The 57,671-nt window shown below is 36.8% G+C and carries 52 protein-coding genes, 1 tRNA gene and 2 pseudogenes (2 of these 55 cut by a window edge); 34 read left to right on the top strand and 21 right to left on the bottom strand.

Translation table 11 applies throughout. The annotated features are described in order from the left end of the window. On the bottom strand, positions 1-416 hold the 5' end (the start) of the coding sequence (miaB, locus tag AEQU1_RS04905) for a tRNA (N6-isopentenyl adenosine(37)-C2)-methylthiotransferase MiaB (RefSeq protein WP_111879259.1). 1,030 nt of this gene lie to the left of the window's left edge; only the first 416 of its 1,446 coding nucleotides appear in the window; it begins with the start codon at positions 414-416; the stop codon falls past the left edge of the window. A 246-nt stretch (positions 417-662) separates the two neighbouring features. Between miaB and topA the strand changes: the two genes are divergently transcribed. From topA to AEQU1_RS04870, 7 genes are all read left to right on the top strand, one after another. After that, positions 663-3,179 carry a type I DNA topoisomerase gene (gene topA, locus AEQU1_RS04900; protein WP_111879258.1) on the top strand — a complete coding sequence of 839 codons (2,517 nt, stop codon included), beginning with the start codon at positions 663-665 and terminating at the stop codon, positions 3,177-3,179. Next, positions 3,179-4,342: a formimidoylglutamase gene (locus AEQU1_RS04895; RefSeq protein ID WP_111879256.1), complete on the top strand. Its 1,164-nt coding sequence runs from the start codon at positions 3,179-3,181 to the stop codon at positions 4,340-4,342. The genes topA and AEQU1_RS04895 overlap by 1 nt, the downstream gene beginning before the upstream one ends. 113 nt (positions 4,343-4,455) lie before the next feature. Continuing rightward, on the top strand, positions 4,456-5,829 hold the full coding sequence (gldK, locus tag AEQU1_RS04890; RefSeq protein WP_111879255.1) for a gliding motility lipoprotein GldK: 1,374 nt from the start codon (positions 4,456-4,458) through the stop codon (positions 5,827-5,829). A gap of 75 nt (positions 5,830-5,904) precedes the next feature. Beyond that, positions 5,905-6,555 (top strand): gliding motility protein GldL, encoded by a 651-nt coding sequence (gldL, locus tag AEQU1_RS04885; protein ID WP_111879253.1) that lies wholly within the window; start codon positions 5,905-5,907, stop codon positions 6,553-6,555. A gap of 44 nt (positions 6,556-6,599) precedes the next feature. Continuing rightward, positions 6,600-8,177 (top strand): gliding motility protein GldM, encoded by a 1,578-nt coding sequence (gldM, locus tag AEQU1_RS04880; RefSeq protein WP_111879252.1) that lies wholly within the window; start codon positions 6,600-6,602, stop codon positions 8,175-8,177. Between the two features lie 24 nt (positions 8,178-8,201). Further along, positions 8,202-9,101, top strand: a complete 900-nt coding sequence (gene gldN / locus AEQU1_RS04875) for a gliding motility protein GldN (protein WP_111879250.1) — start codon at positions 8,202-8,204, stop codon at positions 9,099-9,101. Positions 9,102-9,233: 132 nt separating this feature from the next. Continuing rightward, entirely contained in the window at positions 9,234-10,286 is a 1,053-nt protein-coding gene (locus tag AEQU1_RS04870; protein WP_111879249.1) for an FAD-binding oxidoreductase, read from the top strand. A 14-nt stretch (positions 10,287-10,300) separates the two neighbouring features. On the opposite strand, the gene AEQU1_RS04865 is transcribed toward AEQU1_RS04870, so the two are convergent. Next, positions 10,301-10,573: a DUF983 domain-containing protein gene (locus AEQU1_RS04865; RefSeq protein ID WP_309300246.1), complete on the bottom strand. Its 273-nt coding sequence runs from the start codon at positions 10,571-10,573 to the stop codon at positions 10,301-10,303. Between the two features lie 170 nt (positions 10,574-10,743). Here AEQU1_RS04865 and AEQU1_RS04860 point away from each other — a divergent pair, with 170 nt between their 5' ends. The 3 genes from AEQU1_RS04860 (at position 10,744) to AEQU1_RS04850 (ending at position 13,353) form a co-directional block, all read left to right on the top strand. Continuing rightward, positions 10,744-12,654 (top strand): ABC-F family ATP-binding cassette domain-containing protein, encoded by a 1,911-nt coding sequence (locus AEQU1_RS04860; protein WP_111879247.1) that lies wholly within the window; start codon positions 10,744-10,746, stop codon positions 12,652-12,654. A gap of 115 nt (positions 12,655-12,769) precedes the next feature. Next, complete coding sequence (locus AEQU1_RS04855; RefSeq protein ID WP_111879553.1) at positions 12,770-12,952, top strand: CPXCG motif-containing cysteine-rich protein; 183 nt, start codon at positions 12,770-12,772, stop codon at positions 12,950-12,952. Between the two features lie 47 nt (positions 12,953-12,999). Further along, entirely contained in the window at positions 13,000-13,353 is a 354-nt protein-coding gene (locus AEQU1_RS04850; RefSeq protein ID WP_111879246.1) for an STAS/SEC14 domain-containing protein, read from the top strand. Here AEQU1_RS04850 and AEQU1_RS04845 read toward each other — a convergent pair. Next, positions 13,350-14,915 (bottom strand): hypothetical protein, encoded by a 1,566-nt coding sequence (locus tag AEQU1_RS04845; RefSeq protein WP_111879244.1) that lies wholly within the window; start codon positions 14,913-14,915, stop codon positions 13,350-13,352. The genes AEQU1_RS04850 and AEQU1_RS04845 overlap by 4 nt on opposite strands. A 174-nt stretch (positions 14,916-15,089) precedes the next feature. Here AEQU1_RS04845 and AEQU1_RS04840 point away from each other — a divergent pair. From AEQU1_RS04840 to AEQU1_RS04740, 22 genes and pseudogenes are all read left to right on the top strand, one after another. Then, positions 15,090-15,162: transfer RNA gene (locus AEQU1_RS04840), tRNA-Met, on the top strand. A 1,044-nt stretch (positions 15,163-16,206) separates the two neighbouring features. Continuing rightward, on the top strand, positions 16,207-16,347 hold the full coding sequence (locus AEQU1_RS04835) for a hypothetical protein (protein ID WP_181566718.1): 141 nt from the start codon (positions 16,207-16,209) through the stop codon (positions 16,345-16,347). Positions 16,348-16,364: 17 nt separating this feature from the next. Then, entirely contained in the window at positions 16,365-16,709 is a 345-nt protein-coding gene (locus tag AEQU1_RS04830; protein ID WP_111879241.1) for a single-stranded DNA-binding protein, read from the top strand. 75 nt (positions 16,710-16,784) lie between these two features. Further along, on the top strand, positions 16,785-17,129 hold the full coding sequence (locus tag AEQU1_RS04825) for a single-stranded DNA-binding protein (protein WP_111879239.1): 345 nt from the start codon (positions 16,785-16,787) through the stop codon (positions 17,127-17,129). A 77-nt stretch (positions 17,130-17,206) separates the two neighbouring features. Continuing rightward, positions 17,207-17,587 carry a DUF6876 family protein gene (locus AEQU1_RS04820; RefSeq protein ID WP_111879238.1) on the top strand — a complete coding sequence of 127 codons (381 nt, stop codon included), beginning with the start codon at positions 17,207-17,209 and terminating at the stop codon, positions 17,585-17,587. Positions 17,588-17,598: 11 nt separating this feature from the next. Continuing rightward, the gene (locus tag AEQU1_RS04815; RefSeq protein ID WP_026754830.1) at positions 17,599-17,796 is read left to right on the top strand and encodes a hypothetical protein; all 198 of its coding nucleotides are present in this window, start codon (positions 17,599-17,601) and stop codon (positions 17,794-17,796) included. A gap of 441 nt (positions 17,797-18,237) precedes the next feature. Beyond that, the gene (locus AEQU1_RS04810; RefSeq protein ID WP_111879236.1) at positions 18,238-18,618 is read left to right on the top strand and encodes a BfmA/BtgA family mobilization protein; all 381 of its coding nucleotides are present in this window, start codon (positions 18,238-18,240) and stop codon (positions 18,616-18,618) included. Positions 18,619-18,629: 11 nt separating this feature from the next. Further along, complete coding sequence (gene mobB, locus AEQU1_RS04805; protein ID WP_111879235.1) at positions 18,630-19,661, top strand: MobB family relaxase; 1,032 nt, start codon at positions 18,630-18,632, stop codon at positions 19,659-19,661. A 9-nt stretch (positions 19,662-19,670) separates the two neighbouring features. Further along, entirely contained in the window at positions 19,671-21,251 is a 1,581-nt protein-coding gene (locus AEQU1_RS04800; protein WP_111879233.1) for a type IV secretory system conjugative DNA transfer family protein, read from the top strand. A 170-nt stretch (positions 21,252-21,421) separates the two neighbouring features. Beyond that, positions 21,422-21,751 carry a hypothetical protein gene (locus tag AEQU1_RS04795; RefSeq protein WP_146743714.1) on the top strand — a complete coding sequence of 110 codons (330 nt, stop codon included), beginning with the start codon at positions 21,422-21,424 and terminating at the stop codon, positions 21,749-21,751. Positions 21,752-21,789: 38 nt separating this feature from the next. Further along, positions 21,790-24,189, top strand: a complete 2,400-nt coding sequence (locus AEQU1_RS04790; RefSeq protein WP_111879230.1) for a TonB-dependent receptor — start codon at positions 21,790-21,792, stop codon at positions 24,187-24,189. Positions 24,190-24,208: 19 nt separating this feature from the next. Next, entirely contained in the window at positions 24,209-24,763 is a 555-nt protein-coding gene (locus AEQU1_RS04785) for a type 1 periplasmic binding fold superfamily protein (protein WP_111879229.1), read from the top strand. 100 nt (positions 24,764-24,863) lie between these two features. Next, a pseudogene (locus AEQU1_RS16280) lies at positions 24,864-25,214 on the top strand (type IV secretory system conjugative DNA transfer family protein); the annotation flags it as partial. 96 nt (positions 25,215-25,310) lie between these two features. Then, positions 25,311-27,359 (top strand): ATP-binding protein, encoded by a 2,049-nt coding sequence (locus tag AEQU1_RS04780; RefSeq protein WP_111879227.1) that lies wholly within the window; start codon positions 25,311-25,313, stop codon positions 27,357-27,359. A 171-nt stretch (positions 27,360-27,530) separates the two neighbouring features. After that, positions 27,531-28,550 carry an ATP-binding protein gene (locus AEQU1_RS04775; RefSeq protein WP_111879225.1) on the top strand — a complete coding sequence of 340 codons (1,020 nt, stop codon included), beginning with the start codon at positions 27,531-27,533 and terminating at the stop codon, positions 28,548-28,550. Positions 28,551-28,707: 157 nt separating this feature from the next. Beyond that, positions 28,708-28,929 carry a helix-turn-helix domain-containing protein gene (locus AEQU1_RS04770; protein ID WP_111879552.1) on the top strand — a complete coding sequence of 74 codons (222 nt, stop codon included), beginning with the start codon at positions 28,708-28,710 and terminating at the stop codon, positions 28,927-28,929. 1 nt (position 28,930) lies between these two features. Then, positions 28,931-30,526, top strand: coding sequence for a site-specific DNA-methyltransferase (locus tag AEQU1_RS04765; protein ID WP_111879224.1), 1,596 nt, complete (start codon positions 28,931-28,933; stop codon positions 30,524-30,526). A 2-nt stretch (positions 30,527-30,528) separates the two neighbouring features. Further along, a complete protein-coding gene (locus AEQU1_RS04760) occupies positions 30,529-30,891 on the top strand; it encodes a DUF1016 N-terminal domain-containing protein (RefSeq protein WP_111879222.1) in 363 nt (120 codons plus the stop codon). A gap of 70 nt (positions 30,892-30,961) precedes the next feature. Then, entirely contained in the window at positions 30,962-31,951 is a 990-nt protein-coding gene (locus AEQU1_RS04755) for a virulence RhuM family protein (RefSeq protein ID WP_111879220.1), read from the top strand. Positions 31,952-31,954: 3 nt separating this feature from the next. Beyond that, positions 31,955-34,591, top strand: a complete 2,637-nt coding sequence (locus AEQU1_RS04750) for a DEAD/DEAH box helicase (RefSeq protein ID WP_111879219.1) — start codon at positions 31,955-31,957, stop codon at positions 34,589-34,591. A gap of 16 nt (positions 34,592-34,607) precedes the next feature. Next, positions 34,608-36,005, top strand: a complete 1,398-nt coding sequence (locus tag AEQU1_RS04745; RefSeq protein WP_111879217.1) for an RNA-binding domain-containing protein — start codon at positions 34,608-34,610, stop codon at positions 36,003-36,005. Positions 36,006-36,024: 19 nt separating this feature from the next. Next, complete coding sequence (locus AEQU1_RS04740) at positions 36,025-37,095, top strand: DUF4238 domain-containing protein (RefSeq protein ID WP_111879215.1); 1,071 nt, start codon at positions 36,025-36,027, stop codon at positions 37,093-37,095. A 7-nt stretch (positions 37,096-37,102) separates the two neighbouring features. Here AEQU1_RS04740 and AEQU1_RS04735 read toward each other — a convergent pair whose 3' ends face one another. The 9 genes and pseudogenes from AEQU1_RS04735 to AEQU1_RS04695 form a co-directional block, all read right to left on the bottom strand. Beyond that, on the bottom strand, positions 37,103-37,465 hold the full coding sequence (locus AEQU1_RS04735; protein ID WP_111879214.1) for a hypothetical protein: 363 nt from the start codon (positions 37,463-37,465) through the stop codon (positions 37,103-37,105). A 7-nt stretch (positions 37,466-37,472) separates the two neighbouring features. Continuing rightward, positions 37,473-38,312 carry a DUF4138 domain-containing protein gene (locus AEQU1_RS04730; RefSeq protein ID WP_111879212.1) on the bottom strand — a complete coding sequence of 280 codons (840 nt, stop codon included), beginning with the start codon at positions 38,310-38,312 and terminating at the stop codon, positions 37,473-37,475. 31 nt (positions 38,313-38,343) lie between these two features. Beyond that, positions 38,344-39,273, bottom strand: coding sequence for a conjugative transposon protein TraM (traM, locus tag AEQU1_RS04725; protein WP_111879550.1), 930 nt, complete (start codon positions 39,271-39,273; stop codon positions 38,344-38,346). A 32-nt stretch (positions 39,274-39,305) separates the two neighbouring features. Next, entirely contained in the window at positions 39,306-39,920 is a 615-nt protein-coding gene (locus tag AEQU1_RS04720; protein ID WP_111879211.1) for a conjugal transfer protein TraK, read from the bottom strand. An 11-nt stretch (positions 39,921-39,931) separates the two neighbouring features. Then, positions 39,932-40,774: a hypothetical protein gene (locus AEQU1_RS04715; RefSeq protein WP_111879209.1), complete on the bottom strand. Its 843-nt coding sequence runs from the start codon at positions 40,772-40,774 to the stop codon at positions 39,932-39,934. 3 nt (positions 40,775-40,777) lie between these two features. Beyond that, positions 40,778-41,353, bottom strand: a complete 576-nt coding sequence (locus AEQU1_RS04710; RefSeq protein ID WP_408730898.1) for a conjugal transfer protein — start codon at positions 41,351-41,353, stop codon at positions 40,778-40,780. Positions 41,354-41,369: 16 nt separating this feature from the next. Further along, positions 41,370-43,772 (bottom strand): annotated as a pseudogene (locus AEQU1_RS04705) (TraG family conjugative transposon ATPase). Beyond that, complete coding sequence (locus tag AEQU1_RS04700; RefSeq protein WP_111879206.1) at positions 43,759-44,043, bottom strand: hypothetical protein; 285 nt, start codon at positions 44,041-44,043, stop codon at positions 43,759-43,761. The pseudogene AEQU1_RS04705 and the gene AEQU1_RS04700 overlap by 14 nt, the downstream one beginning before the upstream one ends. Beyond that, complete coding sequence (locus AEQU1_RS04695; protein ID WP_111879204.1) at positions 44,043-44,330, bottom strand: hypothetical protein; 288 nt, start codon at positions 44,328-44,330, stop codon at positions 44,043-44,045. Before AEQU1_RS04695 ends, AEQU1_RS04700 begins: the two co-directional genes overlap by 1 nt. Positions 44,331-44,518: 188 nt before the next feature. Between AEQU1_RS04695 and AEQU1_RS04690 the strand changes: the two genes are divergently transcribed. After that, positions 44,519-45,166, top strand: coding sequence for an N-acetylmuramoyl-L-alanine amidase (locus tag AEQU1_RS04690; RefSeq protein WP_111879203.1), 648 nt, complete (start codon positions 44,519-44,521; stop codon positions 45,164-45,166). A 142-nt stretch (positions 45,167-45,308) separates the two neighbouring features. Then, positions 45,309-45,842 carry a class I SAM-dependent methyltransferase gene (locus tag AEQU1_RS04685; RefSeq protein WP_258455131.1) on the top strand — a complete coding sequence of 178 codons (534 nt, stop codon included), beginning with the start codon at positions 45,309-45,311 and terminating at the stop codon, positions 45,840-45,842. Positions 45,843-45,977: 135 nt separating this feature from the next. Here AEQU1_RS04685 and AEQU1_RS04680 read toward each other — a convergent pair whose 3' ends face one another. From AEQU1_RS04680 to AEQU1_RS04640, 9 genes are all read right to left on the bottom strand, one after another. Next, positions 45,978-47,267, bottom strand: coding sequence for a PepSY domain-containing protein (locus tag AEQU1_RS04680; RefSeq protein WP_111879201.1), 1,290 nt, complete (start codon positions 47,265-47,267; stop codon positions 45,978-45,980). A gap of 2 nt (positions 47,268-47,269) precedes the next feature. Further along, positions 47,270-49,699 carry a TonB-dependent receptor gene (locus AEQU1_RS04675; RefSeq protein WP_111879200.1) on the bottom strand — a complete coding sequence of 810 codons (2,430 nt, stop codon included), beginning with the start codon at positions 49,697-49,699 and terminating at the stop codon, positions 47,270-47,272. Positions 49,700-49,773: 74 nt separating this feature from the next. Then, positions 49,774-50,436, bottom strand: coding sequence for an ATPase (locus tag AEQU1_RS04670; protein ID WP_111879198.1), 663 nt, complete (start codon positions 50,434-50,436; stop codon positions 49,774-49,776). Next, positions 50,420-51,172 (bottom strand): hypothetical protein, encoded by a 753-nt coding sequence (locus tag AEQU1_RS04665; protein ID WP_111879197.1) that lies wholly within the window; start codon positions 51,170-51,172, stop codon positions 50,420-50,422. The genes AEQU1_RS04670 and AEQU1_RS04665 overlap by 17 nt, the downstream gene beginning before the upstream one ends. A 3-nt stretch (positions 51,173-51,175) precedes the next feature. Further along, positions 51,176-51,460 carry a helix-turn-helix domain-containing protein gene (locus AEQU1_RS04660; RefSeq protein WP_111879195.1) on the bottom strand — a complete coding sequence of 95 codons (285 nt, stop codon included), beginning with the start codon at positions 51,458-51,460 and terminating at the stop codon, positions 51,176-51,178. Positions 51,461-51,755: 295 nt separating this feature from the next. After that, entirely contained in the window at positions 51,756-52,607 is an 852-nt protein-coding gene (locus tag AEQU1_RS04655) for an RteC domain-containing protein (protein WP_111879548.1), read from the bottom strand. A gap of 128 nt (positions 52,608-52,735) precedes the next feature. After that, positions 52,736-55,843, bottom strand: a complete 3,108-nt coding sequence (locus AEQU1_RS04650; protein WP_258455130.1) for an efflux RND transporter permease subunit — start codon at positions 55,841-55,843, stop codon at positions 52,736-52,738. Between the two features lie 17 nt (positions 55,844-55,860). Continuing rightward, positions 55,861-56,787: an efflux RND transporter periplasmic adaptor subunit gene (locus AEQU1_RS04645; protein ID WP_111879191.1), complete on the bottom strand. Its 927-nt coding sequence runs from the start codon at positions 56,785-56,787 to the stop codon at positions 55,861-55,863. A gap of 10 nt (positions 56,788-56,797) precedes the next feature. Then, positions 56,798-57,671 carry the 3' portion of a TolC family protein gene (locus tag AEQU1_RS04640; protein ID WP_111879189.1) on the bottom strand. Its footprint extends 401 nt past the window's final position, so only the last 874 of its 1,275 coding nucleotides appear in the window; its start codon lies off the right edge, out of view — the gene reads right to left on this strand; the stop codon is at positions 56,798-56,800.

Genomic DNA, 57,671 nt, shown 5'->3' with positions numbered 1-57,671 from the left:
TCTACTTCTTTCAATAAATTCGGAATGTCTTTATAGGCATCTGGCCCAACCACTAAATCGACAATTTTTTCTTCTTCTAGGAATTTTTCTTTTAAACGTTCCGCCATACAACCCAAAACGCCAACCTTCATTTTCGGATTGATGCGTTTTACGGCATTGTATTTTTCAAGACGTTTTCGGACGGTTTGTTCGGCTTTATCGCGGATAGAGCACGTATTTACCAAAACCAAATCTGCTTCTTCAAGCACGTTCGTTGTATTGTAACCTTGGTCTGCAAGTATGGAAGCGACGATTTCACTATCGCTAAAATTCATAGCACAGCCGTAGCTTTCAATGTATAATTTTCGGGAATTGTCTGGCCGCGCCTCCAATGTTAGCGTGTTTCCCTGTGTATTTTCGTCAATTATCTTTTCCATAAAAATCAATCTTCAATGTAATTTCAAACTAAAACCATTGAACTGGCAAATATACAATAATTGCAAACGGTGACAAAGTGGCAGAATGATTAAATGGAATCTTAAATTGATGATTATTTAATAACAAATTGATGACAATATTCGTCTTTTTATAGCTAAGGTTCCCATTGTAATTTTCAAATTTCACAGCTGAAATGATTCGTATTAAAAAATTCATATACTTTTGCAATCATAACAATATAGGATATGGCAAAGAATTTAGTGATCGTTGAGTCCCCAGCAAAAGCAAAAACCATTGAGAAATTTCTTGGAAAAGATTTCAAGGTTTCCTCCAGTTTTGGGCACATTGCGGATCTTCCGTCCAAGGAATTGGGCGTGGACGTAGAAGGGGATTTCACACCTAAATATATAGTGAGCAGCGATAAGAAAAAATTAGTCGCCGAACTGAAGGCGCTTTCTAAAAAAGCTGAGATGGTATGGCTAGCGAGTGATGAGGATCGAGAAGGAGAGGCAATTGCGTGGCATTTGGCTGAAGAATTAAAGCTTGATAAAGAGAAAACCAAGCGTATTGTTTTTCATGAGATTACGAAATCTGCCATTTTAAAAGCTATTGAAAATCCACGACAAATAGATTATAATTTAGTAAATGCACAACAGGCGCGTCGTGTTTTGGATCGTTTGGTTGGTTATGAACTTTCGCCGGTTCTTTGGAAAAAAGTGAAAGGCGGACTTTCCGCAGGCCGCGTACAATCTGTTGCTGTGCGATTGATTGTTGAGCGCGAACGCGAAATAGAAGCTTTCAATCCAGTTGGTTCTTACAGGATTGATGCTGAATTTACTACCGTTGAAGGCAGTCAATTTAAGGCTAAGCTTCCAAAGAATTTTGATACCGAAGAAGAAGCACGCGAGTTTCTTCGGAAGAATTTGAGCGCTTCCTATAAAATTTCAGATCTCACAAAAAAACCTGCCAGCAAATCTCCAGCAGCTCCTTTTACCACTTCAACATTGCAACAGGAAGCTGCCCGGAAATTGTATTTCTCAGTAGGAAAAACAATGACCATCGCACAACGTTTGTATGAAGCTGGTTTTATAACCTATATGCGTACTGACAGTGTGAATCTTAGTAACGATGCGAAAAATGCCGCGCAGAAAGAAATTACTTCTTCATACGGTAAAGAATACAGTAAGCCCCGCGATTACAAAGGCAAAAGCAAAGGCGCACAGGAAGCTCATGAGGCTATCCGTCCTACTGATATGAGTCTGCATAGCATTACGGGCGATCACGATCAAGCGCGTCTGTACGATTTGATTTGGAAACGAACTTTAGCTTCGCAAATGAGTGATGCGCAATTAGAGCGCACAAACGTGAAGATTGATGTGCTTTCAAAAGAAAAGGTTTCAGAAAATTTCACCGCAAATGGTGAAATGATAAAATTTGACGGTTTCCTAAAAGTATATTTGGAAGGAACCGATTTTGAGGAAGAAGAACAAGAGGGAATGCTTCCGAATATGAAAAACGGCGACACTCTTGAGAATAATTATATTACCGCAACAGAAAGGTTTACCAGACCTCCGTACCGTTATACAGAAGCTTCGTTAGTAAAGCAATTGGAAGAACTTGGCATTGGCCGACCTTCTACTTATGCGCCAACTATTTCAACAATTATCAGCAGAAATTATGTTGAAAAAGGGACGATTGAAGGTGTTGAACGAAAATATATTCAGCTAACCCTTCAAAAGGAAAGCATTAAAGACAAAAATTTGACCGAAACAGTAGGTTCTGACAAAGGAAAACTTGTACCTACCGATATTGGAATGATTGTGAACGATTTTCTAGTTGAACATTTTGAAAATATTCTTGACTATAATTTTACTGCAAAAGTAGAGCAGGATTTTGATGATATTGCTGAAGGTAAGGAAGAGTGGACTAAGATGATGAAGAATTTTTATAAAGAATTCCACCCACGCGTTGCAGATGTTGAAGAAAATGCCGAGCGAGAAAGCGGGGAGCGTATTCTTGGGGAAGATCCCGAGACGGGAAGAACCGTTTTGGTTCGCCTTGGAAAATATGGCCCAATGGCGCAGATTGGTGCTCCAGACGATGAGGAGAAAAAATTTGCTAGTCTACGTCCGGACCAACAATTACATTTGGTTACTTTTGAAGAAGTGATGGATCTTTTTAAACTTCCTAAGACTTTAGGGATTTATGAAAAAGAAGAAGTTGAGGTAAATAACGGCCGTTTTGGCCCTTACGTTCGCTTCGGAAAAATCTTTATCTCCCTTCCTAAGGGAATGGATCCTTTGGAGGTTGATATGGCTTTCGCAAAAGAACTTATCGAGGAAAAGAAAAAGGCCGATGCTCCTATATATATGTATGAGGACCTGCCAGTTCAAAAAGGGGTGGGGCGTTTTGGACCCTTTTTAAAATGGAACAATATGTTCATCAACGTGAATAAAAAATATGATTTTGACAATCTTTCTAACGAGAATATTGAAGAATTGATTGAAGACAAAAAGCAAAAAGAAATTGATAAGTTAATCAATGAATGGCCCGAGGAGAAAATCCGTATTGAAAAGGCGCGTTGGGGCCGCTTCAATCTTATAAAAGGAAAAACAAAAGTGGAACTGCCTAAGGGCACTGAAGCTGATAAAATAACGTTGGAAGAAGCAAAAGGTTTGCTTGAGAAGAAAAGTCCGAAAAAGAAAACCGCTGCTAAAAAGAAAACTACAACTAAGAAGAAAGCTACAGCCAAGAAAAAATAATGATAGAGTTTTTATCCCCAGTTTCAAAAAAAGTAATGGCTAACAGGGAAATTATGCCGCCCGGAACGTTAGGAAAACAAATTGAAGCCCATTCCAAAATAGGGGAGTTGCCAGATTTAAAAGGCGTAAAGTTTGCGATCCTCGGGATTAAGGAAAACAGAGGAGATGTTAATTTCATAGGAAGTGAAATATCTTTTGATCCCTACAGAAAGGCTTTATATTCTTTGTATCCTGGAAACTGGAACTACAAAATAATAGATCTCGGCGACATTGAAAAAGGGGAAACTGCAGAAGATTCTCGTTTTGCTGCTAAAGAAGTTATAGCAGCACTTTTAAAAAAAGATATTGTTCCGCTTATTCTCGGCGGAAGTCAAGATTTGGCATTTGCACAGTATCGTGCTTTTGATGAATTTGGCAATATGGTTAATATTGTCAACATAGACAACCGCTTTGATTTAGGAAATGCTGAGTTGCCAATATCAAACAAATCCTATGTAGGGAAAATGGTTGTTGAACAACCCTACAATCTATTTAATTATAGTATTTTGGGGTATCAGTCTTTCTTTAATGCTCCGCAGGAAATTGTATTGATGGATAAACTTTTCTTTGATGCCTACCGCTTAGGCGAAATTTCAGCAGATACTACCATCGTTGAGCCCATAATGCGTGATGCAGATATGGTGACCTTAGATGTAACCGCAATAAAAAGTGCAGAATTAAGTTTTAGAAATAATGATAGCCCTAATGGTTTTGATGGTCGCGAAATTTGCGCAATTTCCCGTTATGCGGGTATTAGCAATAAAGTTAAGTCCTTTGGCGTTTATGAATTAAACGATTCCATAGAGAACAGGAGTGGAGCAATGTTGATTGCCCAAATACTTTGGTACTTTATTGAAGGGTTTAATTTTAGGGTTGAAGATGATGAATTCGATAACGAAAAGCTTTTTACATCCTATAAAGTGCCTATTGAAGATGAGGTTTTGGAATTCAAAAAGAGTAACAAAACAGAAAGATGGTGGATTGTTTTGCCATTTATTTCAAATGTTAATAATAAATTAAAAAGGCGAACGTTATTACCTTGCACTTATGGCGAATATTTGGGTGCATGTAATCAGGAAATTCCTGAGCGGTGGTTAAAAGCCCGCCACAAAAATGAAGTATAGTCAAACAAACCAAGTAAAAACAGCGATTGAGGGTTTTTCAAAAAAAAATTGTTTTTTTGAAATTTTATAGATAGGTTTACGCCCTTGAATCTCGAAATTTAACCTAAATACCTATGAAGAAGTTTATTGCATTAACTGCGATTGTTGCCTTTTTGTTCAGTTGTAACTCCGGAGACCGGGGCGAATTAGTTGGAGCAAAAGGTAAAAAATGGTATCCTCAAAAGCCTTACGGAATGACACTAATCCCAGGTGGATCCTTTATCATGGGTAAAAGTGATGATGATTTTGTTGCTGTAAATGATGCGCCAACAAAGACCGTTACCGTTCGTTCTTTTTACATGGATGAAACCGAAATCACCAATGCTGAGTATCGCCAATTTGTAAATTGGGTAAGAGATTCCACAGTTAGATTGCGTCTTGCAATTATGGCTGATGAAAATGGCGCAACTCCCGGAGATGGTGGAATAGGTGAATTTGCTTTTGTTGATCAAGAGAATGAAGAAATGACTCCCTACCAACAATATATGTATGATAACTATTTTGGAATGGGCGAAGATTACTACGCTGGACGAAAGTTGAATGACAAAGTTGATCTAATTTGGGACACCGCCGAATATCCTGATGAGTTCTATTCTGAAGTTATGGATACTATGTATATTCCAACGGAGGAGGCCTATAATGGACAACGTACTATTGATGTTAATAAATTGAATTTTCAATATACTTATATGGATATTGAATCTGCAGCGAGAGACAAGACCAAGAGACGAAAAGATTTCATTAAAAAAGAAGAGCTTAATATCTATCCTGACACCACTGTATGGATCAAGGATTTTAACTATTCTTATAACGAGCCAATGCACAATGATTATTTCTGGCACGAAGCCTATGGAGATTATCCAGTGGTTGGTGTAAGCTGGAAACAGGCCAAGGCATTCTGTGCCTGGAGAACACTTTATAAAAACTCTTTCCAGAAATCTAAAAAGCAAAATTTCGTGAATTCATTCCGTCTTCCTGGCGAAGCAGAATGGGAATATGCTGCACGTGGTGGTCTAGAATCAGCAACCTATCCTTGGGGTGGTCCTTATGCAAAGAATGACCGTGGTTGTTTTATGGCAAACTTCAAACCATTACGAGGTGATTATGCTGCCGATCAAGCACTTTATACTGTTGAAGCCGATGCATATGAGCCGAATGACTTTAACCTCTATAATATGGCAGGAAATGTCGCTGAATGGGTGGCTTCTTCTTATGATCCTGCTTCCTATGATTATACTTCTACAATGAATCCAAACGTGAACGATCCTGACAATATGCGAAAAGTAGTAAGAGGAGGTTCTTGGAAAGACGTTGCATATTTCCTTCAAGTTAGTACCCGTGATTATGAATATGCAGATTCTGCAAGAAGTTACATTGGCTTCAGAACTGTACAGGATTATATGGGGACCGACGTTACACTTAACGATAAGCTAGGCGACGCACGTTAAAACGGTAAATAAACCAAATCAACCTTAAATATATTAACCTTAACTAAATACACCTCAATTAAAACTTAACTAATTATGGCACAAGCAAAATCACAAAAAAAATTATTTAACATGGCCTATGGCCTTGGGGCATCTATTGTAATTTTAGGAGCACTTTTCAAAATTCTTCACTGGGAGCTTGGTCCTTTAAATGGCGGTATTCTTTTAGCTGTTGGACTTATCACTGAGGCAATTATTTTTGCTATATCCGCATTTGAACCCGTAGATGATGATCTAGATTGGTCATTGGTTTACCCTGAATTGGCTGGCGGTGCCGTAACTAATAGAAAAGGAGTTAAAGAACCAGAAGATGCACAGGGAATTTTGTCTAAAAAATTAGACGAAATGCTTAAAGATGCACGCATCGATTCAGAATTGATGAACAGTCTTTCTACAAGCATACGTTCTTTTGAAGGTGCTACAAAAAGTATGGCTCCTACTGCTGATGCAATGAACTCAACTAAAAAATACAGTGAGGAAATGGCACTTGCTGCAGCTCAAATGGATTCGCTAAACAGTTTGTATAAAGTTCAAATTGAATCAACAAGCCGTCAAACTGAAGCAAATCAAGCAATCGCTGAAAATGCTGATCAGCTAAAACAACAAATGCAGCACTTAGCTACTAACCTTTCTTCATTGAACGGTGTTTATGGAGGTATGCTTACTGCAATGACTAATAGAAACTAAGATAGGTTTTCACCTTAATTATTAATCTTTAAAGAAGAATAAAAATGGCAGGAGGAAAACTATCCCCAAGGCAGAAGATGATTAACCTAATGTATCTGGTTTTCATTGCGATGCTTGCATTAAACATGTCCAAAGAAGTATTATCTGCTTTTGGATTATTAAATGAAAAAATTGAAGACGCTAACGTCGCTACTACACAGCGAAACTCTGCTTTTATGGATGGGTTAGCAGTTAAAGCTGCTGATGAACCAGCACAATATGCAGCTGTTAAAGCAAAAGCAGATCAGGTATCTCAAATATCTGACGATTTGGATTCATATATTACGACTCTTAAATCTGCATCTATTGAGAAAATAGAAGATCCAAAAGATTACGAAGTAATGGACAAAGCAGATTATTTTAACAACTTGTTTTTTACAGGAGATAAGTATAAAGAAGGCGGACAAGAATTTTTGAATAGGTTAGATAAATATCGCACCGAGATGATAGCTGTTTTATCTGATACTGCGCTAGCAAAAGTTGCGGGTATTGAGGACATCAAAAAGTCTATCCAAGCTAATTTTTCTACATCTGAAGTAACTAACCGTGATGGTAAGCAAGTAGCTTGGTTAAATTATAACTACGAAGGTTTTCCTTTAGTAGCATCTTTAACAAAATTGACTCAGATTCAAGCAGATATAAAAACTACCAAAAGTGAAGTTTTACAAAGAATGTTAGCTGGTCAACAAGCAGCAGCTTTATCTTTCAGTAACTACTCTACTTTGATGGAAACTTCAAAATCAGCGTATTATTCTGGTGAAAAGTTTGACGGGGCTATTGTTTTGGGCCGTACAGATGAAAGCACAAAACCACAAAAAGCTGAACTTACATTAGACGGAAGAAAACTTGTGGAAGGTACAGATTACACCTTTGAAGGAGGAAAAGTAAAAATGAACGTAAATGCAGGTTCTCCTGGAGATCACAAAATTGCTGGAACATTATTTTATGGTGAAGGTGGTGAAGTAACAGAGGTTCCTGTTGACCGCTCTTTTGCTACAATCTCTTTACCAAACTCAGCAGTAATTGCTGCAGATAAGATGAACGTAGTATATCGTGGTGTAGATAACCCGATGACGGTTTCTATTCCTGGTATACCTGATAATAAGGTAAACGCATCAGCACCTGGTCTTTCAAAAGTTTCTGGAAGCAAATATGTGATGCGTCCAGGAACAGGTAGAACTGTTATGATTTCGGCAAATGGAACATTGCCTGATGGCAAACCAGTTGGTTCTAAATCTGAATTCCGTATCAAAGACATTCCGCCACCAGTAGGTGCCATTCGTGGAGAAACTGGAATTGTTCGTATGGAACGTGGAGGTCTTGAAATATCAACTATTTCTGCAATATTGCAAGATTTTGATTTTGAACTCAATATTAATGTAACTGGATTTAGCTTTAAAGTTTCTGGACAGCCAACCGTTAAAGTAAACGGAACTAAACTGGATGCAGCTGCTAAAGGTGCATTAAGAAGAGCACAGCGTGGAGATGCTGTTCAAGTTTTTGACATTAATGCAAATCTTGCAGGAAATTCAGGTTATAAATTGAAAAAGATTTCTCCAGTAATTATTGAATTGACAAACTAGTATTTGTATAAAACCCCTATCGGTATGAATTTTAAAAATGTTGTTTTATGTGTTTTTGGTTTTGGAATGGTTGCTGGTGCTAGCGCACAGGTAAATATTCTTAATGCCAAGACCCCTGAGGATATAGGAAAAAAGACCGAAGCACAAATTGCTTATGATAATGATGAGCCTTTGCCGTATGGTTATACGGACGAACGCGATGTATTATGGTCCAAAACAACTTGGGAAATTATTGATCTTGATGAAAGAGTAAATTTTCCTCTGTATTATCCTATAGATACAAACAACATAGGCGCAGACAGACGTTCGCTTTATGACGTTTTGGTGAAAAACATCAAAAATGGCAAAATTGAAAATGTATATGCAGATTCATATTTTACTGAAAAACGTACCTTGAAGGATATTGAAGCCTCTTTGGTTTACAGTGATACTACAGATTTAGGTATTGAGCAATACAATGCCGAAGGCACTGTAGATCCACAATACGTGCGTCGTTTTTCATTGGATGCGGGTGATATTGAAGCCTGGCACATTAGAGGTTACTGGTATTTAGACAAACGCCAAGGTGAGCTTAAATATCGTTTATTAGGTATCTGCCCAGTGGCGAATGAAGCACGTTCCAAAGCATATCCAGAGGATGGTCTTGACTCTAAAGTTGAGCTATTTTGGATTTGGTTTCCAGGAACACGTGAAGTTTTACACGAAGCCAAGGCTTTCAATAGAAAGAATACTTCGCAGCCAATTTCTTATGATCACTTGTTGAATTCACGTCGTTTTAACGCTGTTATTTACAAAGAAGATAACGTACAGGGCGATAGAAACGTGAAAGATTACATCAATGACAACGCACTTATGCAATTGTTGGAATCTGAAAGAATCAAAGAACAAATACGAAATATTGAAATAGATTTGTGGAATTATTAATCAATTAATGCATCCATAATTTGAAGAAAACCCTTCAAGTTCCATTTCGGAAACTGAAGGGTTTTTTCATTCCCACGAATGTGGGAATCTCATGATTGAAAACCAGAGTGGAGGAGAGCTCAAATTTTAAAAATGAAAAAAGTAGATTATATAATCGTCGGCCTAGGTATTGCCGGAATTAGTTTCTGTGAGCAACTTCAAAAGCACGGAAAGAGCTTTGTGGTTATCGATAACGGCGAAGAAGGCTCTACGGCAAAGTCTGGAGGCGTTTTTAACCCAACGGTTCTTAAACGCTTCACAGCGGCTTGGAACGCTTCTGCTTTTTTCCCAGTTGCTGTTGATTTCTACCATCGACTTTCCGAAAAGCTTCAAGAAAATATATTTGTAAAAACGCCAATTCTACGAATTTTTAAAAGTATTGAAGAGCAAAATAATTGGACCGTTGCTAGCGACAAATGGGAATTGCAAGACTTTCTTTCTTCAAAATTTTCAAAAAGTACAAATGTCGCAGTAGAAGCTCCCCTTGGTTTTGGTGAGGTTTTGGGAACTGCCCAGATTCTTCCCGAAAAATTACTAATCAGCTATCGCAATTATTTGAAAAGTCTAAAAGTCCTGCTTCCTGAAGAATTTCAATATGAAATAATTCAGCAGAAAGAGAACACCGTAGTTTATAAAAACATTTCAGCTAAAAAAATCATTTTTACGGAAGGTTCAAAAGTAATTGACAATCCATTTTTTCCAAAAAAAGCAATCATAGGAAACAAAGGTGAGTATTTAATAATTAAAGCTCCTTTATTGAAATTGGATGTGCTTTTAAAGGGGTCTATGTATGTAATCCCTTTAGGAAACGATGAGTATAAAGTTGGCGCAACCTATAGCCGTGATGATTATAGTATTCATATAACTGAAATTGCTAAAGAAGAAATTCTTGTAAAAGTGAAAAGTTTTATAAATTGTCCCTTTGAGCTAATTGGGCAAACTGCAGGAGTACGGCCAACAACCAAAGACCACAGACCGCTTTTAGGGAGTTTTGAAGAAAACCCAAACCTTATCTTTTTTAATGGATTGGGGTCACGCGGATTTTTAATGGCGCCATTGCTTTCAGAAATACTCTATAATTATGTTGAAAATGATATTTCAATAGATAAGGAAATGGATATTAAAAGAGTAATTCGCTGGAAATAGTTTTTTGCTAAAACTTATTTAGCAGCCTTTTCGTCAAAGTCAACGAATATATTAATCCAGATGTTTCTTGAAATTCTAATAATTAGGGGAAATAATATTGCCAAAGTTAAAATTATTGCTAGAAAAGAATAATTTCTGTCAATCCCTATAATGAAATAAGATATTATAAAAGTTGCAACTGAAATTGCAACCCCAACGCCATAACTTACATACATAGCCCCGAAAAAAAACGATGGCTCTATTTTAAATTTTTTACCACAGTGGCTACAATGATCGTGCATTTCCATTAATTTGGAAATTTTGTAGGGGTTTTTTTCCAAGTACATTTCGCCCTTATGGCACACGGGACATTTTCCAGTAAAAATGCTGTAGAGTTTTGTGCTTTTGAGGAATTGCATAATGTGTTTTTTTAGCATCACAAAAATAAGCATCTTTGCAAAAATTTTAGTCCTTTTAAATGATCAATATTCATAATCTTTCAGTTTCCTTTCAAGGTGACTATTTGTTCGAAAAAATAACCTTCCAATTAAAACCTGGCGATCGTGTAGGTTTGGTTGGAAAAAATGGTGCGGGCAAGTCTACGTTGCTTAAAATTATTGCTGGAGAACAGGAATATGATACAGGTCAAATTGCGACCGATAAGGAAATTTCAATCGGCTTTTTAAAACAGGATATCGATTTTGAAAAAGGGCGAACTGTTTTGGAGGAATCCTATGAGGCTTTTATAGAAATTAAAAAACTGGAAAAACATTTAGCCGAAATTAACCACCAGCTTGCAGAACGAACAGATTATGAAAGTGATACCTACCATCAGCTGATGGTAGATTTGAATGAGGTGCAGCACCAATACGAAATTCATGGTGGCTATAACTACCAAGGCGAGACTGAACGTATTTTACAAGGTTTGGGATTTCAACGTGAAGATTTTACAAAACTCACAGAAACCTTTTCTGGCGGTTGGCGTATGCGAATTGAATTGGCGAAATTATTGCTTCAAAACAACGATATTCTTTTATTGGATGAGCCCACTAACCACCTGGATATTGAATCCATTCTTTGGTTGGAAGATTTTTTAAAAGGTTACACGGGTGCGGTTGTAATTGTTTCGCACGATAAAATGTTTTTGGATAATGTTACAAATCGTACAATAGAAATTTCCCTCGGTAAAATTTACGATTTCAACAAACCATATACTCAGTATTTAGTGCTTCGTAATGAACTGCGCGAACAGCAATTGGCTTCACAAAAAAACCAGCAAAAGCAGATTGAGCAGACTGAAAAGCTGATTGATAAATTTCGTGCAAAGGCGAGTAAAGCCACAATGGCGCAATCACTCATAAAAAAATTGGATAAAATTGACCGCATTGAAGTTGATGAGGATGATAATAGTGTTATGACACTTCGTTTCCCAATTTCTATTTCCCCAGGGAAAGTAGTGATTGAAGCTCAAAAGATATCAAAGAGCTACGGCGATAAAAATGTTTTGAATGGCGTTGACCTTTTAGTAGAACGCGAGAGTAAAATTGCTTTTGTAGGACAAAACGGGCAGGGAAAATCTACGTTGGCGAAAATTATTGTAAATGAAATAGAATACAGTGGCAAACTCACTTTGGGTCACAATGTACAGATTGGATATTTTGCACAAAATCAAGCAGATTATTTAGATGGTAGTAAAACGGTATTAGATACAATGATTGACGCCGCAAATGAAAAGAACCGGAGTCGAGTGAGAGACATCTTAGGTTCATTCCTTTTTCGGGGCGATGAAGTTGAAAAATACGTCCGCGTACTCAGTGGTGGTGAGCGAAACCGTTTGGCACTTGCAAAATTATTGTTGCAGCCCTTTAATGTTTTGGTAATGGATGAGCCAACAAACCACTTAGATATAAAATCTAAAAACGTATTGAAAGATGCGCTTAAAAGTTTTGAGGGCACTTTACTTCTGGTTTCGCACGATCGTGATTTCTTGCAAGGTTTAACCAATAAGGTTTATGAGTTCAAGGATCATCACATTAAAGAATATTTGGGTGACATTGATTACTTCCTTGAACAACGAAATCTTGAAAACCTTCGCGAAGCTGAAAAAAGAACGGTTGTTTCCGAAGTAAAAGAAAAAAGAAGTGCCGGTGAGGAATACGAAATTCAGAAAAAAATAAAATCTGCTAAAAATAAATTGAGTAATGTGGAAGCAAAAATAGCTTCTTTGGAAAAGGAAATTGCGAATATTGATACCGAAATGCTTATCAATTACGAAGAAACCATTGCCAAGCCTCACTTTTTCGACAAATACCAAGAAAAAAAGAAACTGCTCAAAAAGCTAATGGAAGACTGGGAAGTTTTCCAGGAAACAGTAGAATCGCTATCTTAAACTGTATTTTCAGATTCAGAAAATCTAATAAGTAGAAAATAAAAGATAAAATCAATTTGATTCAGGTGATTTGCTTTCCAAAGTTTCAAAAGATTGCTTCACTGAAATTATAATTATGTATGAACATTTTTTTCAATGTCCGCATTGTTGGGAAGAAATTTCGATGTTGCTTGATGCTTCCGTCCGGCACCAAATATATATAGAGGATTGCGAAATTTGTTGCAACCCAATCGAGCTTGAAATATCTTTTGAAGATGGCGTACTTATTGGCTTTTCCGCAATTGATATTGGTCAATAGCATTAAATTTCTTAAATTTAAAAACCAAACCTTCAAAAATCCCCCTTATGCTCTCCACCTTTAGTCTTGCAGACGATATAATAGGATTTATTGTTGATGGTCCTTATGACGAACTTGCTATTGAAAAAATACAGGCTGAAGTAAGTGAAAAGCTCGAAATTTATGATAAAGTAAATCTCTATCTCGAGGATACCGTTAATGCTGACATTTCGTTTAAGGCAATACTAAAAAACCTTCCCTTTAAAGTTAAGACCGGAAACCGTTTTCATAAAGTTGCAGTTGTTACGGACCGGAGATGGCTGCAGGTTATTAGCAATCTCGAAAAGTTATTTTTCAATGCAGAAATTCGCATTTTTTCAGGACAGAATAGACTCGAAGCAATACAATGGATAAGTCATTAATCTTTTTTATTACCTCCAAGCATCGTGTTTACAAGTGCATTTTTCAAACTTATCCATAAAAAATTAAAAACAGATTGATTTTTGTTTCGTATTGCATCAGCAGATCCTTCACGAAAGTGTTCATTTTTTTTCTCACTGTCTTTGGATATAAAAATGTTTGCAATTGCAGAAAGAAGCTTGTTTTTTCGTTTTCCGTCTTTTTGTAGAATTGTAACCTTGAAATCGGAATAGTTAATTTTCATATCCGTTTTGGAAGTTTCGTTGTTGCCATCAATCGTGAAATAGGTTTTATTTGTGTTGCCTTCCAGTTTTACTTTTAAATTTGGTTCTGTAAAACTATTCATCTTATCTGCATTTAGAGCTCCCACTTCTGCTTTAAAAATAAACTGGTCTTGCGGGTTTTGAACATCGAAACTCCAGTCTGCTGAAATAGGAGTTTTATCCATAAAATCTGCAGTGATCTTTAACTTGGTTTCTTGAGGACTTTTGTAAGTATTGCTCACATTAGAAATAGCAGCATTCAGATTTTCAAAATTAATGGAACCACCCATGTTTTCTTCCTTTTGTCTTTCTTCATATTTTATTTTGGCATCAGCAATTGTTAATGAATCTACGGTTAGCTCAAATGGTAGATCACGAAGCATTTTACTGTATAAGGGCTTTATTGTACGGTCATCGGCAACTAACTTATCTCGATAAATTTCAAGAAAAGGAGCTTTTAGCGATACCTGTTTGCTTTTTGCGAAAAAGCGATTGTGGTTAAAACCAAAATCAAAAGCGGCAATGGAAAGAGACTCCAGCGAAAGATCGTAATGATCGCGTTCCTTTGTTATAATTCGGGAAAGTTCTTTTTTGGAATATTTTGTTTTAAGAAGCAAATTTTTAAAAATGGCATTGTGATTTTTAATTGAAAAGTCTTCGACGGTAAGATTTTCATAAGGGCTTACTTTAACAAAAACAGTATCACTTTTGGCTTCAAAATCTTTGTAATCAAAAGGGATTTTACGAATAGCGGTTTCATTATCCACTCTTACTCCAGTCACTTCAACGGTTAGCCCACTTGTATAAATTTTTGTAGAATCCTTTTCCTTATCGTAAATAGCAAACTTGGTGTTCTTTATTTGAACACGGTCTATGATAATGGGCTTGTAAATTCGCGCAACTGGTTTGCGAACAGTATCTTTCGATGCCGTCATCTTATCTTTGTAATATGCGATTTTAGGATTTTCAAGTGAAATGGCTTTAACGTGGATCTCATCATTGAACAAATAATCCCAATAACTAATGTTTGAAATTTTCAGTTTTTCCACACTTATATAAGTGTGCTTAAGGTCGTCTTCCTTGTTTTTGATAATTAGCGAAGCATTTGTTACAACAATAGAACCCCCGAAAGATTCCACGTGTATATCATCATAAGCCCGGGCCATATTTTCAGGCAACCTTTCTTGAATGAATTTTTCAAGTTTATTTTTTAAAATTATATTTATAGAAACGGAGCCAACGATAAACACTGCCCCTAAGGCTAATAATGCAAAAACTATTTTCTTAAAACTTTTATTCATAATTTAAAGGTAGTAAAAGATACTAATGCAAAAAATACTTTATTTGACACTTTGCAAAAATTTATGTTTTACGGCTTGTGGGGTTCAAAATCCTTTGTATCTTTGCAGACCAATATTTCTGTCGGCATTATGAACCGAAAGTTTAAAGCTAAAGATGAAATATTGAAAATCCATCGCGGGATAGAGCAGTAGGTAGCTCGTCGGGCTCATAACCCGAAGGTCACTGGTTCGAGTCCAGTTCCCGCTACTAGTAAGGACAAGGCTTCACAGAAATGTGAGGCCTTTTTTTATGACTTGGGTACAACATAGGTACAACATTTAAAGATTTTTCTTGCCCACTTTAATTTGATACGTTTTTGTGTCAAATGCTAGTACATTTTATTTTTCCAGTCTAGTTTTAATGAAATTTGGGTTTCATAGTCCACTCAGCACATTCCCCTGCATTTCGCCAAAAGCTACATTTCGGTAAAAGCGCTTCATTGCAAAGGTCTTGGACACGACTCCAAAGCTTCCGCTGTCCATTCCACTTGTCCGCCCATTCCCGAGAAAAGTCGGGAAGCGGTCAAACTCCATTTCCAGCTACATCTTTGAAGTCAAGTCCGCTTTAAATCCTACTTTAAGAACATAATTCGTTTTCATAACCCGTTCAGCACATTGCCGCTCCATTCCGCGAAAAGCTGCATTTCGGGCAAAGAGCTTATTTACAAAGGTCTTGGACAAAACTCCAAAGATTCCGATTTCCATTACGTTAACCCTGCCTGAAAAACGACAGGAACACTTCATTCCCAATCTACATCTTTGAAGTTCAGTCCGCTTTAAATCCTATAAAATAAGGATAATCAATTTCCATAATCCGTTCAGCACATTCCCCTCCATTCCGCGAAAAGCTACATTCCGGGCAAAGAGCTTTCCTACAAGGATCTTGGACACCATCCACAATTTCTACTTTTCATTCCGCTTGCCCTTCCCGCTTTGCCGGGAAGCGCACTCCATTACAATCCGAAATCGTGAACGCAGTCCGCTTGATAGGAATTCCATTTAATCATTTGGTGCCACTTCCTATGTTATTGTAATTCACAAAAGCTTTTAGACGTACATCCGCACCCTCGCTGTTATACCCTTTTTTTGATAGCAAAATACCAACATTTGGAAGTTGAACGGACTGCATAAACCGTTCTCGCTGCGCTTCACTTTTTATAAGTCCTTATCAATTCCAAATATTGAAAATGTATCAGCAACAAAAAAAGGTAACAACGAGGGCGCTATGGGAAGTAAATCTAAAATGAATCTTATGAAATCTTACAAAAACATCAAAAAGGAAGCGGCACCAAAAAAAACAAAAAAGGAAAACACTCAAGATATAATAAGTAAATCACTTCAAAAAAAAATAAACGCAAACTGTCTGAATGGTTCAGATAGCAATTTTAATTAATTCTTAAATATTTTATTATGAGCACTTTAAAAAATCACGTACAGTTAATCGGAAACGTTGGACAAGAGCCAACCATTACAAACCTTGAAAGCGGTAAGAAAGTTGCCCGTTTTTCAATCGCAACAAACGAGTATTACAAGGATGCCAAAGGCGAAAAACAAACGGAAACCAATTGGCATACCATTGTGGCTTGGGGCAAGACTGCTGAAATCATTGAAAAATATGTAGGTAAGGGCAAAGAGGTAGGTGTTACAGGGAAATTGAAATCCCGAAGCTACGAGGACAAAGACGGTATCAAAAGATATGTTACCGAAATTGAAGCAAGCGAAATCTTGTTGCTTGGAAGTAAAAATGACAAGTAATTCTTAAAAATTAAAGAGGGCGTTCCTCTCGATAGTTGCGCCCTTTTTTCATTAAAAATCTTTAAAACTTTTATTATGAAAACTATTAAAAATCACGTTCAGTTAATTGGAAACATTGGGCAAGACCCGCAAATTACAAATCTTGAAAATGGAAAAATTGTGGCGCAGTTCTCAATGGCTACAAATGAAAACTACAAGGATGCAAAAGGGGAAAAGCAATCTGAAACCCATTGGCATAGTGTTGTGGCTTGGGGAAAACTTGCTACAATCATTGAGAAGTATGCAGTTGTAGGTAAACAAATTGCCATTGAAGGTAAATTGGCACAACGCTCTTATGAAACCAAGGAAGGCGAAAAACGATATTATACCGAAGTTGTAGCAAGGGAAATTCTTTTGCTTGGTAACAAAAACAGTAAGTAATATTAAAACTAAAGAGGGCGTCCAATCTCCAAAATTGCGCCCTCTATTTAATTATCCACTAATAAAAACAGATAACAATGAGAGCACAAGTTAAAGAAATAAAAGAAGGATTGCAACATTTTCACGGTACGGAAATGTTCTATCAAATCCCATTATTAAGAACACGTTTTACGGACGGATTGAAATATCTTGCTGATGTAGCGGATTGTTTTTGGCTCATTACGGACACTTCCGTAATTGCAAAAAGTCTGATGAACCGAAGCGAATTTGTAACCATCGATTTTAAAAGATTACCCGAAGATGAACAAGATATTACAGGCTACGAAGCTGAAATTATTTACACGGATGGCAACGATAATATTCTGGAAAAACACGGCTATCGGGCAACTGATTTTCCGCTCGATGAATTGCGGTTATTTTTTGTAAATGATACGCTGATGTTACCAAGCGAATATTAAAATCTAAAGCTATGGTATATCTCAATTTTACAGACTTGAGCGAAGAGGCTCAAAACCGACTTTTAGAAAACTCTAAAAAAGATGTGGAACGAAAATTTGGCGATGATATTCGCAAATACGTAAGGGAAAACTATACCTGTTTTGAAACGATGATAGAGGAAGAAGCATTACGAAATTTATATTCCTATAAGTTCATATTCAACATCTAATTTTCTAAACTTAATAATCAAGCACCTCTAAATTTTGGAGGTGTTTTTTCTGTTCAAGTAATTCCAGTTCAATAAAAAACCGTATCTTTATTTCGCTGAAATTCAGCACACATAATTTATATAGCTATCCTATTTTGACTTTCGCCGATAGCTGTATCCATCTTTTTTTTACGAATCGGAATTTGAACAGTTCCGAAAAAGGCAATTGGCTTTTTAGCCAGATTGTATGAAATTTTGTCCCGCGATAGCGGGACGAAAAGGAATAGCAAGAGGGTAACGGGCAGAGCCGCGTTACATATTCCTTTTAGCGTATAATGCTTTGATTTTCAATATATTGAAAATAAACGAATTATATAGGTTTCTTCGATTTGCGTCAAATGCCCTTGAACAGCCTGTAAACAGGGATGGATTTACGTCAAATGCACAAAAAAGCGAAAGAAAATGGACTCATTCATCACAATCAGGTTTAAGCGGGCAACTGCCAAACGTTTTCAGGAATTTTCCAAAACTCACTTCAAATCGCACACCGAGGCGATGGCAACAATACTCGATTTTTTCTTTTACAATGAGATTTCTCCAAAAGAAAAATTGGGCCCGACTGGAAGGACAATCGAAGCCAATTTAAAGAAACGTATCAATGCCGTTATCGCCATTATGAGAGATATGGAAATGACCCAAACGAAGCCGACGGTCGCAATGATGGAATCACTTTTTCAGACCGAAGCACCCAAAAAGAAACCGTTGATTTTGGAGAAGAAATTTATGGGAGAAAAGAATGAAGTGCGTTTTAAGGAAAAGGGAAATCCAAACAACGAACTCTAAATTTTAGAGCTATGTACATTACAATAACACCCCAAAAAATGGGAGGCAATTATTCTAAAAGTTCGGCGGATTTTGTTGGCTATTTGGAAAAAGAAAACCAAGGGTTAGAACAGGAGGATATGGAGCATTTTTTTAACCAAAATGGCGATGAGATTTCGGCAGAGGAAGTGGTCAGGGAAATCGATGGCAATACTGCAAAACTGGAAAAGACCGAACCAAGATTTTACTCTATTACCGTTAGTCCTTCAAAATATGAACTGAAACGATTGCAGAACCATAGTGAAGATTTGAAAACATATACGCGCGAGATTATGAAGGATTATGTGGCTTCATTTAATCGTGAAATCAAAGGGCGACCGGTCAATATCGATGACATAAAATATTATGCAAAAATCGAGCACCAGAGGACATTTAAGGGAACGGACAAACAGGTACAGGAAAACCAACCTTTTGCCACGAGAATACTTCAGATGAAAACCGATATCAGAAAGGTGGAACGTGGCGAACTTTCAGGAAACATCAAAACGATGGAACGAGAAATCGCCAAATTAGAAAAGGCAGCGCCAAACCAACAGAACGGAAAGCGCATCGTACAGGGAATGCAAAAGGAAGGCAGTCAAAGCCATATCCATATTATTGTGAGCCGGAAAGATGCGTCTAACAAATTCAGCTTATCGCCAGGAAGTAAATACAAAGCTTCCGATGTTGAACTAAATGGTAAGACGGTAAAACGGGGTTTTGACCGTGATAAATTTTTTACAAACGCCGAGAAAACCTTTGATAAAAAGTTTGGCTATCAAAGAAACTTTGCCGAGACCTATAAAGCTCGCAAAGATTTTATCAAAAATCCGAAAATTTATTTTGCATCATTGATGAAATTGCCCACCAATGAAAAGGCATTGGCGTTTAAAATAATGGGCAAAGCTGGCATTCCGATGATGCCGACTATTCCTGTCACCCAAGCACAACTGGCAATGAAAATTTTTAACAGGCTTCGACGTGGTGCGGAAGTGGCCATCAAATCAAGTTCCATCGGAATCTAAATTAGCATTATGCAAATGGAAAATCTTTTAACAATGCTTTTTATTATTGGTTTTGCCAGTACTGTATTCTACGGAATGTTTCGGGTATCAAAATATGCGTTCGCTTTCAATCTTTTAATGATTGGTACTTTGGCATTTTTTATTGCAAAGGAATCAGGATTAGCTTTGACACTGCTTTGTTTAGTATGTCCGCTAATGCTAATTAATATAGGATTGTATGTTTACCTTCATAAAACCGAAAGCCCAAAAAATGGCGACAGTAAATATCAGGTCAACTTTGCAACGACCAAAGGAAATTTTAAATTGGATAACATTAAACGTGGCGCATCGGTCATCGGTTCTGCCGGAAGTGGAAAGACTGAAAGTGTAGTTTATGGTTTTCTGAAACACTTCCGGAAAGAAGGGTTTTGCGGGATTATTCACGACTACAAAGATTTTGAATTGACCGAAATGGCATATCCACTTTTCAAGGATAGTGATATCCCGTTTAAGGTCATTTCCTTCGATAAAATCATCCATAGGGCAAATCCCATCGCACCTCGCTATTTAGAGAACGAGGAAAGCGTAAATGAGGTCTCAAGGGTATTGATTGAAAACCTTTTGGAGCAAAGGGAATCTGGCACAACTGGAACGACCAAATTTTTCAACGATGCTGCGGAAGGATTGATTGGCGGATTGATTTGGAAGTTAAAAACCGACTATTCTCAATACTGTACATTGCCTCATTTAATAGCGGTTTATCAATATCTGGACACGGACAGCCTTATCCAGTTTTTGGAAACCAATACAACATCGAGAGCGATGGCAGATGCATTTATTAGCGGTAAGGATTCTGAAAGACAGACCGCAGGTGTAAAAAGCACCTTGGCTAATGCGCTGAAACGAATTAGCACGCAGCGAATTTTTATGGTATTGTCCGCAGATGAAGTAGAACTCAATATAAATAGCCCCAAAAACCCTTGTGTGATTTCGATTGTGAATAATCCGAAATTTGAAACTTCGTATTCCCCAGTTATTGCAACTATTATTCACACCATCACAAAGCAAATGAGTGTACGGAATTCCAAATCTTCGTTCCTGCTAATGGAAGAAGCACCAACAATACGTTTATTAAATATGCACCGGATTCCTGCAACCCTTAGAAGCTATAACATTTCTACGATTTATGTGATGCAGGACAAGATTCAAAATGATATGATGTATGGCGACAAGGCGAGCAAAGCAATTTTGAGCAATTTATCCTATCAATTTTTCGGTAAGGTAAACGACCCAGACACCGCAAAATATTACGAACGCTTTTTTGAGATAGTCAAAGACCCAACGAAAAGTATCAGTCGTGGAAACAATCTTGATTTTGACACGCGAGTAACTACAGGCGAAAAGGAAATCCCAAAGATTAGGGCAGATGTTTTCTTTAGATTGAAGCAAGGCGAGTTTATCACTTATGCAGATGGTAAGGATAAGAGGGTTCAATTTAAGTTGGCTAATATACCAAGGGAATTGCCACAGGAATCTAACCAGTTTTCCCAGACAGATTTAGCGGCTAATTTTGAGAGGGTTTATGATGAGGCGCGGTCGATATTTAAATGAATTTCATTTAATGCAAAACAAATGTTTATCCATTTAAAATATAAATTTTAGCTCATATCTTCAAGTTTGAATCAAGAGAATAGAAACCAACTCATTCTTACTTCTTGTATAATTATTAACATAATTCCACAATATTTCTTTATTTTTGCGTTTTCGATACAATGCAAACAATGGATTATAAAAAACAGCTTGGCAAAAATATAGCCGCATTATTGCTCTTCGTAGCTTTAATGTTGCCTACTGCCGTTCAGTTTGTTCATATGTTTGAAGGACACGAACACATTGCTTGCACCGAACAGACAACCCATATACATAAATCCGAAGTAAAGTGTGAAATATGTCATTTTCACTTGGCATCCTTCAACTACGATATTGACCAATATCCTGAATTATTACTTCCATCAATCCCTGTAAAAATTGAAGCAAACTTCGCTTCTTTACAGTTTCATTCCTTTAAAATAACCAATACCCAGCTTCGCGCACCACCTACTCTTTCTTAATAAACAAACACTTTTAATAATGTTAATTAAGAATCTATATGCGCACGTATGCACTATTTATACTGCTATTATGCAGTATTACATCTTTTTCACAAAATTGTAATAACACACTTTCCGGTACGGTAACAGACCTTCACGATGGTTCATTGCTTGTAGGCGCAACACTTATTGTTGCAGGTTCTGAACAAGCTGTAGTGACAGACCTCGATGGGAAATTTATACTTAAAAATTTATGCGATGATACCTATTCCATACAGGTATCGCATCCATTCTGCCTGACCAAAGGATTTACGATTAAGGTAACTGGTAACACGACCAAAAACTTTAAATTGGAACACCATTTGGAAGAACTTAACCAAATTACCGTTGCGAGAAAAGCTTACAGCAACAAGTCCAAAACGATACTCGAAAATACTATTTCAAAAGAAGAATTAGAACGTTTTAGCAGCGGTACTTTGGGCGATGCACTCAACAGTTTGAGCGGAGTTTCTTCACTTAATACTGGAAACACAGTTGTAAAACCATTGATTAATGGCCTTCATAGCAGTCGTGTTGTCATTATAAATAATGGCGTTCGGATGGAAGACCAAGAATGGGGGGCAGAACACGCCCCAAATGTTGATATCAATTCCGCAGGAAATTTAACGCTGATAAAAGGTGCAGGCGCATTGCAATACGGTGGCGATGCTTTGGGAGGAGTGATTGTTGCCGAAGCTTCAAAAATTCCTGTAAAAGATAGTCTTTATGGAAAAACCTTATTTACGGGAGCAAGCAATGGTCGCGGTACTTCGCTGACTTCTCAATTGACAAAAAGCTATCAAAGTGGTTGGTATGCAACCGTGCAAGGAACATTAAAACGTTTTGGCGATTTTGAAGCACCAGATTATGTGTTGAGCAATACAGGGATTTTTGAACGCAATGCTTCTTTTCACGTTGGGCTTAATCGGTTTGATTATGGAATTGAGGCGTATTATTCACTTTTTAAAAATGAAATCGGCATTTTAAGGGCATCCCACTTGGGCGGTGCGCAAGACCAAATTCGGGCAATAAATAGTGACAGACCTTTAATGATAAATGACTTTACCTACAATATCATTGCGCCAAAACAAGATGTTACGCACCATTTGGCACGGATAAAAGGATTTAAAAGGTTTGATGGTTTCGGAAAATTGAGCTTGCAATATGACTTTCAGCGGAACAAACGTTTGGAATTCGATATTAGGCGTGGTGCAGATAAAGACAACGCTTCGTTGGATTTACAATTGGACACACATACGTTGATGCTCGATTTGGATTCTCATATAACAGATGCAGTAAGCCTAAAAACTGGTCTAATGGCACGATATCAAAACAACTTTGCAGACCCAAATACGGGAGTGCGTAGGTTGATACCAGATTATGACAAATATGATTTGGGAATTTATGCCATAGCGGATTACAGATTGAACGATAAATTGCTTTTGGAAGCAGGAGGACGTTTTGATTATACCTATATGGACGTTTTTAAATTCTACCGCACCTCTTTTTGGGAATCCCGTAATTATGACGAACTCTTCCCCGAAATTGTAGTCGAAAAATTGGACAATCAGATTTTGACCAATCCGCAACTTAATTTTAATAACGCTTCGGCAACTTTGGGAGCCACATACGCCTTTAGCGATGAATACAAACTGTTTTTCAATTATTCATTGGCATCCCGTGCGCCCAATCCTTCCGAACTTTTTAGCGAGGGCTTGCACCATTCCGCTTCCCGCATCGAGTTGGGCGATTTGCGTTTTAAATCAGAAATCGGCCATAAATTGGCGTTGACGTTTCAACGGGAAAATGAAAAATTTAGCTTTTCAGTAAGTCCTTTTATAAACACCATTAACGACTTTATCGTTATCGAACCCACAGAAATCCAGCAAACGGTACGGGGTAATTTTCAAGTTTGGGAATACAGACAAACGAATGCCCAACTTTTGGGAGTAGATTTTGATGCGTCATATTCCTTTGCCAAAAACTTACGCTTCAACAATCAATTTTCACTTGTAAAAGGATACGACCGCACAAGGGATGAACCCTTGATAAGTATGCCACCCGTAAATACCAAGAACGAAATTGTGTATCAAAATCCTGATTTCAAGAATCTACGGTTGGCATTACAAAGTGAGTATGTGTTTCGCCAAAACGAATTTCCCAATAACAATTTTGAAGTGTTTATACCAGAGACCGAAACGATGGAAATAGTTGACTTAAGCACACCGCCAGATGCTTACCATTTGCTCAATTTTAATTCAAGCATCGATTTTAAAGCCACTCAAAAATCAACACTTACCGTAGGTTTTGGTATTACCAATCTATTAAACACATCATATCGTAATTACCTGAACCGTCTGCGCTATTATGCAGACGATTTGGGCAGAAACTTTTTATTAAATCTCAAACTCAATTATTAATTTTTAAAATCAAAAACAAATGAAAAACGTAAAATTTTTAGCAACTGCAATTTTTGCAACAGTATTGTTCGTGTCGTGTTCAAAAGACGACGATACGCCAGAGCCAGTAAATGAAGAAGAAGTGATTACCACAATGACGGTAACCCTTGCGCCAAATGGAGGTGGAACACCAATTACCTTACAGACCCGCGATTTGGATGGCGATGGTCCGAACGCCCCTGTTATTTCTGTTTCAGGAAATTTAGCAACTGGTGTTGCCTATAATGGTACAATCGTTCTGCTTAACGAAACCGTGAACCCACCCGAAATTATTACCGAAGAAGTAGAAGAAGAAGCAGAGGAACATCAGTTTTTTTATACCATTGGTGGTGGGCTTGAGGTATCGACAGCCTATTCTAATTTTGATGCTGATGGAAACAACTTGGGTACACAGTTCACACTTACAGCAGATGCAACTAGTTCAGGAACATTAACGTTTACATTACGTCACTTGCCAACAAAGCCAAACACAGGTCTTGGCGATGCTGGAGGAGAGACAGATATTGCAGCAACATTTAACGTAACGGTACAATAGATTTGAATTAGTCACACTTTTATTTGTTCCTAAAAGAAATGCCCTCTGTAAAAATATATGCAGGGGGCATTTTATTTATTGATAAGTTAACAAAACGTAATCCTACCAGTTTTTTGGAAAAGTCAATGACCCTGACACCACCAAATATTACGAACGGTTTTTTGAGATTGTTAAGGATTCTACCAAGAGTGTGAGTCGAGGTCATAATCTGGATTTTTATACACGCATCACGATAGGCGAAAAGGAAATTACAAAGATAAGAGCCGTTGTTTTCTTTAGGTTGAGACAGGTCGAATTTATTACGTATGCAGATTGGACAGATATGAAGGTTCAATTTAAGTTGGCTAATATACCAAGGGAATTGCCACAGGATTCTAACCAGTTTCCCCAAACAGATTTAGCGGCTAATTTTGAGAGGGTTTATGAGGAGGCGAGGTCTATTTTCAAATGAAGTAATATCATTTAAAGAATTTAATTCAATTAAAAATTGGTCTATAAAATTATATATTTGTTTATATATAAAATTACCCAAATAAATTCGAAGAAAATGAAGTCAACAACCAAAAAAATTACGACAAACACAAGGGTAATTAAAGACCTTTTGACAAAGTACAAGGATACTTTTCAGGCATTTCGTGAATTAATAAACAATTCTTTGCAGGCAAAAGCAAAAAATATTGAAATAAACATTGAATATGTAAATGAGGCAAATATCAAAGCTCCAATAAAATCAATAGAGATTAAAGATGATGGATTTGGCGTTCCTTATAGCGAATTTGAAAACAGGGTATTGGAAATTGGAACTACTGTTAAACCAAGCGGTCAGGGTATTGGTAGATTTAGTTCTCTCCAAATTGGAGAATTAATGCATATTGATACAGTAGGCTACGATAGCGAGGAAAAACAATTTTCTCAAACTAAATTCAGTATAGATACATTAGATTTTAATGATGCCCAATTAGAAGACACAGAGTTTAAAGTTGATTACGAATATCTTGATGGAGAGCATAACCCGTATTATAAAGTTACCATTGAGCAACTACATCATAATAAGCAGGAAAAATTAGCAAAAAGGAACAGAATTCACGAAAATTTTCTAAAACCGAATATAAATCAGGCAATTTTTGAACACTATCCATTTGAGATTTTTCACGATACAGTGAACTTTATTATTAATGGAAAAACTTTAAAAAGAGAACATTTTGTTATTGATAAACCTTCCAAAAAATCAATTGAGTATACTGACAAAAAAGGAAAAACTCACAACCTGAATTTTTATTTTTATAATATCAATTCTACTCTAAACAAAGTCAAAGTATTTTTTCAAACCGATAATGCAGGTTTAAAAAGTGTTGCACACGAATACACTTATTCTTCAGATTGGTACACGCCTGATTTGGGAACGTGGTTTATATACATAGAATCTCCAATGTTGAATACAGATTTATTTAGAAATTTGGATTTGGAAACTTTGGGCGAAGCAGAAATCAACAATCTGAAGAACACTATAAAAGATACAGTCAATGATTTCTTTAAGGCAAAAAATAAAAGATTCGATAAGTTTTTAAAGGATTTAGAAAAAGATAGATACTATCCTTATCAAAATAATGAGCATCCAGCTTCTAAATCACAAGAAGTCCTCTTCAAAAAAGTTGCATACCTTTTAGAAGATGAGCACAAATTGATTCAAAAGGATGATAAAATAAGAAACTTTTTATACCCTTTACTTGATAAGGCGATAGGAAATGGGAATATTGAGTACATTTTCAAAAAAGTTTTAAAACTTTCCGAGGAAAGTTTGGAGAAATTTCATAATCTTTTGGAGAAAACTGATTTAGAGGATGTTGTCCATTTTGCGAGCGTAGTAGCAGAAAAAACAGAATTTTTAGAATTTCTTCACGAACTAACCTATGGAGAAATATCAAAACATATAAAAGAAAGAAGCCAACTACATAAAATTGTAGAAGACCAATTATGGTTATTTGGGGAAAATTACAATGGAACTCCTAAATTATGGTCAGACAAGAAGATTGGCAATATCTTGAAAGAATTGAGGGAAAAATATTTTGAATACAAGCCAACTAATGAGGATGAAAACTTGATTGAATTAGACGAGCGAGGTCTGAATGATATAACAGATTTGTTCTTTTTCAATGAGAAGATTACCGACTCTAACGAAAAGGAAATTATGGTCGTCGAATTAAAGTCTCCTAAATGTGCAATTAGTAAAAAAGAACTAAATCAAATTGATGAGTATGCTTTTACAATAGAACAGCATTCAGGCTTGCCTAATGAGAAGGTCAAATATAAATTGATTTTAATTTCATCACGTCTCACAAAATATGCAAAATCGCAGGTCAACTCCAGAAGGTTGAATTCCCCTGATAATCCTTTTTTGTACGACCGGAAGACAGAAAAAAATATAGAAGTTTACGTGATGGAGTGGTCCGAATTAATAGAACAAAACAATAGAAAATTGAGTTATTTGGCGAACAAACTTAATATAAAAGACAAATCTGTAAAAAAGAAATTTGAAAAAGAATATGCAGAATTGATTGATGAAAAAATATCGGCACAGTTGCGACTTGTGAAATAAAAAGAGAAAAATTATATTAAAAAATTATCAAGAATAGTTGAGACTTATCTTATTTTGATAATCCGTCCAATTTCTTAACGTGAATTTTCTACTTGTAAAATTTTCCGAAATGCGTTTTCCGTGGTTCTTTAAAAATTACAACTAATTAAAACAAACCATCGAAAACATAATATGATTTCTACCGAAACACTAACCATCATCCTTGAACAACGTGAATCTTCAACATTAGATTTTAAAGAAAATCTTTATGATTTCGCAAATGACCGAGACTTAAAGAATACAGCCAAATTTGTAAAAGATGTTATTAGTTTTTCCAACACTATAAGAACTGAAAATGGTTTTATTCTCTTTGGTGTTAAAGAAAAGAAAGATAAAACTTTAGACTTGGTAGGACTAAAAAATTCTGTTGATGATGCAATACTTCAAGAAAAAGTAAAAGACAAAGTTTTTCCACGTCCTTTCTTTGAATATTACGAATTAGATTATGAGAGCAAGAAAATTGGTATTCTTGAATTTCCAATAGCAAAATACGAATTGCCAATTACACCAACTATTAAGTTAAAAGGTCTTGAAACAGGAAAGGTATATTATCGAAATGGCTCTTCCAATACAGAAGCAAATGCAATTGACGTTATCAGGATTAATGATTGGCTAAAAGCGTTGCCAGGTAACTTAAAACTTACTTTAACCGACAAAATCTCTGAAATATTAAAAAGACTGACTCTTAATCAAGAAAAATTATCAGTCATAATTGCAGATTTACTAAACATCGCCAAAATCCATCAATTAAGTGAACTCGAAATATTTTGTTCCGCTCAAATAAGAGGTATAAAGCACGACAATGCGGAAAATCATAAATACAGAATTCAAAAAGTTTTTATATCTCTAAACGGAATAGAAACCAATCCTTATTCATTTATCGATATCACGACAGATATGATTAAAAAGGAAATGGAAGCGGATGATAGTTTTTTCGAACACAGAATGTTGCTCAATCATTCAATTATTAAAATAGAAGAATTGCTCGAAAGATTTCATAATAATAAAACGTATGGTACACTAAAAATGAGTAGTCAACATTTATTTGGAAAAGGCGATTATGACCTCAATGTTTTCATTTTTGAGAATAACATAAGAGACGTTTACAGCATCATTAAGCAAAAGACTATTGATGAATTGATGAAAGTTTGATACAAATTTATCCTAACGCGCGGTATTGACTATACTTCCCCAAATTTCAATGCCGCTTCCCCACCACCACAAACAAACTATTTACATTTTATACACAATTTTTTGAGATATATAAATTAACTTGATTATTTTGGTAGCTGAAAAAACAAGTTCTAAAATGAACCGAATTAAGGAAGTGCTGGAACAAAAGGGAATAAAACAAACTTGGCTCGCTCAAAAGCTTGGCAAAAGCTATAATATGGTTAATGCCTACGCTCAAAACAGGCAACAACCAAGATTGGAAACCCTAATGGATATAGCCAACATTTTGGACGTGGATGTAAAAGAATTGATAATCTCTAACCTGTCTGCCGATAAGGCAGATAAAGACCAACACTAATATGCCAACACTCAATTGGATAGGAAAAGATAAAGTGATAAATCATCATCAAGATGTGCCTTACCGGGTTTTGGAACACACATACGGTTTTACTGCGGAAAAAGGAGAACAAAATGAGCCAACCCAAAGTGGAAATAAAATAATTCACGGCGATAATCTGGAAGCCCTCAAAAGTCTTTTGCCTGAATATGAAGGCAAAGTAAAATGCATCTATATTGACCCACCATACAATACAGGTAATGAAAGTTGGGTGTATAATGACAATGTAAATCATCCTAAAATCAAAAAATGGCTTGGAGAGGTTGTTGGTAAAGATGGCGAAGATTTAACAAGACACGACAAATGGCTGTGTATGATGTACCCACGTTTGCAACTACTTCATAAATTGTTAGCGGATGATGGTGCTATTTTTATTTCAATTGATGATAATGAGCAGGCAAATTTAAAATTGATGTGTGATGAGATTTTTGGAGTAAGAAATTTTATCAATAATATTATTTGGCAAAAAAAATATAGTCCCCAAAATGATGCGCGTTATTTATCGGATATGCACGATTTTATTTTATGTTATACTAAATCCAAAGATAAATGGCAAAGAAATCTTCTTCCCAGAACTATTGCTCAAAATAAAAGATATAAAAATTTAGACAATGATAAACGAGGAAACTGGAAATCAAGCGACCTTTCGGTAAAAACCTATAACTCTAATACTGATTATCCAATTACAACACCTTCTGGTAGAATTGTTAATCCTCCGAGTGGTTATTGTTGGAGAGTAAACGAAGATAAATTTCAGGAAATGGTTCTTGAAAATCGAATATGGTTTGGCAAAGAAGGAAATAATGTTCCCTCAATAAAAAGATTTTTAGATGATGTTCAGCAGGGAACTGTTCCTGTAACTCTTTGGTTTCGTGAAGAAGTTGGAGATAATCAAGAGGCCAAAAAAGTTTTGAAAGAACTAAACGATATAGGTAGTTTTCCTTTCGATACACCGAAGCCGCCAAGATTAATAGAAAGAGTATTACAAATAGCTTCTGATAAAGATTCAGTCATCCTCGATTCCTTTGCAGGTTCTGGAACAACCGCACACGCAGTTTTAAACTTAAACAAACAAGATGGCGGAAATAGAAAATTCATTTTGGTGGAAATGGAAGATTATGCCAATGATGTTACTGCCGAAAGAGTAAAGCGCGTAACCAAAGGTTTCGGAAATGGTGCAAAAGCCATTGAAGGAACTGGTGGTGCATTTGACTATTACGAATTGGGATTACCACTTTTTGATGCTGACCATAACTTAAACGAGCAAGTGGGCATTGAAAAAATACGGGAATACATCTGGTTTTCAGAAACGCGGACTTCCTATAATTCTGAAATAGAATTTAAGGATTATGAATTAGGTGTAAAAGATGATACGGTTTATTATTTCATATACGAGAAAAACAAGCTTACAACATTAGATTTTGATGCTTTGGAACTTATAAAAACCAAAGGAGAAAATTATGTTATCTACGCAGATAATTGTTTGTTGCCAAAAGACTTTATGGCAAAAAACAGCATCATTTTTAAAAAAATACCCAGAGATATAACCAAATTCTAAATATGGGAGAAATCAATCACATATTATTTCAAGAGGTCTCTCAAATTATTGAGCAAGGTAAAAAGCAAGTGGTAGCGCAAGTGAATACTACGCTTACTTTAGTATATTGGCAAGTTGGATTTAGAATAAATGCAGATATCCTTAACAATGAACGCGCCACTTATGGCAAGGAAGTTGTGAGCCAATTGGCAAAAGCCTTATCTGAAAAGTACGGTAAAAGTTTTGGAGTTAGCAATTTGCGAAGAATGATGCAGTTTGCAGACGTGTTTTCTGATTTTCAAATAGTCGCGCCAGTGGCGCGACAATTGAGTTGGTATTGTTTTATAATTTTAATGCCAATAAATAGGATAGTAGAACGAACTTAAAAAACGAACGGCAAAAGGTTGAGAAAATTTTGAAAAGCCTAACAAATTAAAAAAAATATTATCCAGACAAATGAGTAATTTACAAAATAATTTCATTCTCTATAACGCTCCAAACGGTGCTATTACACTTAAAGTATTACTACAAAATGAAACCATTTGGCTTACCCAAAAAATGATGGCTGAATTGTTTGATGTGGGTGTGCCTGCCATCAATAAACATTTAGCTAATATTTTTGAGAGCAATGAGTTAGCAGAAGATTCAGTTATTTCCATTTTGGAAACAACTGCCGCAGATGGTAAAAACTATAAAACCAAATTTTATAATTTAGATGCGGTAATATCTGTAGGTTATCGGGTAAATTCTGCAAAGGCAACACAATTTAGAATCTGGGCAACCAAAACCCTGAAAGAATATATTATTAAAGGGTTTGTTTTAGACGACAATCGTTTGAAACAAGGCGAAGCAATTTTCGGCAAAGATTATTTTAGAGAGTTATTGGAGCGAGTACGTTCCATTCGTGCCAGTGAACGCAGAATTTACCAGCAAATTACCGATATTTTTGCAGAATGCAGTATAGATTACAATCCCCAAGCTGAAATTACCAAAAATTTTTATGCAATGGTGCAAAACAAGTTTCATTTTGCCATTACAGGAAGAACCGCTGCTGAAATTATTTTTAAAAATGCCAATGCAAAAACGAAAAATATGGGTTTGACAACTTGGAAGAATGCTCCAGAAGGTAGAATCGTAAAGACAGATACAACTTTAGCCAAAAACTACTTGCAGGAAAAAGAAATTAAACAATTGGAACGCACAGTAACTGGTTATTTTGATTATATCGAAAACCTCATAGAGCGTGAAAACACCTTTACGATGGAAGGATTAGCAAATAGTGTTGATAAATTTTTAAACTTTAATGAATTTAAAATTTTAGAAGGCAAAGGGACAAAATCGCATAAGCAAGCTGTTTCCAAAGCAGGAAAGGAATACGACCAATTCAATAAGACCCAAAAAATCATTTCTGATTTCGATAAACAAATCAAGAAATTGAAAAAATAGGATATGGAATTAAAAAGCTACCAACAAAAAGTAATAGATAATCTTGAAGAATACTTGGAGTACGTTCAAGAACATAAAAATGTCGCAACTGCTTTCAATACTTATTGGGAAGATAAAATTGGGCCTTACAATCCGTTGGACAATACCGGAATGCAATTATATAAAAATAACATTCCAAAAGCTGCACACGTTTGTATAAAAGTACCAACAGCTGGCGGTAAAACCTTTATAGCCGTTAATGCGTTACATTCCATTTTTTCAGCTTACGACACGTCAAAAACAAAAGCTGTTATTTGGTTAGTGCCTTGGAGCAATTTATTGCAACAAACCGTAAATGCGCTATCCAATCCAGAGCATCCCTATCGTCAAAAGTTGAATGCACTATTCAATAACAAAGTTGCCATTTACCAAAAGGAAGATTTGTTGCAAGGCTCAAATTTTAATCCCACGGTTGTAAAAGAACAATTAAGCATATTCGTTTTGAGTTTTGCCAGCTTGCGAGCAAAAAACAAAGAAGACAGAAAAGTATATCAGGAAAATGGGCAATTGGAATCTTTTGTGCCACAATACGCTAACAGAAAGCACCTATTAGATGATGTTGATGATACTGCGCTTATCAACGTTATTAGAAGTTTAAACCCTGTATTAGTGGTTGATGAAAGCCACAATGCAGAAAGTGATTTAAGCGTAGATATGCTCAAAAACTTAAATCCATCTTTCATTTTAGATTTAACTGCAACACCAAAAGCCAATAGCAACATTGTTAGTTTAGTTCCTGCCATAGAATTGAAAAAGGAACATATGGTCAAACTTCCTGTAATCGTTTATAACAGTCACGATAAAACAGAAGTTATTAATAACGCCTTGCACCTGCAACGCAAATTGGAAAATTTGGCTAAAAAGCAAGAAACAGAAGGCGGTAAATATATTAGACCGATTGTGCTGTTTCAAGCACAACCAAAAACGAAGGACGACAATACCACATTCGAAAAATTAAAAGAACAATTATTAGGGTTAGGCATTCCAGAAAACCAAATAAAAATTAAAACAGCAAATATTGACGAGCTCAAAGGAATTGATTTATTGGATAAATCCTGTGAGGTTCGTTATATAATTACAATCAACGCTTTAAAAGAAGGTTGGGATTGTCCATTTGCCTATATATTGGCATCGTTAGCAGATAAGTCCAGTGCTGTTGATGTTGAGCAAATTTTGGGTCGTGTGTTACGTCAACCTTATGTACAAAAACACAAGGCATTTCAATTGAATCTTTCTTATGTATTGACAGCATCAGCAAAATTCAATGAAACCCTACAAAGTATTGTGGAAGGATTAAAGGCCTCTGGTTTTAGCGGTAACGAACATCGTGCTGCTGATAAAATGACAGAAGAAGAAAAAGAAAGCAAAGTTATAAATCCTGTTGATTCCTTTTTATTTCCAGAACAATATCCCGAAGAACAAGAAGAATTTATTGATAAAAAACGTATTTCTTATAATGCGGATGCAGCTGAAGATGATAGTGAAGATACTTCCGTAATTGTAGAAATAGAAACAATGGCGGCAGAACAGAACGCAGCATTGGAACAACAAATAAAGGAACAAGAAAAGCAACCTATAGACGAAAATATGTTTCAGGAAATGGGAGATAAAGTAAAACGCTATCGCGTAAAAGAAGCGAATAAAGAAATCATAGAAAAAATCGATTTTCCCCAATTTTTTCTAAAGGTAACCGCAAGCGACATTTTTGGAACAGAACAAGAATTGTTGAATAGGGAATCCTTGTTGAAAGATTTTAAACTTTCTGATGAAGACATCAAAATCGATTTTGACAAAATTTCTTCAGATTTATATAAGGTAGATTTAACTGAAACAGTAAAGGATAATTATTCGCCAGATTGGGTAAAAATTGAGGAAAGCCAAGTAAAAGATCCAATTGCTGAATATATTTTGGCTAAACCAAAAGATGCCCAAATAAGTGATATTACGCATCAAATTATGCAGATTATTGGGAATATGTATCCAATTCCAGACCAGGAAATAAAAATTTACGTCGGCAGGATTTTAAAGGGAATGAATGCCGAACAGATGCGTGATATTTTGGTTAGAAAGTGGAGTTATACAGATAAAATAAAATCTAAAATCAGACAACTTTCAGACAGTTACGCCGAAACCAGATTTATGGATTTAATTAAATCAAAACGAATAACTGCAAAGGATAATTGGAGATTAGGCAAAGAAATTGTTCCCGGAACTGTAGGTTCTTCAATTGGAAATTCCCTATACGAAAAGGAAGGCACAATGAATAACTTTGAAGAGCGCGTTATTATGGAAATCGGAACAGCTGCCAATGTTGCCTTTTGGCACAGAAATTTAGAAAGAGGAAAAGGTTTTTACATCAACGGGTTTAAGGCAAATCACTATCCTGATTTTATATTGCAGACAAAATCTGGTAGAACGATTTTAATAGAAACCAAGGGCGACCATTTAGACGGTTCTGATAGCGAAGGCAAATGTAGATTGGGCAATGAATGGGAAAAACAAGCTGGACACGACTCTTCCTATTTTATGATTTTTGACAAAAAAGAAGTGAATGGCGCTTACACATTGGATAAAGCAAAGGAATTGATAAGCGGAATGTAAAAACTACAAAAAAACTATGACCGAAACCAATCGTATAGAATACAAAAGAGAACTTTCCGAAGGACTTGAAAAAGAGGTTATCGCTTTTTTAAACTATCGTGAAGGTGGTATTTTATTTATTGGTATCGATAAAAATGGAAACACTTACGGATTGGCAGATGCTGATAGAGACCAACTCAAAATAAAAGACAGGTTAAAGAATAACATTCGGCCCTCTGCAATGGGTCTATTCGATATTGTTAGTGAAGTTAGGGATGGAAAGGATATCCTAAAGGTAATTGTCGCAAGTGGCCCGGAAAAACCATATCATCTCAAAAAATATGGGATGAGTGAAAAAGGTTGTGTTATTCGTTTGGGTTCAGCTGCTGAACCTATGCCGCAAAAAATGATTGATGAACTTTTTGCGAAACGTACTCGAAATTCCATCAGCAAGATTAAAGCAGGACGGCAGGATTTGAGTTTTAGCCAACTGAAAATCTATTATGAGGAATCTGGACATATTCTCGGCAAAGCATTTGCAAAGAACTTAGAACTATTAACCGAAGACGACTCATTTAACTATGCCGCCTATCTTTTGGCAGACAAGAATAACACTTCTATTAAGGTTGCCAAATATTCTGGCACCAATCGAACGGACTTGATAGAAAGCAATGAATATGGCGACGAATGTTTAGTAAAGGCCACTAAACAAGTGATAGATAAAATTGCGGTCGAGAACAGAACTACCACAAAAATCACAGCCAAGGAAAGAGAACAAGCTAACCTTTGGAATCCTATCGCTTTACGAGAGGCGATTATTAATGCATTCGTGCATAATGACTATACAAATGAGATTTTACCGAAGTTTGAAATCTTTACCGATAGAATTGAAATCACATCGGCTGGCGGTCTGCCAGAAGGATTGAGCAAACAAGAATTTTTCGAAGGCTTTTCAGTCCCACGGAACAAGGAACTGATGCGAATCTTTAAGGATTTGGAGTTGGTGGAACAATTGGGTTCTGGTATCCCTCGTATTTTAGAATACTATGGAAAAGAGAGCTTTAGTTTTTCAGATAATTTCCTAAGAATGACTTTTGTGGCTCAAGAAGTTACTGTTGAATCTACTGTTTCTGAAGACGATAAAGAAGGTGGTCAAATAGGTGGTGCAATGGGTGGTCTAAAAGGTGGTCAAATAGGTGGTCTAAAAAATTCTACCATCGATAATTTAAATCAAATAACTCAAAGACAAAAAGAAGTTTTAAAGTTAATTGAATCAGATAACCGAATAAGTCGTTCAGGAATAGCGGAAGTATTACATATCAATGAATCTGCAATTCAAAAACACTTAAATAATTTGAGGGATGCGGGCTTTATAAAGCGAAAAGGTGGTACGCGCGGCTATTGGGAAGTTATTCTTAAAGAAAAAGATGAATAATTACCCAAAATATTTGTAGATGGCAGAAAAAAAAAGACAGCACTATATTTCTCAATTTCTTCTTAGAAGTTTCTCATCGACAACAAACCCCAAAGGGATTCATCTATTTCAAAAAACTACAGAAAGGGAAATCGAAAATGCACCTATAAAATCTCAGGCTCAAAAAAATTATTTCTATGGGAAAGATGAAGTTTTTGAAGACTATTTAGGTCATAGTGAAAGCAGAGCTTCCAATATTATCAAGTTTGTTAAAGGGAATGGTAACCTTCCGAAAATTGGAACAAAGGATTATTCCTTTCTTCTTCACTTTGTGATGATGTATGCTTTTAGGACAAAAGCATCGGTTGCAAATACAGAAGAAAAAATAAATTCTGGTATTCAAAAATTTACTCAATTTGATAAAAAATTAAGCAAAATAGATTTTTCAAAATATAGAGTATTACATCCAGAACCAGCAGCATTTAATTTAGCTTATAATATGGATAATTGGGTCATAACAGCTGATTTGAGTTTAGGTCTGTTAAAAAATGAGACGACTACAGATTTTATAATTTCTGATAATCCATTTTTACAATTTAATCCTATCCAATTATCTCGGAAAAAATTCCCTAATAATGGTGGTCTATTAAGTACTGGATTAATAATTTTCTTCCCGATTTCACCAAAGCTATATTTAATATACTACGATAAATGGGCGTATATATTAAATTTTGAGAATGAGAGTTCGGTGTCCATAACCGATGATTATGACATTCATAATCTAAACCTTTTGCAAGCAATATCAGGAGAAGAGACAATCTATTTTTCATCAAAAAAGAAAGCTCAATACATAAAAAACTTAGCTGATGAAGCCTTTTGGCACAAGAAAGATAAATACGTCAATGATGAAGTAGTTGATACAGCGAACCCGGATAAGAAATTGTTACTTTCATATTATATAGAGCATTTGTATAATCCTGAATTTACATTTCTTAAAGTGACCGATGCTGCTCGAAATGAAAAAGACAATATAGGTATGAATTCATATCGTAATAAAGAAATTGTTGAATGGATGGAAATGGATAAAAGTAAATTGAAAAGTAATACTTAGGCTGTTTTCAAAAAGGCCCCTTTTCCCTCGGCCCTTTGCTAGTGACTTTCCATTGGTTATTTTCTTTTACCAGTTTGAAGATACCAGATTTTCCATCAAAGGTTGTACTATATTTTACCCAAGCAATTTCTTCATCGATAGATTCTTCTAAAATCTTTACCTCGACTTCTTTATCCGAATCTGGTATCATATTTTGAACCGTAATCAAACTGGCATAGCCTTCTGATGTGGTATGCTTTTTTAGAGTCGATTCATCTTCTGAAAAAAAACTTTCCGCAACAGCTTTGGCAGTTTCAGAAGGCGACATATTCGTGTTCCCTGAACAGGAAATGAATAAAAGTACGAGCGAGCAAATGCCTATTCTTTTCATAATAATACTAATTTGGGTTATTGATAAATCTATGCGATATTTTCAGTTCAATATTTCGTTCGCCATCTTTCTCGTTTAATTCCAAAATTACCCTGCGGTCGTTGGACAATGAAAATTTATGCAGTACATAAACGAATCGCACCGTTTCATTTTCTACGATTTTTGAAGGCAGATAATGTTTGTAAATCGGTTCTTGATAGAGACGTTGTAAAGATTTTCTTTTCCCTTTTTGTCGAGTTTCAACCGAAAGGTTCAAGAAATTCAAATCGTAATCTAACGTAGTATTATTCTCAATCTGAATAACAAAATAAAGTTCTTCTTTATCAAAAACAATATTCTCAACACTCAAAACAATGCCTTCGTTTCGCTTCTTAATCCGACCTACACGCTGTTTTCTGTCAAGAAGATAAGAACAGAATTTTTGATAATAATACATTCTGTTATCAATACTTTTTTCAGAAGTTTCAACTTGAATCGAATCGGTTACGATTGGTTTTTCATTCCCAATACTATTTGATAGATGAATGAAATAATTAAGCTTTGATAGCTGTTTTTTATACCTTACAATATAAGAAAAAATCGAACCATTTCTATTAACTACCAATAGATTGCTTTCTTTCCCAGGCTTTGCCTGAAGAAGTCCAAAATATTGTTCTTTTTCACGATTGTACGTAAATATGAAATTATCTGAACCGGTTATCCCTTGTCGAATGGGTTCTGGAAAGAAGAGCGCAACGTTTTTGGTATCGTTTGCATAAATAGTGTCAAGTGCGTGTATTGTTTGTGCGTCTGCTTTCGCGAAAGCGGCTATTATAATTAGAGCCGAAATAATGATATAATTTTTCATAAGAGTGATATTTTAAATACCCATTATGGGCTTATAATTTTGGTTTTAGAATTAATCTGTAATTGTTCAATACCGTTACTTTTATATTCCGGTTATTTCGTTTGAGTACTTTCGTAATTCCACCCACTTGTGGTACAGTCGGAATATTGATATCCCCAATAATATCGTCCAGAACTTCATTGGTAGCTTCTGCCCTAAAGTTATTTTCCACATAAATACCTTCGCTACCATCTTGTAAATCGAAGGCTTTTAGTCTGGTGGGATGATGCTTTATGTTTTCAATTTCAATCAAAGCACGATTGGGCTGAAAGCTGATAAAACCAAAAATTGTCGTGTTCTTAGGCATCTTTTTACCATTTATTGTAGCAGCTTTTGTAAGACGCATTCGCAACCTTGCATTTACCTTTACAACTTGGTCGCCATCTACAACTACGTGAATGGTAGCATCTGTATTTTCGATAACTGAAAGTTCATTTGGTTTAGGCGAAGCTGCAAAGAACAATTGATGCTCTAAACCCAATTCTTTTGCGTGAATTTTTTGTTCCCTTTGGAAATCAGTTGAATCAATTTTCTTGGTATTCTGTTGGACAGTTTTCTTGTTCCCGAAGTTCTGATATTGTTTTTCCGAATATTGAATCCTTCCAGCATCATAGATGCTATCCACAATACGTTTCTTTTCGCGTTCGGGTAAATCAGGGTCGTAGTAACCCAAGGAATCAATCAGTTTTTCATCATAAATGCTAGGTGCGTTATTCTCACGCACTTCTTTCAAATCATTTATGGCATCCAATTTAGAATCATATTCCTTTTGGTTTTCTTCTAAATCGGGTATGAGGGTCTGTTCAAGGTTTTCATTTTCACTTTCATCATCGCCCATTACCATCACGGAATATGAAATCAGGAATATGAAAATCACAGCCAATACTGCTGCAAATACTATTTTGTTCTTTTCTATCTTCATAATAGTGGTTTTTAAATGCCCATTATGGGCTTTCAACTTTCATCATTTAGTTTTTTTAAAGTGTTCTCGAAGTAATCGGTAATCAATAATCCGTGCGGATTGTTTGGGAAGTTGCGATCAACCATAATTAGGTTTCCGGTTGAAACTAGTTCGTAGGTATCGACAATAGAGCCTCTGTTTATTTCAAATATGGTGGTAGTTGTAAAACCATAAGAGTTCTTATTTTCTATAACTTTTGAATCGATGCTCAAGACTTTTTGAACCAATGAATATTGTAATAGCCGATTATAAACACCATCAGCTTTTTTCTGTCGGTATAGGTTATCAATTGTACTATTGCCGAGCCAAAGTGCTTTTTCCAAATTGCGTTTGTAATTGCTGGCATCAATGTTATAGAAGTAGTTGTGGAACAGATCTAAATGCGCCAGCGCTTCGACCTTAAAATTCTCTTTTTGGGTAACGAGCTTCAGCGGAATAATGCTGCCATCAGTATTAATCGCAAACGCACTATTAAGTGCTTTTTGATTTGTACTGAAAGCCATCCACAAGGAAAAGGTGCTTGATATAAATGCACAAACAATAACTGCCAACACGATAAATCGGTTTAATTTTAAGACGTTGTAAATATTTCTATAGGATGTTTTCATTCTCTTTTAAATTAGTTGGTAAATAGTCTTAGTGTGAAGGATGTCGCACGTCTATATAGCTTGAATTTTAGGAAGACAATAAAACCTACCGAACCTAATTGTATAACTGGTGCGAAAAAGCCTTGCCCCACATCTGTTCCAAACAGATTCGTCCAGAAATTTGTGTTTATTTCTGTGTATAGTGCGTTTACAAATACATTGACCAAAAAGAATGCAGGTACAAGCATATAAACCGCAGCGTACAATTTGAAAAACGTGTAGGCGAGTGAACGGAATTTTTCAAAAACTGCTAGACTTATAACCAATGGAAAAAAGGCTTGCATTATACCTAATAAAAAATAGCGTTCTGCAAGAAATAGTGGGTAGATGAACAAATCCAAAATCCAAAGAAAGAGGCTAATAATGAAGGCAAATATTTTAAAACCGTAAAGTGGTGTTATTAAAGCTTCATATAAGAGCGTCATTGCTGCTTGTGCCACTTCAATGATACTAACGTCTTCTTCAATGGGAATGTCCTGCATCTGTAAGGGCAACAGCGCTGGTGCTGTACCACGATATTGCGCTTCAATGGAAACCAAAATACTATCGAAGAAGCCCAATACTTGTGTCGAAAAAATGACCAGAATAACTATTGCAAAATTCTTCGCCAGTTCGCCCGGACTCAATCCCCAAGTGTAACCGTCCTTATCCACAACACCTTCATTATACTTTTTAAGAATATTGACCAAAAAAAACAGGACAGCAAGCGTTTTCATTCCTGCAATTGTGTATTGCGAGAAACTGCTGTTCTGTATGGTCTGGAAAACGGTATCGATATATTCCAGTCCTATCCCTAAAATGATGGTCGCGGTCATTTTCTAATAGTTTGTTTCTCGATTATTTACTTTATCCTGCATTTTTCTGAATGAAATAATATCCTTGTAGCGTTTGGTTTTTGTATTGATATTGGACACCATTTGCTTTGATTCCATTTCTTTCTGCTTTAGGACTTCAGCACGTTCAGCATCACTCATTTTTAAGTAATCGCTGGATAGAACTTCGTCTATAAAATCTACCGTGTCCAATGAGTTCTGGATTATGGCATCGAACGATTCTACAACTCTGGTAACTTCATTTGGTTTGATGTAAGGCGAGTTTAAAATATCCTGTAAGTCGTTTTGCATTACATTGATAAGTCGTTGATTGTTGTCTGCAATTTCCTGAACCGCTCTGAGCTGTTGTACCACGCTCGATACCTTTTCTATACTCTCTTTTGCATCTTTTAAGAATTTTACAGACTTAATCATTTGAGCAGTCTGTTTACCTGATTCCAAAAGTTGTTTTACCAAACTGATAAAATTGGTATTGTCATAAGTTGGCATTCCCTGGGCGGTAGCACCGCCAGGCAATAAAAGGGCAACTGAAAGGATTGACCCGAACAAGATTGTTTTCATTTTTGTCTTCATAATATTATGTTTTAGATGTGAATTGAATTATTGCTTTTTGCATATCGTGATGTTGCTCGTAGAACTTCATTATTTCTTCGTTTTCCTGTCCATCGGTCAAGTAAGCTGCATAGACTTCCTTCGGAACTTCGAGTCTGAAAATGTTGCTTTCCTTTCCAATCTTGATGAACATTTCGGTATACTTTCGTGGGCCGGAAAGATTATTCTTGATTGATTTTAATTGGTTCAGGTCGTGGCTGGATAGGTTGAGCCGCTTGACCAGTTCAGCATAGCCCTTTTCGTTGTTCAGGCTGTAAATGACCTGTGTGTTTTCCAGTATGCTTGCGGATGTTGAATTGTTCGGAAGCTGATTGATGGATTGCAGGATAATGCCGATCGCACCGTTTTGTTTACGGATTGCTTGGTAATAAAATTCCACACTTTCCAGTACGTTATCAAACTTCAGTTGCTTTGCAAACTCGTCGAAAAGGATGATTCCTTTTTCCGCACGGTTCTTCCAGATCGTTCGCTGAATGGCCGACTTAATCAGCTTCAGCATTACGGAAAGGATTTCCTTATTGTCCTTGACTTCATCCAATTCAAAGACAATCAATCGTTTGTCCTCAATTTTATAGGTCTGGTCTTCGCTGACTTCAAATAGGAAGCTATATAGACCATCGCCAACATACTCCGACATTACGTGAAGGAAGCTTGTAACATTGAAGTAGTCAGGATGGATTTTAAGGGTATCCAGAAGATCTTCCTGATTCTTCTCGATGAAGTTGTAGAAACCTTCCAAAGAATTATTCTCACAAGTGCTATCGTAATAATGGCGCAGTATTTTCTTGACGGATACCGATTGTGCTTTGGTCACTTTCAAATCCGAAGCAAACAGTTCAAAAAGGAATACTGAAAGATCTTCCAATCGTTCCGGCATCAAGTCATTTATATCGCTGATATAAAATGGGTTGATACCCAGATTCTTTCCACTCTCGTAGCGAAGTACGGTGTACTGTTCAGGATAGAGTTTTGCGAATTTGGTATACGAGCCACCCAAATCGATAATAACCAAGCGAACTCCACTTTCAAAATATTGGCGTAAAATATTGTTGGCCAAAAAGGATTTGCCCTCGCCAGTTGGGGCGAAGATGGCAAAATTCCGAGCTTTGATACGTTTCTTTTTCTCGTCCCAAACATCCTTTAAAACTGGAATGTTGTTTTCACGGTCATTGAAGATGATTCCGGTAGCATCAGATTTGTAATTGGTGTTATTGATGAAAAGACATAGTGCGTGTTTTAAATCGGTAACGTACAAATCATTGTTCGAGAAATTGGAAGAGAAGCAGCAGTAACTGTTGAGTATATAATTCTTGCGTTCTTCGCCTCTTGGGTAGTAAGGAATAATATCCAGTTCCTTGAATTCGGTTTTAATCTTTGAGGTAATCTTATCCAACTCTTTAGCGTCTTTCGACCAATAGACAATATTGAGATGACCGCGCACAATTCGTGCATTATCATCTGCATTGATTTGGTCTAGAATATGCTGAATTTTGCCAAGTACCACTTTGTTCTGTGAACCGAAATTGGAACTTTTGTTCAGTTCCTCAATTTTCTTATCGAGCAGCTTGCGCCACTTTTGTTTATCATCCAAATACAGGATTTGGTTAACAATGTGATTCTCATTTAGCGTAAGCCCTAGGCCATCAATAAACCCTTGATGAAACACAAAATCGTCAGAAGTGAATTTCTCATTGGTTTTGCTACTCTGTACACTTTCGCCAAAGCACAGTTCGCTATTGATGGCAAGGGCATCAAAATGGTTTTAGCCAATATTGACGCTTTTTTTATCTAGTATAATGTCGGTGTCAAAGCCTTCGTTGAATCCATTGAAATAATCATTGGTCAACTGCTGAATCTGTTCCGCTTTCAGCGGAAGAAATGCCATTTTTCGACTATTATTTATGAAAGAAACCGAATCGCTTACAGAGTTTGCGAAGCTCTTGATGTTGTCATCCAGTTCCTGAACGATTCCCTTTGAAACTTTTCGGAACGGATTGACGAATTTCGAGTTGTTGAGTGCTTTGTTTTTGGTCAGAATAAAGAACAGATAACACTTGTGCTCAATATGTCCTCGACCTTTAAAATGTTCGTGTGTGGCTTTTTCTAAGAAAGTTTTATTTGCAAGCTGTTCTGAAGAATAAGATTTCTTCAAGTAGATATCCTGTTTATGAACTACAGTTCCAACAGGTAAAGATTTCAAAGCCTGAAACCAAGCACCGTGCATATCCTCAAAATCTTTTTCGGACAGGGAATAGATTTCAGGCAGATTCCCTTCATAGCACAAGATTACATTGCCATTGTTGGCAAAGACGATATTGTCTTGAATATCTGCAATGGGTTGATATGCCGAAAGGTTAATCTTGTTCATAATCGAAGCCTGAATTTCTTTTGTTACTGATGATTCTTGGGAAGGCCTTGGCCATCTGAAAAAGTTGTGGATTGTGAGTTATTCGAGTTAAGCCAACATATAAGGCAGCGTTGAAAACCAGTATGCCTATAATCATTCCGAAGCTGAAAGAGAAAATGATGATTAATAGGGATGCAAGAATGGAAACCATCATTAAAGCAAACAGGGAAATAGGCAGCCCAAAAATGACCGCCCGTTTCCTGATGTTTTTATAGACCTCGAACCGCTTCATTATACTACGATTCCAATTAAATAAGTAAATATTCCAACTACAGCACCTGCAATTAATACGAATACAAGTACTCTAGTAATTCCTTTTTTTAAGTCTGCATTCTCGCCAAAGAAGTGTCCTGCATTAAATAGGAAACCAATAAGGAAAATGACCCCCAAAATGATTGGAAAAATGGTTCTGATGGTGTTGGAAACATCATCCACCGAATCTTCAATGCCACCAATTTGTGCAAAAAGTGATGTTGAGATAAGTGAAAGTGATACTGCGAAATAGATTGATTTTTTCATAACGGAACAGTTTAAAATTTATGTTGTTTTCGTTATTGGAAATTTACATATATTTGCTTATAAATAACTGATAATCAAATATTTGTGAATAAAATATTATTTAATACTGTTTGATTTCCGTTGCTATTAATTGGTAGCAAATTCTATGATTTTTGGAAGTTGCATTGTTAATAACCCAAAATTTGAAAATGAAAAAAGTGCTTAAAAACGTCAGTTTTGTCTTTTTGCTTCTAAAAATGTGCATCATTTTAGGACAGGAAACTGCAACGCAAAAAAGAATAATTATTGACGTCGGACACGGTGGAAAAGATTCTGGTGCCATCGGAATAAATAAAATTCAAGAAAAAGATGTTGTACTCGATATTGCTTTGGAAATTTTTAGCTTAAACAAACAATCTGAAACGCCATTGGATATTTACTTGACGAGATATAGTGATACGCTTATTTCGTTAACCGATAGAAGCAAATTGTCCAAAGCTTTGAAAGCAGATGTATTTATTTCGTTGCATTGTAATCATTCGGATAATCCAAATGCGCGAGGTGTTGAAGTTTATGTGGCCAATACCACTTCAAAATATTCAAAGAAAGCCGCTTGGTTGGCTTTTCAATTGCAAGCTGCGTTCAGAAAACAATTGGGTTTTGAGAGTAGGGGTGTGAAGTTTGCGAATTTTCAGGTGTTGCGGGAAAGTGTTGATTACCGCCCAGCTGTTTTAGTAGAAGCTGGATTTCTTACCAATGAAGATGAAGGGCGCTATTTTTCGCAACCTTCAAAGATCAGGACTATGTCAATGGCTATTTTAAAGGGAATCTATAACTACTCAAATACACGATTATGAAAGACTTATTCATCGAAACAATTAAAAGTATCAAAGAAGTATTAAAAGTTTTTTTGTCAGAAGTTCTACGATACATTTATGCCCTAAAAAATAAGAAATGAGTATTTTTATACCTCAAGCTTACCACTAGAAAAAAAGTGGGATGCAAACTCATATGTACGGAACAAAAGAAAATCAAGAAAAAGCTATTCGGTATTACGATAAGCTTTCCGTAATTTATGATTACATCTCAAACTGGTATTTTAAAAAAGGCAGAAACTATGCCATCAAGGCACTGGAACTCAAAAATGGACAGACCATATTAAATGTCCCCTCCGGAACAGGGGTCAACTTCAAATATTTTAATGAATATTTGAACAATTCAGGACTTATCATCGCAATAGACCTTTCAAGTGGAATGCTTGATAAGGCAAGACAGAAAATAAAAAAAAACGGTTGGACAAATATTGAAATAGAATTAAGCAACGCTATTAAAATTGACCAAAGTTGGCTTGATTATCGGGATGAACAAATTACAGTTGTTGACGCTATTTTTTGCAATCTAGGCTTGTCTGGATTACCCGAATGGCGGAAAACAATCGACAATATGATTTCAATCTCAAAACCAAAGGGCAGAATTGTGATTTTGGACTGGTATCTTGAAAAACCAAGTTTGAATGACGATTTCGTAAAATAGATTTGGAAAAGACGAAGTTGACAGGCCGATCTATCAATATTTGCAAACCAAAATATCTGACTTTAAAGTGGACGAAAGTTTCAACTATGGAGTTGTATTTGTTACTTCTAGTGGTAAGCCTGACTAACATTCAGTTCAATTCTTTTCAATGACTTTACTCAATCGATAGACAAAAATATAATAACCCAAGGCAATAAAAATGATCCATCCAATACTTATAACAGCTATTGCCCTATTAGAAGCTTGGTAGCCGCTTATAATGATGTAGTACATATAAAGCGTTATCGCAGCGCAAAGCCCCCAATTAACATATCGCCATTTCCCCATCACTTTTTGTTTGTTGCCCTTGCGTTTAATGGCTTTTCTCTTCAACGTAATCCAAATACCTGTAAGAATTAAAGAAGAAATTGCAAGACCAAAAAAGAACCAAATGATTTTTGTGGTCAGACCGCCCCAATACCCGAAGTGCAGTGGGTCAGCGATATCATTGATATACATAACTGTGCCAATATCTTCAGCGTTCTGCACTTTTATAGGCTTGTAGTTAATGGGGTTGAGATAAATCCGGTTGGCACGCTCCCGCACTAAAGGTACATCGCTCTTTCCGGTTATATAAAGGTAATTTTCTGTTACGCTCATCGTACCTGGTTTCAACTCGGGAATGGTCTCTTTAGCAACGTTGAGCGCCCGATCAAAGTCTAAATTAATTGCATTTATTTCTTTAAGGGAATCTTTTTCTGCCAGCGTGTAATAGACCTCGGGCCGTTCTGTATTTCCATTTTGTTTTATATCTGCCACATTTGCCCGTTCCAAAAAATACCAGGTTCCGGTAAGTGAAATCAATAAAATAAAAGGGATCGACCACAGGCCGACCAGGCGGTGCAGGCTTCTAAAAAAAACAAGGTTACCTTTTCCTATTTTCAGTTGGAATAATTTTTTCCACCATTTTTTATAGAAAGTCAGGGCTGTTAACAAAGAGATCAACAACAAAAAACCGAATATCAAGACCACGTAGTTCCCTATTTGCTGAAAGGGAAAAAATAGATAATAATGCAGATCTCTAAAAAACCTTTGGAAGGTTAGCTGGGACTCGCCTTGGATCTTTCCAGTATATGGATTGGCGAATACATAGCTTGTTTGGTTGTTTTCCCGTTTGGAAATAATATCGCACAAATAGGGTTCGCGCGAATGTTCCCAATAGCTAAAGGTTGCGTTGGGATATTTTTTGCTGAAATTTGAAACAATTTGATTTTTTGAAGCCATTTCCTTTTGCGGAACAGCACGGCTTTCAGGAATAAAGAGCCAGTCCATCTCGTGACTGAGCGTGGCCAAGGTACCTGAAAAGCATACTATAAAAAAAAGTATGCTCAACTGCATACCAATCCAACTATGGATTTTAAAGAAAATTTTCTTTTTTATCTTCATTATTAAAAGGTGTAACCCACGCTTAGCAAGTAATTTCTAGGTGCGCCCGGAAACAAACGTGTATAACGATAGCCACCGACCCAATGGGTTTTATCAAAGAAATTTTTAATTAAAAATCTGATATTGAATTTATCAATATTGTAAGAAACCCCAGCATCCATAATCGTATAGGAAGGTAATTTCAGCGTTTCCTCAAATGTATTACGCTCGCTTACGAAGTTGGTTCCCAAGGATAATCCTATTCCATCAAGTTGTCCCCTGTTAAAGGTGTACTTTCCAAAAAAGCCTCCTTGGTGCTTTGGAGCATTTTCTTTTTGCCTTCCAATCTCTTCAACAACATCACTTTCACTTATGATTGTTTCATTATAAGCATAATTAGCGGTAAGGCTAAAGTTTGGGAGGATGCGGCCATTAATGTCGAGTTCAAAACCTTTGGACTCTTCCTGTCCCCGCTGCCTTAAAAGGTCGGGATTTTCCACATTATTAGCATCAATTAAAATATTGTTGTTTTGGATATAATATACAGCTATATTTGCTGCCAGTCGGTTATTGAAAAATTCGCCTTTAGCTCCTGTTTCAATCATAAAAGCACTTTCGGGATCAAACGGGCCTCCTGCCAAGGGATTGTTAATATTTGATGCGCGTTGGGGTTCAAAACTTTCGGTGTAAGTTCCATATACGTTAATATCTTTTGTAGCTGAATAAACGATGCCCAGACGAGGCAAAAACTTGTTCTGAGTTGTGGTTTTCTCATCAAGCTGTTCATAATCAACAATATCGACATAATATTCTTGTCTACCTCCAAGGAGAAATTGAAATTTGTTCCAATTTATCTGATCTTGTATATAAAACCCATAGGTATAATATTTACTAGCATTCCTAGTTCTATCTGAAATAATATAATCACTAGTACGGGCAATTCTGTAAGTAGGGTTTTCTAAGTCAAAGTGAGGAACATTAGGTATTGGGTTTCCATCCTCATCCCTCAAAAAGTTATCCAGTTCGCTAAGTTTACTTGAAGTGCCTCCACCCTGTAAAAGATATCCTTGAGCTCTGGATTGTGCTTTACCTATGGGCTGTTTTTCTTGGTTATAGTCAAATCCTACCACAATCTTATGGTCTAAATTTTTCGTATTATTTTTATATACAAAATAAGAAGTGATATTGTCCGCTGTTGTCTTTTTCTGTCTTTGTGAGAAATTAAGTCCCATCAACGTTGGAATAGGGTCACCGTTACCATCTATTGCAAATTGGTTTGAAGTCACGTGCTCTTGTAAATCTTCTTCAATAAGAGATTTTATGTAAGAGGTATTGAATGATAATTTATCTGAAAACTGATGGTTGAGCGACAAGGTAGAGTACACTACATCTGTTTTTTGAAAGTCGTTAGTTTGCCCAATAGCAAAAGAAATAGGGGTCGAATTTAAATCAGTTCCAGCTGTTGCACCAAAAATAGGTTGACCACGATCCAGTTTTCCATCATAATTTGAGATGACCAGATCAAAATTAACACTTGTCTTATCACTGGGCAAAAAAGAAATGGAAGGAGCAATCATATAGGACTTAAATTCCTGTAAATTTCTAAAACTATCAGAGTTTTCATAAGCAAGGTTCAACCGGTACAACAATGTTTTCTTTTCATTGATTGGCCCGGTAAAATCTGCCGTGGTGCGCAACGTATTGAAACTTCCCAAGGTAAAATTAATGGCCTTTCGGTCTTCAGTCAACGGTTTTTTAGTTACCCTGTTCATAATCCCACCTGGACTGGCGTTGCCAAACGTTGCAGATGCAGGCCCTTTAACAACCTCTACCCTTTCAAAATTCGCCAGAAGCTGATTCGGCCCAAATAAATCCAGAACGCGAAGTCCATTAATGTAAAAGTCTCCAGATCGAAAGCCTCTAAGCACAAAATCGTCATAATATGAAAATTGACTGACACCGCTAATATTTTTTACAATGTCATTTATTGTGTATGCCTGCTGGTCTGCAAAAACCTCTTTCGTAACGTAGCTGACCGCCTGCGGGATATCCTTAATGGCTGTAGCTGTTTTTGTTGCCGCAAAACTCACATCATTCTTGTATGACTTTTTAAGCCTTCCCGTAATTTCAACTGCTTGCAACTGTTGGTTTGATTCAGTAAGTGAAAAATTTACTGTAATCGTATCTTGACCGGATATTTTAATGGTCTTGCTTTGCGATTTAAACCCAAGAAAGGAAACCTTTACAGTATAACTTCCTTCTATGATATTCGTTATGGAATAGTTTCCATCAAAATCTGTAGTAGTACCTTTTGTTGGAGATAATATTACATTAGCGCCCGTAAGAGGCTCATCGTTTTCATCTATGACGGTACCCTTTAATGTTGTTTGTGCATATGCAATAGAGCTAAATAAGCTAAGTGCGGTAAATAGTAATCTTATGTTGATTTTCATTGGTCAATGATTTAATTTTTGCCAAATATAAAAATTATTTTTATTTAGACTCATTAAAAATAACAAAATTTATTTTATTTTCTTTTATCCCCTGCCTTCTTATCAAAGGCAATCAAATTAAACAATTCTCGCATTCTGCTACGAACGCGGTTTCCATAGCGTTCTTCCAACTCTTCAGCATTGAGGTTAGTGGTGGCGTGGGTTTTAATCTTGTGTTTGGTTTGTAGATAAAGCTCATATCGAGATAAGAGCACTTCGCCCATTACGTTTAAATCCTTGCCATAAAACCTTCCGGCAGGTTCGATACCCAAATCATCAAAACAGAAAAATTTGGTATTTCCATATTCCTCTATGGTTTTAAAACCAAGATGATTGAAACTGAAGGTTACGTTCCTACACGGAATCATCTCGTAAGGGCGTTGCATTGGTACAATGTGCCGCAATAACTTCATTAAGCTGGTCTTGCCACAACCTACGGGTCCAGAAAGTAGAATGCCTTTGTTGGTGTCGATTTCGTACTTTTCACAATTTTCCCTATCCTTGATGACGTAAGAACAGAGCTTCAACAAAATATCTTTGTCCTCATCATAAATCCTGAACCTTTCCCCAAACAACAGTTTGCCCTTGGCATTTAGATAAATCAAGATTTTTGGGAAGTCGTAGAGAATGCTTTTACCATCAAATTTGCCCAGCGAATATTCCACGCCACCTTCGGTAATTTTAGAGGGGTTGTCCATAGTCTTTGTTTTTAGTGGTTCGCAAGTTGTCCTTGATTTGGGACACTTGTTTTTTATTTAATTTGTTTTCCTCGTCGAATAATTCGGTTCTGTCCATCCAGTTTTCGGCTAAGGCGCGCCAATCTCGAATTTTCTTTCCATCGCTTGTTTGCCAATTTCGAGTTTCATAATACTCAAAGAATTTTTTTCCTTCATCAGCATCAAAACCTTTTTCTTCAAAAAAAATAAAAACGGCCTGCCTGCCCTTTGGTTTTTTTATATTGTTTACTTGTTTAGTATTGTTTATAGTAGATACCAATGCTTGTCCACTCACGGGACGGTGCGAGTCCACAACTTGTCCATCTATGGGATGGTACTGTCCCGTTATCGGTACATCATTGGGACGGTACCGTTCCGCAACCTGTTCCAGTATGGGACTGTACTGTCCCACAACTGGTTCATCACTTGTACCTATAATGGACATCTTGATTTTGCTGCCCTTGTATGGATTATTGGACGGAAAGTAGCATAAGTAACCCCACGAATCCAAGTCGGTCACGCATCTGTGGTAGGTAGATTTTGAGCCTATTTTTGAAGCAAGCATCAAATCTCTACGGTTCACATAGAATTCGACCGCAAAGCGGCTGCTGTTCCATTCTTGGAACAGCGCCATATACAGGCTAATGTGTGTAGGGTTAAGGCGATCATCAAAAAAGAATTTTTCAAAAGCCGCATTAAGTAGCTTTATATAGTTCATCCCCTAAGAGTTTAAACCGTGATGCACACGATTTTTGGTCATTACATTTTGAATTTCCTCGGTATCATAGTAGATGATTCCACCAACTTTGGTATAAGGTAAAGTGCCATTAATACGCAGATTTTGAAGTGTTCCCGGACTTACCTGAAGTAACTCCATAACCTCGGAAGATTTGAGGTATTTTTTCATCTTACCCTTGGACTGATTGGTAAGTAGTTTCTTGATGTCATCGAGTAATTCCATTTTGAAATCTCGAAGGTCGTCTGTAGTAATTATAGATGTCGGCATAATAGAACGGTTTTAAAAGAAAAGGGCTATCGCCTCAGTCTAAACTAATTTGATAGCCCCTCGCAGGATTTGACTTTCGTTCTACAAATTTGGGATGATTTATTGGATTTTGCTCCCAAGTAGCACCCAAGTTGGGTGTTTTTATTTACTCATTTTCAATGAGTTAAATTAGTTTGAATTGGTTGTTCCTCTTTGAATTGTCAACACCAAACAGCCATAAAAAAAATTAATCTTGTTTTTTCCCAAGTCATACCCAACTTGGGATAAAATTTAACATTTCCAGGATTGACACAAATTAACCGTCAGTTTCTTCCATTCTTTGTAAAAGTGTGGATTTTAGCCTGTCAATAAACTTGGTTGGATCAATCTTTCGCTCCCTGATTTCTAGAAAAGTTCTGTAAACATTTCCAAGTTTAAGTTCAAAGATGTCTTCACAAGCTGATGCCATCTCTTTGATGCCAGCTGTACCGCTTTTTATGGCGCCAGATGCTTGTAATGCGTAAATTAATTCGATTAAGTCCGTTTTTGAGGCAGTCCAACTCAGCTGGTCTCCGTTGGCCAAAGTGTTTAGTTTCCGTGATTTCCCATAAGATAAATCCCGTAAATCGTCCAATTCCTGAATATAGTGATTGACCAAAAGATCATACGCCATAATTTTGGCAACGGCATTATCGTGGCTTGTGGAAAATTCTGCATCAGTATAAAAGTGCGAGGTGTCGGAAACCAAACTAATTTTATCTTTCCCCCTCAAAAAATAAAAATTATCGAGAATTGTAGAACCCTCCCTGTAATATTTGATAAAGTCCAAATGGCGGCGATTGCTTTCTTGTAGTTTTTTAATTTCGCCATCTATGAACAGTTGCTGAGATTTAATAGTTCCCGCAGGTCTATTGATCAAAAAATTGTAAAGTTTGGCATAGAACTTCAAACGGCTATAAACATAAGGTTTGTGATTTTTAAAAAACGTTATTTCTTCCTGTGGATTGACAAACTCATTTTCCCTCACGCATACTCGTAATTTCTGTAGATACTGTCTGGAAATCGAGATTCCCTTTTCAACGATACTAAAATCATTGAGGTTGGATTGCTCTATGGTTCGTATTTCTTTTTTGTAATCATCTATTATTTTGACAAAATTTATTTTCAATATTATATGTTTTAATCCTGCTTTTCTGAAAAGCAAAGAAGAACCGAAATGAAACTCCTAAAAATTTGTAAATAATTCCTTTATTTTTTATTGATTTTAGTAGGAGCATTAGGTAAGAGTTAAGATTTTTAAGATTTCCTCCTATTATATAACACCCTTATCAAACTGGGAAGTGCAAAAAGTAATAACGGAAGGCCAACAACAAACCCTCCGATTACGGCAATTGCTAAAGGTTGCTGCATCTGTGCACCTAGACCAATACCAAGGGCAAGTGGCATCAATGCCAAAATAGCTCCCAAAGCAGTCATTAGTATAGGGCGGAGACGAAGGACGGTTGCATAATTTATGGCTCGATCAATATCTTCATTCTCCAATAGGTTTTGTTTAAATTGGTTAATGGTAAAAATCCCGTTCTCGGCAATGATTCCAACAATCATTATAACGCCCGTATAACTACTTACGTTCAGCGGTATACCGAAAAGAAATAAGGCCAATATACATCCCGAAATTCCCATTACGGAAATAAACAGCAGAATCAGGCCGATTCCCCAATCCTTAAAAAGGAACAGGATCACAGCAAACACAAAAAGCGATGCCATTGCCAGAATAAGCAAAAGTTCATTAAAGGACTGTTGTTGTTCCGCATAGGCACCCCCATAAACGATACTGTAGCCCTTAGGCAGCGCCAGATTTTCTTTAAGTTTTTGCTGGATTTCCGAAACAGCACTACCCAGATCCCGATTATCGAGTCTTGCAGTAAGACCAATGACCGATTTAAGGTCTTCCCTTTTTTGTTCGATCTCTCCAGGAACAACCTCTACTTTACTGAAAAATGATAGCGGCCGGGTAGTTCCATCTGGAAGGAAAATCAATTGTTCCTTAAGTTTTTCTACATCATTTTTATCAAAATCCGTAAACCTGAGCAATATCCTCCGCATTTGTTCCCCATCCTGTAGCTCCCCTATTTGCAAGCCACCCGTCATAGCTGCCTGTGCCGGCGAGGGCGTGGGTTGGTTGGCGGCATTTAGTCCTAAAGGCACTCCGCTCGTGTAGGCCGTAAGTTGTTTTTGAAAATCTGAAAGCGGGATTTTATATTGACTTAATTTTTCCTGATCGGGAACAAAGACCAGCGAGGGCCCCGCCGTGATCAGACCATTATTGATGTCCGCAAGCCCAGAAATTCCTTTCAAAATAGTTTCGGCTTCCTCAGCTTTTTGCTGAAGGATGTTGTAATTATCCCCGAACAATTTTATTTCAATAGGTTCTGAGGTACTCATCAAATCGCCCAAGAGATCGGCGATGCGCTGACCAAAGGATACGGTCATTACAGGTACGGATGCCGTTATTTTTCCCCGTAATTCACCTATGACCTCTTCCGTGGTCTTTGTACGGTCGGTTTTTAGCTGTATCAGGTAATCGCCGTAGTTGGGCGTTACGGTACTGAATGCCATACGCATACCAGTCCTGCGCGAATAGGTGTCCACATTGGGATTGGCTAAAATAATATCTTCCATTTGTCGGTTTAAACGATCTGTTTCCTCCAGGCTGGTGCCTGGTGGGGAAAAATAGTCCAGAACAATGGTGCCTTCGTCCAGGGACGGGAGAAAACCAGTCTCCAGCCTCCCAGACGCCAACCAGGCCGACCCTCCTAAGAGTAAAATAAAAACCACCGTTATGATTGGCTTATCGAAAAACCAGGTAAGCCACCGCAGCTTTTTTATGGATTTTTCCTCATCGTTGTGATGGGGTTTTAAAGATTTCTTGTAACCAATTATCAAATGTAATACCGGAAGCAATAGCCAGGTAACAAGGAATGAACAGACCATAGTGATCTGCATCGTGTCCGAAAGTTCCTTAAAGAAACTCCCGGCCAAACCGCTCATCAGCCCAAATGGGAAATGGATCACGATAGTGGCCAAAGAAGACCCTATCATTGCAGGAAATAGAAAGTGTATGGACTCTTTTACAACTGTAAAACGATCTTTTTCGGGATGATTTTCGTGCGTTCGGTAAATCTGTTCGATAATAACAATGGCATCATCTATAATAAGCCCGATAGAAGCAGCGATCGCACCCAACGACATCACGTTTATCGTAATCCCGAATAGGTAAAGCACCAAGATCGTTAAGGTAACTGTTATAGGAATAGTAAGCATTACGACCAAACTTGCCCGCCACGACCTTAAAAATAAGATCATTACAATGATGGCCAAAAACAGGCCTTCGTAAATGGTCTTGATCACACTATCAATGCTGTCCCCCACAAAAGCACTTTGATTATAATAGGGTTTAAGTTCATAGCCGTCAGGCAAAAGTTTTCTTATTTCCTTGGCCTTTTCATCGGCATTTTTTGCAAAGTCAATAAGGTTGACACCGGGTTGTTTTACCAGATCTATCAAAACCGCCCTTTTCCCATTTGCATTGACCTTAACAAACTCCTTTTGTTCCTGTATCTCTACGGTTGCCAGATCCTTTACTTTTAATATGCGTTGACCATCATTTTTGATGATGATATCCTTTAGTTCTTCAATATCTTTGACCCGGGTATCGGTCAGGGTCAGGTACAAACGGTCATAGTCTGCTACATTGCCGTTCGACATTACAAAATTATTGTTGTTAAATGCGGTAACAAAACTGTTTATAGTAACGCCCACGGCCGACATTTTGGTGGCATCGGGTATGATCACGTACTCTTTTGCCCTGCCACCCCTTACGACAACATTTGAAATACCTTTTACTTGTGAAAAAATAGGCCGCGCCACCAGCTTGGCCTTGTCGCGCAAGGCCACCAAACCGTTCTGCTTACTTTCCAAAGTAAAACCATAAACCGGAAAAAGAGACTGGTTCATAGCCTCAACCGAAAGAGTAAGCCCTTGTGGCAGGTAGTTCTTTATTTCATTGATACGGCTCTCCATCTGTAATTTTGTGGTATAGGTATCAAGCCCCCAGTCAAAGAACACGCTGATCGTTGCACTTCCCCTACTGGTGTTTGATTTTACCACATTTACACCCCTTACCTTTTTGACCGCACTTTCCAAAGGTTTCGTTACGGTAATCATCATACGGTCAACGGGGAGTTGGCCAGCATCGGCAATAATGGTTACACGCGGAAAAAGAACTTCGGGGAAGAGGTTGGTCTGCATTTTGGTATAGGAGAATATACCGGCCATTAAGAAGAGCAACCCAATGAATATAATGGGTTTTGAGAATATTTGAAAGTAGTTTTTCCTTTTCATTTTTCGCATTGAAAGATTTACATTTCTTGTTTACCCGTTATCTTTACAAGAGTCGAATCCTGCATACCGTATGCTCCGGTTGTAATGATGCGATCAGATTCCTTAAAGGAGGGGCTAAGGATTTCTACCTCATTCTGGTTTTTGTTTCCCACCGTCACCGGGACTTTTACCGCTGTACTGTCATTAATAAGTTTCATCACCCAAAAATCCTTCATCATTTCATCGCTTTGAAGGGCAGGTTTTGGAACGATCTGTTTTTGACCCCCCTTGCTTTTGCTAAAAAGTGCCTTCACGATCAAACTATCGGGCAGAAAAGTGGGTTTAACGGGCTTTGCCAGTACTTTTTGGGTTTGAGCGGTGCCGCTCATTCCTGCCAGCGTAGTTGTGATTTCGGCCAATCGGATGGAATCATTTGGGAGGACAATCTTTAATTCTTTACCTTGTTTGATGTAGCTGTTATATTCGTAGGGCACGTTGATCTGGAAAACCATATCTCCACTTTTGGCAATGGTGCATAGTTTTGCCCCTTCCAGCACGTAATCACCGGGTTGCTGCTTATCGAGCGTGGTAACGATGCCGGAAACCTGTGCCCTTACCTTGATCAGCCCAAAACCTACAAGGGAGGAATCCAGTTTTATAGATTCGCCCAAGGCGCGGCGTTCCTTGCTTTCCAATTCATATAAGACCTTTCCTTTGCTGACCCTATCACCCAATCGGATGTTCACTTTTGTAATATAGGAGGGAATGGGCGCGGTCGCGACATTTCTTTTGAGATAGACGGTCGTGGCAAAGAGCTCCAGATTGTCCTCAACCGAACCTTGACGGATATGGGTAACCTCTACGGCAGTTTTTGGGGCAACGGTGGTTTCTTCATCGTTTGAAGCTGTGTCCTTACAAGAGGTAAGGGCCGTAAAGCTCATTAAAATCAAAAATAGTTTCTTCATAAGGGTTTATTTACCAGTTCCAGTAATTATAGGCATTGATCAGTAGCAGGCGGTTTGTTTTTAGAAGGATATAATCCCGTTCCACCATATTCCTGTTTTTTAATGTCGTTATGTAATCAATAATGGAAAGCTGTCCGTAAAGGATTTCCTTTCTAAAATTGGCCAATAGGTTGTCATATTCCTCTAGTTGGGTTTTGGCAATAGCAATCCTATCATCATAGGATTTAAGTTCGTTCAACAACTTGTTTTTTCTTACCTCGTTTTTTTTGAGGAAATTGTCCTTATAAAAGGAAACCGTTTCCAATTGGATGTTCGTTTTGTTTTGAACGATTGATTTTTGGCTTCCGTCAAACAGGTTCCAGGTAAAATTCAGACCGGCACTTACCCCGAAACGATGGGGAATGTTAGGGGCATACGTAGTGTTCAGCCCGGCATCTGCGACAAAATTGAGCTGTGGCTTGTATTTGGACTCGAACACCTCCTGATTGGCGAGTAGGTTTAGGCTGTCCAGTCGATACTTCTGCAGAAAGGCTTTGTTGGTGTCGCGAGGCGGAATGCTCAGGTCAATAGTTTCCACTTCTACCAATGTGGTATCCTTAATTCCTGAAAGGATATTTAAGTCCAAAAGATCCCTTCTGTAATCTGCCCTAAAGGTAGTGATTAAGCCTTCGTAATTTTTTTGTTCTATATTAATAAGGGATAGGTCAGAGGGTTTCAACAACGCATTATCGACCAATTTTTTAACCAGATTATTTTGATTTTCGATCAGTTTTAGCATAGAATTGACAAAGGCGATCTGGTTTTTATCTTTAAGGCAGAGGATGTACTGGTCGGTAACCAATTTTTCCAGATCGTGAATATTGAGTTGTGCCGTATTGCGGTTG

This window comes from Aequorivita sp. CIP111184, assembly GCF_900489465.1.
In the GTDB taxonomy this organism is placed as follows: Bacteria; Bacteroidota; Bacteroidia; order Flavobacteriales; family Flavobacteriaceae; genus Aequorivita.
Note: the sequence above shows the minus strand (reverse complement) of the source record. Positions and strands in the feature narration are given on the sequence as shown.

Bases quoted from the DNA above. Each gene is read 5' to 3' on its own strand.
- AEQU1_RS04665 (WP_111879197.1), bottom strand. From the start codon at position 51,172: ATGAACTATATAAAGCTACTTAATGCGGCTTTTGAAAAATTCTTTTTT.
- AEQU1_RS04815 (WP_026754830.1), top strand. From the start codon at position 17,599: ATGGTATATCTCAATTTTACAGACTTGAGCGAAGAGGCTCAAAACCGA.
- AEQU1_RS04685 (WP_258455131.1), top strand. From the start codon at position 45,309: ATGCAAACTCATATGTACGGAACAAAAGAAAATCAAGAAAAAGCTATT.
- AEQU1_RS04740 (WP_111879215.1), top strand. From the start codon at position 36,025: ATGGCAGAAAAAAAAAGACAGCACTATATTTCTCAATTTCTTCTTAGA.
- AEQU1_RS04690 (WP_111879203.1), top strand. From the start codon at position 44,519: ATGAAAAAAGTGCTTAAAAACGTCAGTTTTGTCTTTTTGCTTCTAAAA.
- AEQU1_RS04770 (WP_111879552.1), top strand. From the start codon at position 28,708: ATGAACCGAATTAAGGAAGTGCTGGAACAAAAGGGAATAAAACAAACT.
- mobB (WP_111879235.1), top strand. From the start codon at position 18,630: ATGTACATTACAATAACACCCCAAAAAATGGGAGGCAATTATTCTAAA.
- AEQU1_RS04675 (WP_111879200.1), bottom strand. From the start codon at position 49,699: ATGAAAATCAACATAAGATTACTATTTACCGCACTTAGCTTATTTAGC.
- AEQU1_RS04790 (WP_111879230.1), top strand. From the start codon at position 21,790: ATGCGCACGTATGCACTATTTATACTGCTATTATGCAGTATTACATCT.
- AEQU1_RS04870 (WP_111879249.1), top strand. From the start codon at position 9,234: ATGAAAAAAGTAGATTATATAATCGTCGGCCTAGGTATTGCCGGAATT.
- AEQU1_RS04670 (WP_111879198.1), bottom strand. From the start codon at position 50,436: ATGGACAACCCCTCTAAAATTACCGAAGGTGGCGTGGAATATTCGCTG.
- AEQU1_RS04750 (WP_111879219.1), top strand. From the start codon at position 31,955: ATGGAATTAAAAAGCTACCAACAAAAAGTAATAGATAATCTTGAAGAA.
- AEQU1_RS04800 (WP_111879233.1), top strand. From the start codon at position 19,671: ATGCAAATGGAAAATCTTTTAACAATGCTTTTTATTATTGGTTTTGCC.
- AEQU1_RS04810 (WP_111879236.1), top strand. From the start codon at position 18,238: ATGGACTCATTCATCACAATCAGGTTTAAGCGGGCAACTGCCAAACGT.
- AEQU1_RS04645 (WP_111879191.1), bottom strand. From the start codon at position 56,787: ATGAAGAAACTATTTTTGATTTTAATGAGCTTTACGGCCCTTACCTCT.
- AEQU1_RS04695 (WP_111879204.1), bottom strand. From the start codon at position 44,330: ATGAAAAAATCAATCTATTTCGCAGTATCACTTTCACTTATCTCAACA.
- gldK (WP_111879255.1), top strand. From the start codon at position 4,456: ATGAAGAAGTTTATTGCATTAACTGCGATTGTTGCCTTTTTGTTCAGT.
- AEQU1_RS04715 (WP_111879209.1), bottom strand. From the start codon at position 40,774: ATGACCGCGACCATCATTTTAGGGATAGGACTGGAATATATCGATACC.
- AEQU1_RS04760 (WP_111879222.1), top strand. From the start codon at position 30,529: ATGGGAGAAATCAATCACATATTATTTCAAGAGGTCTCTCAAATTATT.
- gldL (WP_111879253.1), top strand. From the start codon at position 5,905: ATGGCACAAGCAAAATCACAAAAAAAATTATTTAACATGGCCTATGGC.
- AEQU1_RS04720 (WP_111879211.1), bottom strand. From the start codon at position 39,920: ATGAAAACATCCTATAGAAATATTTACAACGTCTTAAAATTAAACCGA.
- AEQU1_RS04650 (WP_258455130.1), bottom strand. From the start codon at position 55,843: ATGAAAAGGAAAAACTACTTTCAAATATTCTCAAAACCCATTATATTC.
- AEQU1_RS04745 (WP_111879217.1), top strand. From the start codon at position 34,608: ATGACCGAAACCAATCGTATAGAATACAAAAGAGAACTTTCCGAAGGA.
- AEQU1_RS04820 (WP_111879238.1), top strand. From the start codon at position 17,207: ATGAGAGCACAAGTTAAAGAAATAAAAGAAGGATTGCAACATTTTCAC.
- AEQU1_RS04710 (WP_408730898.1), bottom strand. From the start codon at position 41,353: ATGAAAACAATCTTGTTCGGGTCAATCCTTTCAGTTGCCCTTTTATTG.
- gldM (WP_111879252.1), top strand. From the start codon at position 6,600: ATGGCAGGAGGAAAACTATCCCCAAGGCAGAAGATGATTAACCTAATG.
- AEQU1_RS04830 (WP_111879241.1), top strand. From the start codon at position 16,365: ATGAGCACTTTAAAAAATCACGTACAGTTAATCGGAAACGTTGGACAA.
- traM (WP_111879550.1), bottom strand. From the start codon at position 39,273: ATGAAGATAGAAAAGAACAAAATAGTATTTGCAGCAGTATTGGCTGTG.
- AEQU1_RS04755 (WP_111879220.1), top strand. From the start codon at position 30,962: ATGAGTAATTTACAAAATAATTTCATTCTCTATAACGCTCCAAACGGT.
- AEQU1_RS04845 (WP_111879244.1), bottom strand. From the start codon at position 14,915: ATGAATAAAAGTTTTAAGAAAATAGTTTTTGCATTATTAGCCTTAGGG.
- AEQU1_RS04660 (WP_111879195.1), bottom strand. From the start codon at position 51,460: ATGCCGACATCTATAATTACTACAGACGACCTTCGAGATTTCAAAATG.
- AEQU1_RS04850 (WP_111879246.1), top strand. From the start codon at position 13,000: ATGCTCTCCACCTTTAGTCTTGCAGACGATATAATAGGATTTATTGTT.
- AEQU1_RS04730 (WP_111879212.1), bottom strand. From the start codon at position 38,312: ATGAAAAATTATATCATTATTTCGGCTCTAATTATAATAGCCGCTTTC.
- AEQU1_RS04775 (WP_111879225.1), top strand. From the start codon at position 27,531: ATGATTTCTACCGAAACACTAACCATCATCCTTGAACAACGTGAATCT.
- topA (WP_111879258.1), top strand. From the start codon at position 663: ATGGCAAAGAATTTAGTGATCGTTGAGTCCCCAGCAAAAGCAAAAACC.
- AEQU1_RS04835 (WP_181566718.1), top strand. From the start codon at position 16,207: ATGAAATCTTACAAAAACATCAAAAAGGAAGCGGCACCAAAAAAAACA.
- AEQU1_RS04785 (WP_111879229.1), top strand. From the start codon at position 24,209: ATGAAAAACGTAAAATTTTTAGCAACTGCAATTTTTGCAACAGTATTG.
- AEQU1_RS04825 (WP_111879239.1), top strand. From the start codon at position 16,785: ATGAAAACTATTAAAAATCACGTTCAGTTAATTGGAAACATTGGGCAA.
- AEQU1_RS04865 (WP_309300246.1), bottom strand. From the start codon at position 10,573: ATGGAAATGCACGATCATTGTAGCCACTGTGGTAAAAAATTTAAAATA.
- gldN (WP_111879250.1), top strand. From the start codon at position 8,202: ATGAATTTTAAAAATGTTGTTTTATGTGTTTTTGGTTTTGGAATGGTT.
- AEQU1_RS04700 (WP_111879206.1), bottom strand. From the start codon at position 44,043: ATGAAGCGGTTCGAGGTCTATAAAAACATCAGGAAACGGGCGGTCATT.
- AEQU1_RS04860 (WP_111879247.1), top strand. From the start codon at position 10,744: ATGATCAATATTCATAATCTTTCAGTTTCCTTTCAAGGTGACTATTTG.
- AEQU1_RS04765 (WP_111879224.1), top strand. From the start codon at position 28,931: ATGCCAACACTCAATTGGATAGGAAAAGATAAAGTGATAAATCATCAT.
- AEQU1_RS04855 (WP_111879553.1), top strand. From the start codon at position 12,770: ATGTATGAACATTTTTTTCAATGTCCGCATTGTTGGGAAGAAATTTCG.
- AEQU1_RS04780 (WP_111879227.1), top strand. From the start codon at position 25,311: ATGAAGTCAACAACCAAAAAAATTACGACAAACACAAGGGTAATTAAA.
- AEQU1_RS04895 (WP_111879256.1), top strand. From the start codon at position 3,179: ATGATAGAGTTTTTATCCCCAGTTTCAAAAAAAGTAATGGCTAACAGG.
- AEQU1_RS04680 (WP_111879201.1), bottom strand. From the start codon at position 47,267: ATGAAGATAAAAAAGAAAATTTTCTTTAAAATCCATAGTTGGATTGGT.
- AEQU1_RS04795 (WP_146743714.1), top strand. From the start codon at position 21,422: ATGGATTATAAAAAACAGCTTGGCAAAAATATAGCCGCATTATTGCTC.
- AEQU1_RS04735 (WP_111879214.1), bottom strand. From the start codon at position 37,465: ATGAAAAGAATAGGCATTTGCTCGCTCGTACTTTTATTCATTTCCTGT.